The sequence below is a fragment of the Cupriavidus sp. Met-2 genome (assembly GCF_049843575.1).
In the GTDB taxonomy this organism is placed as follows: Bacteria; Pseudomonadota; Gammaproteobacteria; order Burkholderiales; family Burkholderiaceae; genus Cupriavidus; species Cupriavidus metallidurans.
Genome location: NZ_JBBHZL010000003.1, coordinates 171,446 through 229,116, shown reverse-complemented (window position 1 = coordinate 229,116; position 57,671 = coordinate 171,446). Strand labels below are relative to the sequence as shown.

Annotated in this window: 39 protein-coding genes and 1 pseudogene (2 of these 40 running past the window's edge); 28 read left to right on the top strand and 12 right to left on the bottom strand. The window is 64.4% G+C overall.

All coding sequences use genetic code 11. The features are described from left to right. Positions 1–1,077 carry the 3' portion of a sensor histidine kinase gene (locus tag WD006_RS09455; protein WP_011519798.1) on the top strand. The gene continues 276 nt to the left of window position 1, outside the view, so the window shows 1,077 of its 1,353 coding nt (coding positions 277–1,353); its start codon lies beyond the left edge, outside the window; it ends in the stop codon at positions 1,075–1,077. Between the two features lie 228 nt (positions 1,078–1,305). Then, positions 1,306–1,881, top strand: coding sequence for a DUF2478 domain-containing protein (locus WD006_RS09450; protein ID WP_029306997.1), 576 nt, complete (start codon positions 1,306–1,308; stop codon positions 1,879–1,881). Between the two features lie 20 nt (positions 1,882–1,901). Here WD006_RS09450 and WD006_RS09445 read toward each other — a convergent pair whose 3' ends face one another. From WD006_RS09445 to WD006_RS09435, 3 genes are all read right to left on the bottom strand, one after another. Further along, the gene (locus tag WD006_RS09445; RefSeq protein ID WP_035832365.1) at positions 1,902–3,509 is read right to left on the bottom strand and encodes an alpha/beta hydrolase; all 1,608 of its coding nucleotides are present in this window, start codon (positions 3,507–3,509) and stop codon (positions 1,902–1,904) included. A 36-nt stretch (positions 3,510–3,545) separates the two neighbouring features. Further along, entirely contained in the window at positions 3,546–6,308 is a 2,763-nt protein-coding gene (locus WD006_RS09440; protein ID WP_029306995.1) for a cation-translocating P-type ATPase, read from the bottom strand. 94 nt (positions 6,309–6,402) lie between these two features. Next, positions 6,403–7,326, bottom strand: coding sequence for a polyphosphate kinase 2 family protein (locus tag WD006_RS09435; protein WP_029306994.1), 924 nt, complete (start codon positions 7,324–7,326; stop codon positions 6,403–6,405). A gap of 168 nt (positions 7,327–7,494) precedes the next feature. Between WD006_RS09435 and WD006_RS09430 the strand changes: the two genes are divergently transcribed. Further along, entirely contained in the window at positions 7,495–7,638 is a 144-nt protein-coding gene (locus WD006_RS09430; RefSeq protein ID WP_011519803.1) for a BON domain-containing protein, read from the top strand. A 60-nt stretch (positions 7,639–7,698) separates the two neighbouring features. Here the strand turns inward: WD006_RS09430 and WD006_RS09425 are convergent, their stop codons facing one another. After that, complete coding sequence (locus WD006_RS09425; RefSeq protein WP_080711367.1) at positions 7,699–7,899, bottom strand: hypothetical protein; 201 nt, start codon at positions 7,897–7,899, stop codon at positions 7,699–7,701. Between the two features lie 189 nt (positions 7,900–8,088). Here WD006_RS09425 and WD006_RS09420 point away from each other — a divergent pair, with 189 nt between their 5' ends. The 5 genes and pseudogenes from WD006_RS09420 to WD006_RS09400 all read left to right on the top strand — a co-directional run bounded on the left by WD006_RS09420 (position 8,089) and on the right by WD006_RS09400 (position 13,885). Further along, a complete protein-coding gene (locus tag WD006_RS09420) occupies positions 8,089–8,547 on the top strand; it encodes a DUF305 domain-containing protein (protein ID WP_029306992.1) in 459 nt (152 codons plus the stop codon). Positions 8,548–8,609: 62 nt separating this feature from the next. After that, positions 8,610–10,049: a YncE family protein gene (locus WD006_RS09415; RefSeq protein WP_375198937.1), complete on the top strand. Its 1,440-nt coding sequence runs from the start codon at positions 8,610–8,612 to the stop codon at positions 10,047–10,049. 39 nt (positions 10,050–10,088) lie between these two features. Then, positions 10,089–10,622: pseudogene (locus WD006_RS09410) on the top strand (RNA polymerase sigma factor); the annotation flags it as partial. Next, positions 10,619–11,434, top strand: coding sequence for an anti-sigma factor family protein (locus tag WD006_RS09405; protein ID WP_029306989.1), 816 nt, complete (start codon positions 10,619–10,621; stop codon positions 11,432–11,434). The pseudogene WD006_RS09410 and the gene WD006_RS09405, both read left to right, overlap by 4 nt. Positions 11,435–11,902: 468 nt before the next feature. Then, positions 11,903–13,885, top strand: coding sequence for an alkyl/aryl-sulfatase (locus tag WD006_RS09400; protein WP_029306988.1), 1,983 nt, complete (start codon positions 11,903–11,905; stop codon positions 13,883–13,885). 71 nt (positions 13,886–13,956) lie between these two features. Here WD006_RS09400 and WD006_RS09395 read toward each other — a convergent pair whose 3' ends face one another. After that, positions 13,957–15,369 (bottom strand): DUF2252 domain-containing protein, encoded by a 1,413-nt coding sequence (locus WD006_RS09395; protein ID WP_011519810.1) that lies wholly within the window; start codon positions 15,367–15,369, stop codon positions 13,957–13,959. A 549-nt stretch (positions 15,370–15,918) separates the two neighbouring features. Between WD006_RS09395 and WD006_RS09390 the strand changes: the two genes are divergently transcribed. The 8 genes from WD006_RS09390 (at position 15,919) to WD006_RS09355 (ending at position 35,633) form a co-directional block, all read left to right on the top strand. Next, complete coding sequence (locus tag WD006_RS09390) at positions 15,919–16,452, top strand: hypothetical protein (protein ID WP_029306987.1); 534 nt, start codon at positions 15,919–15,921, stop codon at positions 16,450–16,452. A gap of 319 nt (positions 16,453–16,771) precedes the next feature. After that, complete coding sequence (locus WD006_RS09385) at positions 16,772–17,581, top strand: DUF2092 domain-containing protein (RefSeq protein ID WP_029306986.1); 810 nt, start codon at positions 16,772–16,774, stop codon at positions 17,579–17,581. An 11-nt stretch (positions 17,582–17,592) separates the two neighbouring features. Continuing rightward, positions 17,593–18,120 (top strand): hypothetical protein, encoded by a 528-nt coding sequence (locus tag WD006_RS09380; protein WP_011519813.1) that lies wholly within the window; start codon positions 17,593–17,595, stop codon positions 18,118–18,120. Positions 18,121–18,599: 479 nt separating this feature from the next. Further along, a complete protein-coding gene (locus tag WD006_RS09375; protein ID WP_051722997.1) occupies positions 18,600–29,852 on the top strand; it encodes a VCBS domain-containing protein in 11,253 nt (3,750 codons plus the stop codon). Next, entirely contained in the window at positions 29,839–31,359 is a 1,521-nt protein-coding gene (locus WD006_RS09370) for a TolC family protein (protein WP_011519815.1), read from the top strand. The genes WD006_RS09375 and WD006_RS09370 overlap by 14 nt, the downstream gene beginning before the upstream one ends. Then, positions 31,356–32,177 carry an efflux RND transporter periplasmic adaptor subunit gene (locus tag WD006_RS09365; RefSeq protein ID WP_029306984.1) on the top strand — a complete coding sequence of 274 codons (822 nt, stop codon included), beginning with the start codon at positions 31,356–31,358 and terminating at the stop codon, positions 32,175–32,177. The genes WD006_RS09370 and WD006_RS09365 overlap by 4 nt, the downstream gene beginning before the upstream one ends. A 5-nt stretch (positions 32,178–32,182) precedes the next feature. After that, positions 32,183–33,532, top strand: a complete 1,350-nt coding sequence (locus WD006_RS09360) for an efflux RND transporter periplasmic adaptor subunit (RefSeq protein ID WP_029306983.1) — start codon at positions 32,183–32,185, stop codon at positions 33,530–33,532. 1 nt (position 33,533) lies between these two features. Next, a complete protein-coding gene (locus WD006_RS09355; RefSeq protein ID WP_029306982.1) occupies positions 33,534–35,633 on the top strand; it encodes a site-2 protease family protein in 2,100 nt (699 codons plus the stop codon). Positions 35,634–35,695: 62 nt separating this feature from the next. Here WD006_RS09355 and WD006_RS09350 read toward each other — a convergent pair whose 3' ends face one another. After that, positions 35,696–36,334 carry a TetR/AcrR family transcriptional regulator gene (locus WD006_RS09350; RefSeq protein ID WP_029306981.1) on the bottom strand — a complete coding sequence of 213 codons (639 nt, stop codon included), beginning with the start codon at positions 36,332–36,334 and terminating at the stop codon, positions 35,696–35,698. A 159-nt stretch (positions 36,335–36,493) separates the two neighbouring features. Here WD006_RS09350 and WD006_RS09345 point away from each other — a divergent pair, with 159 nt between their 5' ends. The 7 genes from WD006_RS09345 to WD006_RS09315 all read left to right on the top strand — a co-directional run bounded on the left by WD006_RS09345 (position 36,494) and on the right by WD006_RS09315 (position 47,607). Next, positions 36,494–37,972 (top strand): coniferyl aldehyde dehydrogenase, encoded by a 1,479-nt coding sequence (locus tag WD006_RS09345; RefSeq protein ID WP_029306980.1) that lies wholly within the window; start codon positions 36,494–36,496, stop codon positions 37,970–37,972. A 25-nt stretch (positions 37,973–37,997) separates the two neighbouring features. Next, the gene (locus tag WD006_RS09340) at positions 37,998–39,602 is read left to right on the top strand and encodes a GMC family oxidoreductase (protein ID WP_029306979.1); all 1,605 of its coding nucleotides are present in this window, start codon (positions 37,998–38,000) and stop codon (positions 39,600–39,602) included. Positions 39,603–39,675: 73 nt separating this feature from the next. Further along, positions 39,676–41,664: an alkyl/aryl-sulfatase gene (locus WD006_RS09335; protein ID WP_011519822.1), complete on the top strand. Its 1,989-nt coding sequence runs from the start codon at positions 39,676–39,678 to the stop codon at positions 41,662–41,664. A 462-nt stretch (positions 41,665–42,126) separates the two neighbouring features. Continuing rightward, on the top strand, positions 42,127–43,851 hold the full coding sequence (locus tag WD006_RS09330; protein WP_104669947.1) for an arylsulfatase: 1,725 nt from the start codon (positions 42,127–42,129) through the stop codon (positions 43,849–43,851). A 155-nt stretch (positions 43,852–44,006) separates the two neighbouring features. Continuing rightward, on the top strand, positions 44,007–44,915 hold the full coding sequence (locus tag WD006_RS09325) for a LysR substrate-binding domain-containing protein (RefSeq protein ID WP_029306978.1): 909 nt from the start codon (positions 44,007–44,009) through the stop codon (positions 44,913–44,915). Between the two features lie 153 nt (positions 44,916–45,068). Then, entirely contained in the window at positions 45,069–46,373 is a 1,305-nt protein-coding gene (locus WD006_RS09320; protein WP_011519825.1) for an MFS transporter, read from the top strand. A gap of 52 nt (positions 46,374–46,425) precedes the next feature. After that, positions 46,426–47,607, top strand: coding sequence for a M20 aminoacylase family protein (locus tag WD006_RS09315; protein ID WP_011519826.1), 1,182 nt, complete (start codon positions 46,426–46,428; stop codon positions 47,605–47,607). On the opposite strand, the gene WD006_RS09310 is transcribed toward WD006_RS09315, so the two are convergent. The 4 genes from WD006_RS09310 to WD006_RS09295 are packed head-to-tail and all read right to left on the bottom strand — an operon-like array spanning position 47,597 to position 52,334. Continuing rightward, entirely contained in the window at positions 47,597–48,472 is an 876-nt protein-coding gene (locus WD006_RS09310) for a YkgJ family cysteine cluster protein (RefSeq protein WP_085960506.1), read from the bottom strand. The two genes, WD006_RS09315 and WD006_RS09310, sit on opposite strands and share 11 nt — an antisense overlap. Beyond that, positions 48,466–49,281, bottom strand: a complete 816-nt coding sequence (locus WD006_RS09305; RefSeq protein ID WP_011519828.1) for a MetQ/NlpA family ABC transporter substrate-binding protein — start codon at positions 49,279–49,281, stop codon at positions 48,466–48,468. Before WD006_RS09305 ends, WD006_RS09310 begins: the two co-directional genes overlap by 7 nt. Beyond that, a complete protein-coding gene (locus WD006_RS09300; protein WP_011519829.1) occupies positions 49,274–50,332 on the bottom strand; it encodes a formylglycine-generating enzyme family protein in 1,059 nt (352 codons plus the stop codon). The genes WD006_RS09305 and WD006_RS09300 overlap by 8 nt, the downstream gene beginning before the upstream one ends. A 19-nt stretch (positions 50,333–50,351) precedes the next feature. After that, the gene (locus WD006_RS09295) at positions 50,352–52,334 is read right to left on the bottom strand and encodes an arylsulfatase (RefSeq protein WP_029306976.1); all 1,983 of its coding nucleotides are present in this window, start codon (positions 52,332–52,334) and stop codon (positions 50,352–50,354) included. A gap of 375 nt (positions 52,335–52,709) precedes the next feature. On the opposite strand from WD006_RS09295, the gene WD006_RS09290 reads away from it, so the two are divergent. From WD006_RS09290 to WD006_RS09275, 4 genes are all read left to right on the top strand, one after another. Further along, positions 52,710–53,621 carry a LysR substrate-binding domain-containing protein gene (locus WD006_RS09290; RefSeq protein ID WP_029306975.1) on the top strand — a complete coding sequence of 304 codons (912 nt, stop codon included), beginning with the start codon at positions 52,710–52,712 and terminating at the stop codon, positions 53,619–53,621. A gap of 348 nt (positions 53,622–53,969) precedes the next feature. Next, positions 53,970–55,124, top strand: coding sequence for an acyl-CoA dehydrogenase family protein (locus WD006_RS09285; RefSeq protein WP_011519833.1), 1,155 nt, complete (start codon positions 53,970–53,972; stop codon positions 55,122–55,124). Positions 55,125–55,631: 507 nt separating this feature from the next. Continuing rightward, the gene (locus tag WD006_RS09280; RefSeq protein WP_011519834.1) at positions 55,632–55,883 is read left to right on the top strand and encodes a hypothetical protein; all 252 of its coding nucleotides are present in this window, start codon (positions 55,632–55,634) and stop codon (positions 55,881–55,883) included. A gap of 103 nt (positions 55,884–55,986) precedes the next feature. After that, on the top strand, positions 55,987–56,241 hold the full coding sequence (locus tag WD006_RS09275) for a hypothetical protein (RefSeq protein WP_008641308.1): 255 nt from the start codon (positions 55,987–55,989) through the stop codon (positions 56,239–56,241). A gap of 69 nt (positions 56,242–56,310) precedes the next feature. On the opposite strand, the gene WD006_RS09270 is transcribed toward WD006_RS09275, so the two are convergent. Together WD006_RS09270 and WD006_RS09265 are read right to left on the bottom strand one after the other, a co-directional pair. Then, positions 56,311–56,685: a hypothetical protein gene (locus WD006_RS09270; protein WP_011519835.1), complete on the bottom strand. Its 375-nt coding sequence runs from the start codon at positions 56,683–56,685 to the stop codon at positions 56,311–56,313. Positions 56,686–56,786: 101 nt separating this feature from the next. Continuing rightward, a complete protein-coding gene (locus WD006_RS09265; protein ID WP_011519836.1) occupies positions 56,787–57,074 on the bottom strand; it encodes a hypothetical protein in 288 nt (95 codons plus the stop codon). Between the two features lie 324 nt (positions 57,075–57,398). Here WD006_RS09265 and WD006_RS09260 point away from each other — a divergent pair, with 324 nt between their 5' ends. Beyond that, a protein-coding gene (locus tag WD006_RS09260; protein ID WP_035820417.1) for a lysophospholipid acyltransferase family protein crosses the window boundary here: on the top strand, positions 57,399–57,671 show its beginning. The gene runs 627 nt beyond the window's last position; 273 of the gene's 900 nt are visible here — the first part of the coding sequence; it begins with the start codon at positions 57,399–57,401; its stop codon lies beyond the right edge, outside the window.

Genomic DNA, 57,671 nt, shown 5'->3' with positions numbered 1-57,671 from the left:
GGCAGTCTGCTGCTGCAGTCGCATGACGCCGATCTCAGTGTTTTTCCGGCCGGCCTGAAGCCGGGATTCTCCTCCACCCTTTCACATCGGATCTACACCGAACCCGGATTGCAAGGAACGGTAGCCCTGACGATCGCCGAACCACTTGCCGCCCGGCGGCAAGCAAAAGTCGCGGCCGCGCTCTCGGTCGTCAGGGTTCTGATTTTGTTTCTTCCCGTCGGCCTGATCGGCATCTGGCTGATCGTCCGGACGGGACTTCAGCCTATCCGCCGGTTCTGCGGCAGCATCGCCGCGCGCGGCCAGAGCGATCTGACATCGCTTGAAAAGAGCGGACTGCCCACCGAGATCGCGCCGGTGGCTGATGCGGTCAACGGCCTGATGGCGCGCCTCGATCGCGCGCTGGCTGCCGAGCGCAGCTTCACCGCCAATAGCGCGCACGAACTGCGCACGCCAATTGCGGCGGCGCTCGCGCAGACGCAGCGTCTCAAAGCCGACATGCCGACCGACGACATGCGGGAGCGCGTGCAGAACGTCGAACATTCATTGCGCACGCTGGCGCGGCTCAGCGAAAGCCTGATGCAGCTCGCGAAGGCCGAGAACGGGCGTGTGCTCGGTGACGCGACGCAGGATTTGCGTCCGGTGATTGAACTCGTGATCGAGGACTTCCGGCGCATCGCGCACACGCCAAACCCGATCACGCTCGACCTGCCCGATCAGCCCGTCGAATCCTGGATCGATCCCGACGCCTTCGCGATCGTGGTGCGCAATCTGGTCGACAACGCGCAGAAGCACGGCGCACGCGGAGAACCCGTGCGAGTGTCGCTGTCGGAGGCGGGGGCATTCACCGTGGCGAATCGCGGGCCTGTGCTGGCCGAGAACGACCTGGCACGCCTGATGAAGCCGTTCGAGCGTGGCGCGACAACAGCCAGGGGCAGCGGCCTCGGGCTGGCCATCGTCGAGGCAATTGTTCGCGGGGCTGGCGCCACGCTTACCGCGCATAGTCCGGCACCGGGGTGGCCGGATGGCTTGTGGATCACAATCGACGGCTTGCCGCTTGCCACGATGGGGCCTCGGTGACCCCTCCGCCAACTCAGCGATATGTGGCGCCTGGCAGCAAATCCGCAGCCAGCGAATCTCATTCCGTTTAACCACTATCAACTGTTGGCCAGCTTCTGCATGATAGCGTCATATAGCTCACTATATTGCGATTGACAAAGCGTGTCCGTTGCGTGGCGGGATTCACTAGCCTGACCGGCCACAACGACCGTTTTCGCTATCCGTTCTGAACGCCACAGGAAACGACAAATGCCACAGGATTCCCATCGCGGATCCAAGCCAGACCACGCTGGCGATAGCACGGCACAAGTCTTGCCGATTGCTGCAATCGTCCATGCGGACCACGCCGGCACGGACCGCCTGCTCACCAAGTTCGTCGACGGCCTGCGCCATGCCGGACTGCGGATTCACGGGCTCGTGCAGGAACGCGCGGAGAATGGCGACAAGACATCCACAATGCTTGTGGACCAGCACAGTGGCCAACGCTACCCCCTGTTCCAGAACCTCGGCTCGGGCTCGACATCGTGCTGCGTCGACGCAGGCAGCATTGCCGCGGCGAGCGTCGCCATGCGCCGCGCCGTCGAGGCGCGACCTGACCTTTGCGTGGCCAACCGTTTCGGTGGGCTCGAAGCCCAGGGCGGTGGACTCGCTGCCGAGATGCTGAATGTGGCCGCCGCCGGCATTCCGCTGCTGACCATCGTCTCGAACGACTATCTTCGGGCCTGGCGCGCCTTCACGGGCGATTCGGGCACGGAGCTGCAGCCGTCGATCGAGGCCATGTACCTGTGGTTCGCGGGCCTCCGCGCGCGCCACGCACGTTCATGAAGCAGGCGATCGGCCCCTCGCTACGGCATCACCACTGAATCAAGCTCCACGTCCTGCGCCTTGCGCAGCATCTCATCGAACTCGGGGTCGGTATCCGGAAAACTCGCTTCCGCCGCAGGCCCCGCGCGGCGAGCACCACCTGGCCGGGCACCCGACGCGCGGGCCGGTTTGGCGATCACCTCGTCGATGCGCGCAAGCAGGTACGGGAAGAACGGATTGGAAGAGATCCGGAACATCGAATCGAGGCTGACCATCAATGCGCCGCGTTCACCACGCGGTGCGATCGCGCCAAGCGACACGCCGAAGCGCGGATTCCCCGCATCCATGGGTTGTATCCCGTATAGCTCATCGTCCATCGGGAACGGGATCGCCACGTGTGACAGCGAAAATACCTGCGCCGGGTAAGTCATCGCGACTGGCTGCTTTGTCTCCTCCGTGGCGCCTGCGTCCACCACGCGCGCTGTCACGTCGTCCGCCCCCTCCGCTTCATTGCCGATCATCGTCAGCCTGTAGCTCACCGGCAGCGCGGGCAAGAGCCGGGCAAGCGCCTGCGTTGAAGCCGGATCGATCAGGGGCCCAAGCTTGGCACGCCGGTTGACGTCAAATAGCACCAGTTCACTGCCGTTGTCCGGCAGGCTCGCGTAAAGCCGTCTGACGATTGCCGGAGTGCTCACCGTGAAGTCGATCACCGACTGAAAAGTCAGCACGGGAGGCAGGCCCTCCAGCCCGCGCTCCCGCGCGACACGCGCAATCTGGTCTTGCAACGCGACGGTCAGCCGATGGGATTGCCGCGCCCCGTTGACGGGAAACGAGTTGTACTTGAATGGATTGAACTCGGGCACGATCCCGAGCCACGCAGCCTTCTCGAAGGGCGGCAGCAACGCCGGCAGCGCGGCCAGCCCGGCGAACCGCGCATAGCGGGTCACGCCGATCATCGGCGAGATCAGGATGATCCGGGCCGGCCGCTCCAGCCTGGGGTCTTCAAGGCTATCGAGCGCGTACTTCATCGCCAGCGCGCCACCATTGGAAAAGCCAACCAGATGGATCGGACGATCCGCGCCGGCCTGAAGCCGCGCCTCGCGCACGGCAAGCCGCGTCGCCGCCATCCAGCGCTCCCATTCGACGTCAGAGAGCCCGGCCGGTACCGTGCCATGGCCGGGAAGGCGAATGCCGACCGCGACGAAGCCGTCCTCCACATACCGTTGGGCGATATGTCGCAGGCTGTACGGCGAATCGGTCAGGCCATGCAGCAGGACGACCGCGCCCACGGGCTTTCCGGCTGGACGCATTTCGTACGAACGGTTCCAGTCGTGCTCGAAGCGTCCCGGGTAGATCGGGCTGCCCTCGAAATAGCGGTTCGAAGGGATCCGCGCCGCAGGCGGCAGACGGTCGCTGACGTGCCGCCTGACCTGCTCGAACAGGGCGTCTTCCTGCCTCAGATAGCGGCTCCAGTCGGACCGGTCGATCTGCTCGACACCAAGCTCGTCGGGCACAAAGGTGTGCCAGAGCTGCAGCTCCGGCCCTCGTGTCGCGTCATAGGCGCGCAGCGCCAGTAGCGCCACGCCAAGCACGACCAGCACGATCGCGGCGATGCGCACCTTGCTGGTCAGACGGGATCGCGCTTTCATCTGCGGAACAGGGCCCATGCTGATTGCGACATGCGTTCAGGGCTTGCGCTTGGACGCGCCGGCCCGCTGCGACGTCACCAATGCGGTCAGTGGCGGGAAGGATCGAATGACCAGCTTCTCGAACTCCACCACGAAGAACAGCACCACGGCTCCGGCGATCAGCCATAGCCAGTGCTCCACGGTCAGTGCCTGGGTATCGAAGATCAACTGGAACGGGTACCAGTACGTGAACAGCAACTGCAGCACCACAACGCCGCCGATGCCGTACCAGAGATACGGATTGCTCGTGTGAGCGCGCACGGACAGCGAGGATTCGAGCAGGTGCCGGCTGTTGATCAGGTAGAAGATCTGGCCAAGCGAGATGGCGTTGACGGCCGCTGTTCGCGCCATTTCATCCGCCGCGCCATGCGCCTTCATCACGAAGAACGCCGCGAGTGTGTAGATGACGAGCGCCACGCCGATGAAGCAGATTCGCCATACCCCGAAACCGGTGACGATCGACCGGTCGATCGAGCGTGGCGGCCGGCCCATCACGTCCGCCTCGTGGGGTTCGAACGACATGGCCAGGCCCAGCGCGACGGAGGAGACCGTGTTCACCCACAGAATCTGCGGCGCGGTGATTGGCAGCGTGAACCCGATCAGGATCGCGATGGCGATCACGGCGCCTTGCGCGATGTTCGTCGGCAGCATGAACAGCATCGCCTTCTCGATGTTGTTGTAGACCGTCCGACCTTCCTTCACCGCCGCCGAGATCGACGCGAAGTTGTCGTCGACGAGGATCATCCCCGCGGCCTCCTTCGTCACCTCGGTGCCCTTGATACCCATCGCGACGCCGATATCGGCCTTCTTGAGCGCGGGTGCATCGTTGACGCCGTCGCCGGTCATTGCCACCACCTGCCGGTTGGCCTGCATCGCCTTCACGAGTCTGAGCTTGTGCTCGGGGCTGGCGCGGGCGAAGACATCGACCTCGCGCACGCATTCGCGCAGGGCCGCATCGTTCATTGCCTCGATCTCGGTACCCGCCACGGCGGTGCGGCCATCGCCGATCCCGAGCATTCCCGCCACGGCGGCCGCCGTGACCTTGTGGTCGCCGGTAATCATCGTCACCCGGATGCCACCTTCATGGCATTCCCGCACGGCGTCGATCGCCTCCTTGCGCGGCGGGTCCATCAGGCCGACGAGGCCGAGGAACACGAGCGTACTCGGCAAGTCCTTCGGCTCGAGACCGCCCTGCGGCAGGCCCGGATCTGGCAGCCAGGCAAGTCCCAGCACCCGCTCACCCTGCGCGGCCATGCGATCGCCCTCCCTCACGAAGTACGCGCGGTCGAGCGGCACCGCGCCATTCGCGGTTTGCTGGTGATCGCAATGTTCCAGAATCACCTCCGGCGCACCCTTTACCAGCAGCATCTCTCCGTCGGCCGAGCGGTTCAGCGTCGCCATGAACTTGTGCTCGGACTCGAATGGAATGGCGTCGATCCGTGGCGCGGCCACCCCCTCGGCGGTGCGGTCCATGCCGAGCTTGGTGGCGAGCGGATAGAGCGCGCCTTCGGTGGGGTCGCCCTCCACCTTCCATCGACCATCATCCTCAAAAAGCTCGGCGTCGTTGCACAGCATCGACACGCGACCGATCAGCGCCAGCGGCAACGGCACGGCGTCCAGCGGTTTGCCCTCCGTGCTGAGCGCGCCTTCCGGTGCGTAGCCGTGGCCCGTCACTGCATACGATGCATCGGCCGTCACGACCGATGTCACCATCATCTCCATCATCGTCAGCGTGCCCGTCTTGTCCGAGCAGATGCGCGAGACGGAGCCCAGCGTCTCCACCGCCGGCAAACGACGGATGATGGCATTGCGCTGGGCCATCCGCTTCACGCCGATCGCGAGCGTGATGGTGATCAGCGCGGGCAGACCTTCCGGGATGATCGACACCGCAATGCCGACGATCGCCTGGAACAGCTCCACGAAACTCATCTTGCCGAGCCAGTGCCCCCAGGAGAACAGCACGACGCTGAGAACACCGATGGCCGCCGTGATGACGTAACCGAACTTCGTGATCTGCCGCAGCAGCGGCGTCTCCAGCGGATTGACCTGCCCGAGCATCTCGTTGATGCGGCCGAGTTCCGTCTGGCTTCCCGTTGCCACGACCACGCCGGTGGCTCGGCCGGAGACCACCATCGTGCCGGAGAACGCCATGTTCTCGCGGTCTCCCACGGTGGACTTGGCGGGCATCGGTACCGTCGTCTTGTCGGCGGGCACAGACTCGCCGGTGAGCGCCGCTTCCTCTGTGCGCAGGTTCCTGGCTTCCACCAGGCGCAGATCGGCGGGGACCTTGTCGCCCGACTCCAGCAGCACGACATCGCCCGGCACCAGTTCCTCGGCGTCAAGCAGGCGGACCGCGCCACCACGCAACACGCGTGCATCAGTGGAAAGCATGTTGCGGATCGAATCCAGCGCCTCTTCGGCCTTTCCCTCCTGCAAGAAGCCCAGCAGCGAGTTCAGGATGACGACGGCAAAGATGATCGATGCGTCGAGCCAAAGGCTCAGCATCAGCTTGGTGAAGGCCGACGCGATCAGCACATAGATCAGGATGTTGTTGAACTGGGAGACAAAGCGCGCGATGGCGCCGCGCTTCTTGCCCTGGGGCAGCCGGTTGGGTCCGTAGGTACCCAGCCGCGCGGCGGCATCGTCGGCTTCCAGGCCCTGCGAGGGATCGACCTTGAAACGCTGCTCGACCTCATCGGCGGTCATGGCGTGCCAGGGTGTTTCCTCCACGCCTGATACCACGGTATCCGCTTCACTCATCTTGCATCCTCCAGGTTGCGGCGTCCGTCATGCGGCGCCATTCGCCGTCGCACTGCTTCACCTGATGTCCCGCTTGCTTTCGCTTCGCCGCCTGCTATTCCGCCTGCTTCGCCGCCTTCTTTTCCCCTTCGAGTTCCTCACGCGCCTTCGCCAGCGCCTTCGCCTGGTCAGACGAGATCTCGGGGTACTGGAGATTCAACTTCTCCACGGCCTCGACAACGGCCGCCGCGACGACAAGTCGCGTGAACCATTTCTTGTCGGCGGGCACGACATACCATGGGGCCGCTTCGGTGGAAGTCGCGCGGATCGCCGCCTCGTAGGCCTGCATGTACTCGTCCCAGTGCCGGCGCTCGCGCACGTCGGAGGGAGAGAACTTCCAACTCTTGTTCGGTTTGTCAAGGCGCTTCAGGAATCGCCGTTTCTGTTCCTCGTACGACAGGTTCAGATAGAACTTGAGAATGATCACGCCCTGCCGCGTGAGGTAGTCCTCGAAGCGCGCAATATCGGCCAGCCGCTCGTCCCAGATCTTGTCGGTAATGAGCGCCGGCGGGATCTTCTGCGCCTCCAGCAGCTGCCGGTGCACCCGCACCACGAGCACGTCCTCGTAGTAGGACCGATTAAAGATGCCAATGCGTCCGCGCTGGGGCACCTTCGCAAGGTATCGCCAGAGAAAATCGTGCGAGAGTTCTTCATGGGACGGCTGCTTGAACGAGAAGACATCGCACCCCTGCGGATTGACGCCAGACATGACGTGCTTGATCGTCCCGTCCTTGCCGGCCGCGTCCATGGCCTGGAACACCAGCAGCACCGACCAGGAGTCCTGCGCGTAGAGCACGTCCTGCTCTATCGCCAACCATTCCGATCCGTGCCGAAGCAGGTCCGCCGCCTCGCCCTTCTTCATCTCGAAGCCCAGCGTATCGGCAGGATCGAAGTCCGCCAGACGGAACTCCTCGCCCTGCGTGATGCGGAACGGATTGATATAGCTCCCCAGGGTGCCCAGTATCTCTTTGCGAGGCATTGCCAACTCCTCCCCAGCTTCGGTCGTCGGCAACGCACTGCCAACGAACAAAAAAGCCCTGACGTGGCTCCAGGGCTCGATAGCCGCGACAAGCGAAGCGCGATGCGCTTGCTGCCGTCCCGACTCTAATTTGACTGTAGCAGGTCACACGGAAACCGGAAGCCCTATCTGTCACTTTTTGCCAGGGACGGCATTGCCAAGGTCAGCGGCCCGGTGCCAAGCAAGGTGCAGCACGATATCGCGCTGGAGACGATTCGCAGCGTGGATGGGGTTCGCTCGATTCACGACAGCTTGAAGGTGGCCGCACACTGAGGATGCGCGAAAGCGACTGGCGATAAAACAGTCAGGCTCCGCAGACGAGCCTGACGGCGGCTAGCACTGGCCCTTCTTGGCCTTGCCGGGCGGGCAGAAGGACTCGTTTCCGTACTGGTCGACACGGCAGTTACCCTTCTTCGCCTGCCCCGGCGGGCAGCCCGGACCGCCGGCGGAATCATCATAGGGGTACGGGCCGACAGCGCAACCCGTCAGCAATGCGGCACATGAGACGACAGCCAGCAGCAGAGCCTTCATCATTCTTTCCCTCCTGAAAATCAAAAAAAGGATACTACGGCACTCCGCGCGGGGGAACTTGAAGCTGGTAATCGCGTGTAACGAGGTCAGAACCGTCGCAAAATAAATCCGCTGTGGGTGGAATAAGCACCCCCCTCCCCGCGTCTACCCGACAACGGCCCGCTCCGGGCCCATGGAACGACGCGAGGAATCATGGTCTCCTTCTATCGACTGCCCACACCACCAGCCATTGGTGCGGTGCTGCTCCTGCTGGCGGCGCTGACCGCTGCCGCACCCGCTCTTGCCGCCACCGCCACTGGCTCTGACGCCGAGCGGTTCGCGGCGGAGAACGAAGTGGCGATGACAAGAATGATGGACGGCATGTCGGTCCACCCCAGCGGCAATATCGACGAAGACTTCGCGGCGATGATGATCCCGCACCACCAAGGTGCCATCGACATGGCCATGGCAGAGCTGCGCTACGGCAAGAACGAGCAGCTCAGGCGCATCGCGCAGGAAATCATCGTCGATCAGATGCAGGAGATCGCCGCGATGCGGCTGGCGCTTGGACAGCCGCTTCCGCCGTCCGTGCCTGCACCAACCCAGCCGGCGGCCTCCACACCGTCGCCGTCGCAGCCAGCTTCCCACGACCACTCCGCCCACGCGCACTGATGCAAGGCCCGATCATGAAACCTAGCCCCCTCCGACATGCCATTTCGCTTTCCCTCGCATGGATGCTCGGCGCCACCGGCATCGCCAGCGTTGCCCTTGCCGGCCAGGCCCCTGGACCATTGAATGCGCCGGACGTGCCCATCAGCCACCGGGACCGCGTCTACGCGGCCGAGCAGTTCTCGAACACCGTCTCCGTCACCGATCCGGCCGACAACCGGTTGCTCGGTGTCATCCGGCTGGGCGACCCCGCGCCCGGCAACCTGAGTCCGTTGTACCGGGGCCAACTGCTGGTTCACGGCATGGGCTTCTCGCCGGACCATCGCACGCTCGCGATCGTCTCCATCGGGTCCAACTCGGTGTCGTTCATCGATACGGCCACCAATGCCGTCAAGCATGTCACCTACGTGGGACGCTCGCCGCATGAGGCGTTCTACACGCCGAATGGCAAGGAAGTGTGGATCACCGTGCGCGGCGAAAACTACATCGCGGTTCTCGACGCCGCGACGTTCATGGAGACCGCGCGCATCAAGGTTGCCGGCGGCCCGGGCATGCAGATCTTCTCGCCGGACGGCAAGTACGGCTACATCTGCTCGTCGTTCAACCCGGAAACGGCGGTCGTGAGCGTGGCCGACCACAAGATCGTGGGCCGCGTGAAGCAGGAAAGTCCGTTCTGCCCGAACATCGCGGCCACACCGGATGGCAAACAGGTCTGGTTCACGCTGAAAGACATCGGCAAGACGCAGGTGTTCGAAGCGCAGCCTCCGTTCCGCCCGATCAGGACAATCGAGACGGGCCCGATCACCAATCACGTCAACTTCGCGCACACGGCGGCGGGCACGCTTGCCTATGTCACGATCGGCGGCCTGAACCAGGTCAAGGTATTCCGCACCGACGACTTCTCCCCGGTGGCCACCATTCCCGTGGGTAGCCTGCCTCACGGTGTCTGGCCGTCGGGCGATGGGAGCCGGATTTACGTCGGATTGGAGAATGCAGACAAGCTGGCCGTCATCGATACCGCCACGAACCAGGTCGTCGCCAACGTGCCGGTAGGTCAGGCGCCGCAGGCGATTGCCTACGTGCCGAATGCGGTACCCGATGGCGATGGCACACAAGGACTGCAATCGCCGGGTCTGGCTGGCCAGAGCACGCAGTTGAAGTTGTTGCATATCGAGAACGGCAAGCCGGTGGTCACAGACAACGCACCTACCAGCGTGACGCTGTTCGACCAGGGCGTGCTGCAGGTCCTTCAGGCCTCGGCAACGGGGCTGCAACCGAAGCATGCGTACGTGCTGGCGCTGGCCAGCCATGCGGACGGCACCGGGTCGCTGGAGCCGCTGGCCTTGTTCATGACGAATCCCGCCGGCTCGGCTATTGTCAATGCAATCGGCCCCATCCGGCAGATCGTGCAGGGCAACGCCACTGTGGAGGGACGACGCTATCTCGTCATCGCCCCGTCGGAAAACGGCAAACCCGCCGCACCCGTTCAGGTGCAGGCGCTCTAGCCCGCGTGCGATCATGCTGCCACCCCTGACGGAGACACCGCTGCCGTGAAGGACTTGCTGCAACAGGTCGAACCGATGATTCCGGCGTTGCGCCGCTATGCCCGCGCGCTATTGCGCGAGCAGGCGGCCGCGGACGATCTCGTGCAGGACTGCCTGGAAAAGGTCATCACGTACTGGGACAGCCGCCGCAGCCGCGCAGACACCCGTAGCTGGGTATTCGCCATCCTGCATAACCTGGCGATGACGGCCCTGCGCCGTCATGCCAGCGCGCAAGGGTTGCACGTGGCTATCGACGACGTGGCGGAGTCCCTCATAACCGTGCCGCCGGCCCAGGAAGACGCACTGCGTTATCGGGACCTGCTGAGCGCGGTCGATGCCCTTCCCGCCGAACAGCGCAGTGTGCTCCTGCTGGTCTCGGTGGAGGAGATGTCGTACGCCGAGACCGCACGCATTCTTGAGATTCCCGTCGGCACCGTGATGTCGCGCCTGTCTCGCGCGCGGGAAAAACTACTGAGGCAGATGGAACCCGGCCTGAAGGCGGCCCCGACATCCGGACTGCGGAGGGTCAAATGAACGAGCATCGACCGATACAGGAAGAGGAACTGCTGGCCTACGTCGACCACGCGCTCGACACCACGCGCCTGCGCGAGATCGACGCATACCTGCTGCAGCATCCCGACGTCGCGGCCCGCGTCGAGGGCTACATGGCCCAGCGCGATCAACTGCGCGCCGCGCTCGCCCCGATCGCAGAAGAACCGGTTCCGCCAGAACTGAACCTGCGGCACATGCTGACGGAACGACGCGCCCGCGCCAGCCATCCGTGGCGGCTGGCGGCTTCTGTCTTCGTCGCCATGTGCCTTGGTGGCATCGGCGGCTGGATGGGACGCGGCGCGACCGAGCCGCCCACCGGCGGCATTGCCGCACTGGCGCGCGAAGCCACGGCGAGCTTCCAGGTATTTGCCGCCGACCCGATACGTCCCGTCGAAATGGGGGCCGCTGACAGCAACGACCTGGTGAACTGGGTCTCCTCGCGGCTGCGTCGCCCGATTGCCGTGCCGGACCTCGGCAAGGCAGGCTATCGCTACATCGGCGGGCGTCTCGTCGCCACCGAGCATGGTCCCGCCGGCCTCTTCATGTACGAGGACGGCCACGGCACGCGCCTGGCGATGCTGGTACGCCCGATGGCAATCGAAGGCGACACACCGATGAAGGCACACGTACAGGCCGGCGTGGCGGGATACTCATGGGCCAATCAGGGCCTTGGATACAGCCTGGTGGCGTCGGCGTCCACCAGCGGCCTCCACCCACTGGCCGACGAGATGCGCCGGCAGATCAATGGACGGGACGGATCGGTAGACGCCGGCAGCAAACATCCTTCGCTGTAGGGGACGGCAGCACAGCCTGCCGCATGCCCCAAGGGCAATGCCTTTGCCCTTCACCCCAATGGCGTACCGTCGATGCGCCCGCAATCGCGTTCACCGGGGGCCGGGTTGCGCGGATCGAAAGCTGCGGACGGATCCACGCAATCCGGCAGCGCCATCGGTTGCGCACTTCGCGGACAAGACTCGGCCGGACGGCCTGCTCGTCACGCGATGGCCGTAAATATCTGCAACGACAGGAACGGCACGATCAGATACGTCTTCCGTCGAGCCCTGCTGGGCAAATCTAAAGCAAATATTTCATGTCGAGGCGAATTCTGCACCCAAAAAACTAACTTCTGACACTCAGAAAGTTCGCTCAGAATTCTGTGCAGTCAGGCTCGTACTTGTCGGGATAAACGGGCCCGCACACTTGGCCAATGCCCCCATACCCAGGCCGGCACAATTTCCATTGGGACAAACAAAGAGGAAAACATGAAGAACAGCCGATTTCGCGCGAGCGTCGTGACGCTCGTCTCCGCCGCGGTGCTCTCCCAGTTCGGCGCGGCCTATGCCCAGGACGCGCGGAAGGACGCCACTAGCGCGACAAAGGCCGCCAACCAGAAGCTCCTCAGCGAATTGCCTTTCTCGGATCGTTCCGATTTCGATGACGCGCACCGCGGCTTTGTCGCACCACTGCCGAACACGGTGATCAAGGGGTCGTCGGGTAACGCCATCTGGAACCCGAACCAGTACGCCTTTATCAAGGAAGGTTCCCAGGCACCGGGCACGGTCAACCCGAGCCTCTGGCGTCAGGCTCAACTGATCAACATCAGCGGCCTGTTCCAGGTGACCGATGGCATCTATCAGGTTCGGAATCAGGACCTGTCGAACATGACCATCATCGAGGGCAAGGAAGGCATCACGGTGGTCGACCCCCTCGTCTCGGAAGAAACAGCCAAGGTCGCAATCGATCTCTACTATGCCAATCGTGGCCGCAAGCCCGTGAAGGCGGTGATCTACACACACAGCCACGTTGACCACTATGGCGGCGTGCGTGGCGTGATCAGCCAGGACGACGTCTCCTCCGGTAAGGTGAAGATCTACGCGCCTGAGGGCTTCCTGGAAGCCGCGGTGGCGGAGAACGTGATGGCCGGCAATGCCATGAGCCGCCGCGCCAGCTACATGTACGGCAATCTGCTGCCCGCCGATGAAAAGGGCCAGGTCGGCGCCGGTCTCGGCACCACGACCTCGGCCGGCACCGTCACGCTGTTGTCTCCGACGGACACGATCACCAAGACCGGTGAAAAGCGCGTCATCGACGGCCTGACCTACGAGTTCCTGATGGCTCCTGGCTCGGAAGCTCCGGCCGAGATGCTGTGGTACATCGAGGAAAAGCGCGCGATCTCCGCAGCCGAGGATTGCACACACACGCTGCACAACACGTATTCCCTGCGCGGCGCCAAGATCCGCGAGCCGCTGCCCTGGTCGAAGTACCTGAATCAGGCGCTGACCATGTGGGGCGCCAAGGCGGATGTCATGTTTGCCCAGCACCACTGGCCGAGCTTCGGCCAGAAGAACGTGGTGCACCTGCTGCGCCAGCAGCGCGACCTGTATCGCTACATCAATGACGAGACGCTGCGCCTGGCCAACCAGGGCGAGACGATGGTCGAGATCGCGGACAAGTTCAAGCTGCCGCCCGATCTCGCCAACATGTGGGCCAACCGTGGCTACTACGGCTCAGTCAGCCACGACGTGAAGGCTACCTACGTCCTTTACCTCGGCTGGTTCAATGGCAACCCCGCCACGCTGGACGAACTGACGCCGGTGGAAGCCAGCAAGCGCTACGTCGAGTTCATGGGCGGCGCCAATGCCGTGCTGTCGAAGGCCAAGCAGGCGTACGACAAGGGTGAGTATCGCTGGGTGGCCCAGGTGGTCAATCACGTGGTGTTTGCCGACCCGTCGAACAAGGCGGCCAAGAACCTCCAGGCCGACGCGCTCGAGCAACTGGGCTACCAGGCCGAATCCGGCCCGTGGCGCAACTTCTACCTGACCGGTGCCAAGGAATTGCGCGAAGGCGTGAAGAAGCTGCCCACGCCGAACACCGCGAGCGGCGATACGGTGAAGGCCATGACGCCGGAGATGTTCTTCGACTATCTCAGCGTTCGCGTGAACCGCGCCAAGGCGGCCAATGCGAAGATCGCGCTGAATGTCGACTTCGGCAAGGAAGGCGGCAAGTATCTGCTCGAACTTGAGAACGGCGTGCTCAACCACACGGCAGGCATTGAATCCGCAAACGCTGATGCCTCCGTGGCAATGTCACGCGACACGCTGAACGGCATCATCCTGCAACAGACGAAGCTGGCCGACGCGATCAAGAACGGATCGGCGAAGGTCACTGGCAATCAGGCCAAGCTCGACGAACTGGTGAGCTACCTCGACAACTTCGAGTTCTGGTTCAATATCGTCACGCCGTAATGCAAAAAAGTCCCCGGCGCTTGTCTAAAGCGCCGGGGACTTTTGCCGCGCGTTAGTCTGAAACGCGGCGGCTACATGCGGAAATCCGCCGCCATGTCTTCGTCACTGCGGGCTTCGATCTTGCCCGTCCGACACGCGAGCTTGAACGCCTCGTAGTCCTTCAGATTCTGAGTGGCGCAGGCGAACGAGTATTCGGTGATCGCATCGGCGAACCGCTCCCCGCTGCCCAGGTAGGCCGCGATCTCCACTGCCTTCCCGCTTGCCTTTGCGTGCGCGCGCGCCAGCGCCCAACCGCAGAAGCGCGCATATCCCTGCAGTACTCCGTTGCTCATGCGTTCGACGTCGGCCGATACCTTCATGTCGCGTAACTGACGGAAATAGAACTGTCGATTGGCCGGGCCAGACGTCCAGCCAAGGAACGCATCGCTGGCCGCCTGCAGCAGGCGCTGACCCGAAACGACACGCTGACCCTGATGCGCCGGACCTTCGGCGTCATAGTGAAGCGCGATCACGGAGTCCCTCGCTTCCTTGACCTGCAGGAACAGCGGCTGCTCGTGGCTATCCACCATCAACAGCACCAGGCAGAAGGTACCCACACTGCCGACACCTACCACCTTGAAGGCAACATCCTGCAGGGAAAAGTGATCGATCAGTGCGCGTCGCTCCGAGGGAAGCGTTTTCAGATACCCGTCGAACGCGCGGGCCAGCTTGCCTCGCCACGCCTCGGTGTTGGACCATTGGTCGTGCTCACCAAGCAGCGAAGTTGGGCCACTGGGATGAAAGATCGCCGGCGGCGCGTCCTGAATCCACCATTGGCCGTCACGCTGCGCAGCCATCTTGTTCAACATGCTTTCGTTGGTCCGCCCTGCGGCCTTCTCCTTCGCCTTGAGAATCGTTCGACGGCCCTCTTCGCTCGTCGCGGCTTCGAGCATGCGTTCGAACGAGACAATCTCGTTCCAGAGATCCAGCGCGCTATACCCGGCGTATTCCTCCATGCGATCGCGGTATTCGTGCACAGCCGTCGCCACGATGTCGCTGACGGTGTCCCGGGCGATACCCATATGCTCGCCAGCAATGGCCAGGCTTCCGGCAAGGCGCTTGACGTCCCACTCCCAGGGGCCCACGGCCACTTCGTCAAAATCGTTCAGATCGAAGACAAGCTGCCGCTCCGGCGTAGCGAAGCCCCCGAAGTTCATCAGGTGCGCGTCGCCGCAGATTGGGAATGCGATGCCTGCATTTGCCGTGGCGGCAAGATCGTGCGCCTGGAGAATCGCGCTGCCACGAAAGAACGTGAATGGCGACACCGACATGCGCCCATAGCGCAGCGGCACCAGCGCCTCCACGCGCCCCGCGCTGTTCTGCTCCAGCAACGCCACCGGATCACGGTCGGTGTTGCCGATCTCGGCATTCGATGATCGCTTTGCGCGGCTGCGTGCTTCACGTCCGATCGCCTGCCGTTCTGCCAGGGTGCGGATGTCTGCCATTTTCGGGCCTCCTGTAGGTGGGATGCGGAACGCTGCTGCGTGAATGGATCGGATGCCAGCCTTCCGAACGCAAGGCTGGGCATACGGAGGAAATCTAGTGTATGGCAACTGTCGTTCATGCTGTGTGCGCATCGCCACTCAATGTATCCCGCTTTCCACTTGCGAGACACCGGACATCATGGCGCGCCAGGCATTGCCCTGAAGGGTAATTGATTGCACCGACTACCTATGGCTACTGGCCCGGCTTGGGACCATCGAGCCAGCAGTGCCACCGCAGCTTCTGACACGTCCGTCATTGCCACGCCATTTTTCCGGACGCGCTTGAAGCAACGCATGACCATCGACTGAATCCTTTTCATACGCACAAGAGAAGATTCACTTCATAAGGCAACCGGCTTCAGCGATAGTCTGATGTCGACTGCCGGCGACATTGCACTTCTCACGCGTACGCCATCTGGCCTATAACGTTGAGGGTGTCCTTGCGCCACCAGCCGTGTTTCATTCGCCACGCAGCCAACGCCGCGGGCGCCACTGAATCAGGGGATTGCAATGAGCAAGCTGATCGGGACGATCAAGCACGAATTCATGGAGATGCTGCCGCCGACGATCTATTTCTTCGTCATCCTTCATATCGTCGCGATCATCCGGGCACTCATGGTCAAGGGAACTGGCATCGAGCTGGAGACCACTGCGTCCGTGGCACTGGCTGCCCTGATCCTCGGCAAGGCCGTGTTGCTGGCCGATATGCTCCCGTTCATCAACCGGTTCCCGGAAAAGCCGTTGATCTGGAATGTTGGATGGAAGACAGTGATGTACAGCCTGGTAGCCCTGTTCATTCATTATCTGGAGCGCCTTTACGATTTCTGGAAGGAAGCGCCCGGCTTTGCCGCAGCCAACAAGCTGCTGGTCTCCGAGATCAACTGGCCGCGGTTCTGGGCAATACAGATTCTGCTGCTGACGCTGGTGCTCATGTACTGCACCCTCGCCGAGATGGCGCGTGCGATTGGTCGCGAAAAATTCAAGCGGGCGTTCTTCGGGCCGCTCCCGGACAACCTGGCCACTCGGTCCGTCAACGAAGGCTGATCATCACACTCACCGCGTTGCCGCGCTGATCCCACTTCGTCCCATGCATCGCGATCGTGTTATCTGCCGCCCCCACCTCGCACGTGCACCGCAATCGCCGCGCGCCAACGCCGCAGCGTGGATTCCGCATACCTGCGCGGTTGAACCGTTACGGGATTCCATGCAGCCGGCGACCTCGTCCGATCTGGTGGCTCGGACGATCCATGAGTACTGCAGTCAGCCAAACCCGTTCTTCCACGGTCGCCAATGGCGGCCGTCTCAGCAAGCCATGCCCACCACCGGAATCCGGCGAAGGCATCCATATCCAAGGGGGTTCGCTATGAATCGTGCATTGTGTATTGCCGCGCTGGCCATTTCGCTGGGCGCGTGCAGCAGTCCGGCCCCGCAGGCCACCTCATCGCCCGCGCCAGACACCCAGAAGGTTGCCACCGCGCCGCCGCCGGAAAGCAAGCCTGACGCCAACGCCGTGAACCCCGATGCCATCCAGGCCTTGAAGGACATGGGTGGATACCTGCAGACGCTGAAGCAGTTCTCCGTCAAGATCGACCTCGATGGCGAACGCGTGCTTGAAGACGGCCAGAAACTGCAGCATTCGGCCAGTGCCCGCGTCGATGCCGATCGACCCGACAAGATGCGTGTGCAGATGCGAAGTGCACGGGCACAGCGTGACCTGTACTACGACGGGAAGAAGGTTGCGCTCTATTACCCGGAAAGCAACTACTACAGCACGGTCGACTCGAGCGACAACCTGAGCAACCTCGTGGTCAAACTGCGGGAGCGCTTCGGCATCGAGGTACCGGTTGACGACCTGTTCCTGTGGGGCACGCCGAATGCACCAACGAACGGCATCACATCCGCCATGGTCGCGGGACAGGACTTGATCGACGGCCAGCTGTGCGACCAGTACGCATTCCGTCAGGGCATGATCGACTGGCAGATCTGGATCGCCTCCGGTAACCAGCCACTGCCGCGAAAGATCGTGGTCACAAACCGGAGCGATGAAGCGCGGCCGCAATCCGTGACGTGGTTGACCTGGAACCTGAAGCCGAAGTTCACAGCTTCCACCTTCCATTTCACGCCGCCCAAGGGAGCGAAAGTCGCCGAGTTCGTCCCCCTCAAGAATCAATGAAGGAGCCACCAATGAAACACTCTCTCAATCAGGCGATCGTAGCGCTGCTGGGTGCAGTCATCGTGGTGGCAAGTGGATGGGCACCCGTTGCCGAAGCACGCGGCGGTGGCGGTGGTGGTGGATTTCACGGAGGCGGAGGTGGGGGCGGCGGTGGACGGGGTGGTGGTGGCGCGGCAATGAACGCGCAGGCAAACAGGCCGGCAGACGCACGCGCCAACAACGTCCGCAGCACCAGCGTGAACAGTGTCAACACCAACCGGAACGTCAACGTCAACACCAACCGGAACGTCAACGTCAACGTTGAAAACCACGGCGGTTGCTGCGGCGGCGGCTGGGACAACGACTATCACCCGGTGGCAACCGCGGCGGCAGTCACGGCGACCGTGGCGGTGACCTCTGCCGTCATCGGCTCCGTCGTACGGTCCGTTCCGCCAAGCTGTGCGCCAGTCAATTACGGCGGAATGGTCTACCAGCAGTGTGGCACCACGTGGTATCAACCGCAGGGATCACAGTACGTGGTGGTGAACGCGCCGTACTGATGGAAACCTGAGCAGTTGCTCCGCCGCATCGCATTCGCAGGCCGATGACGTTGCGGCTCGGTCCAAAGCGGAAACTGACGGCCGCATGAGCCGGTGCATGTCGCGGATCCCGCGACATGCAACGCAAGACGTTCATTCGAGGCGCTCGCCCCGGATGGTATGGATCTTCATGGTGACCCTGTGCAGCGACGGGTAGCCCTTCCGGGACCCGGTCCGGGAATCTGCCTTCCAGGACCGGTCCTTCTTTTCCCCACACCACGCGCGAATGCACTCACGTCTGGCCGCTGACATCGTCAAAAATTGACGACTCGAAATTTCCCGCGATATCGAAGGTTCTAAAGCGGCGCTCTCAAAGAATTCAACCCGAACCGAGGACGCAACTCTTATATTGAGTTGAATTGAATTACTCCCGTTCCGCTTGCAGGCTGCGCAACGCATGACCGCTTCTGCCTGCGACGCATGAGAAAGCACGCCTCGCGATGAAACCGGAAGCCGCCCTCAAATTCCAGCCATCGAGCCGCACCCTCGCACTGGAGCCTCGCCTGCTGTACGACGCCGCTGCTGGTGCCGCTGTCGAGCAGCAGCACTCGCAACAACAGGCCCAGCCAGACGCAGCCAGGACTGCCCCGACCGACGCACACGCCCCGGCGCCCGATAGTCATGCGGCAACCCAGCAGTTGCTGGTGATCGATGCCCGCATCAATGGCGCCAACGAACTTGCGCAAAGCGCCACGCCGGGAACGCGTGTCGTCGTGGTGGCTGCGGGCCAGGACGGCGTGGCGGCGATCCAGGCCGCGCTGGACCAACTCGGACAAGTCAGTTCGATCCAGATTCTCGGCCACGGCAATCCCGGCGAGATCACGCTGGGCACCAGCCAGCTCACCGCCGCATCCGCTGACACCAACCGCACCGCCGAGTGGGCGAGCCACCTGAGCGCGGGCGCGGACATTCTGCTTTACGGTTGCCGCAGTGGTGCGGGCGACAGCGGCGAAGCGCTGATCCAGCGCCTTGCCGCCGTAACGGGCGCCGACGTGGCCGCCTCGACCAATGACACAGGTTCGGCTGCCGCCGGCGGTGACTGGACGCTTGAAAAGAGCATCGGCCCGATCGAGAGCCACCTCGATATCAATGCCGACGAACTGGCCCACTACAACGGGCTGCTGGCCAATGCCAGCCCCACCACAACGCTCGGCAGCAGTGGCGAGACCATCTTGCTCGGGGGCACCGCCACTTTCGAGGCGACCTTTACCAACCCGTCCAGCCAGCCGGGCTATGCGCCCTATATCGACGTATTGCTGCCGGCCACGGGCTATGACGGCGACGACGGCGCGACATTCGTTTCGGCCACCTACCAGGGCATCGCACTCAACGCGCAAATCATCACATTCGGGGCGGACGGTACCGCCGTTCATCCGATCGCCAAGGACGCCAGCGGCAACCCGCTGATTCTTCGCGCCGCCGATTACGGTTACCGCGCCGGCGACCAGCTCGTCGTGCTGGAGTTGCCTTACGCCAGCTTCGGCAACGGCCAGCCCTCCGCCACGGTCGACCTCACGGTCAAGCTGAGCGAACTGGCCGATGCCAACCAGCCACACGTGATCAGTGTGCGTGGCGGCTTCCAGTACGGGAACGACGCGCTCGACAATCCGACGCAGGACCCGACGCTGATCGAAGCGTCATGGGACACGTACACCCTGGAATCGACGCCATTGGAGATCACCCAGACGGTCGACATGGTCGAAGGCGAGACCGTGACCGGGCAAAACTTCCCCCACTCGCTTACGGTCACGACCACGCCGGCTCCCGGCCAGACGCTGCACAATGTCCAAGTCACGCAGGACCTGCCCGACACGATTCGCGTGGAGAGCATCACGCCCGGCGCGGGCGGACTCGTGTTGTCGATCACGCTGGCGGACGGCACCGTCGTCACCGGCCAGACGGCGATTGCCAACGCCCTGGCAGGCGGCGCGTACCTGCGCTCGTACACAGTCGTGTATCCGACGCTGACGCAGGCAACAAACACGGTTGTGGGCTTCTACGTGGGCGATACGGACAGCACCGGCACACCGATCCTGGACCCGATCAGCGGCGCCAGCAAGACGATCATCGTGGGAGCGCCCCATGTATCGGCGGACTGGCAGCCACTCGATCCACGTGACGTGCCGCAGACGCCGCCGCCCTTCGTGGTCGTGACCGACGATGGCGACCCGGTCACCTTCACGGCCAAGTCGATCACGTTGCACAAGTCGGCCGCGCTGGCTAACGACACCGGCGTGGCGGGCGTGTCGCCTGGCGACACGCTGCAGTTCCGCTACGACATCGCAGTATCCGACTACTTCGCGTTCGGTCAGACCCTGCTGCACAACGGCCAGCTAACCGTCACCGATCACCTCGGCGACGGCATGACGTTCAGCGGCACGCCGGTGATCACCTTCCGCCAGAACGGTGTCACCTATACCGTGCCCCTGGTCTACACCATTGGCGCCAAGGGACCCGGTGGAACGACCATCACCTTCGACCTTGCCACGTCGATCCGAAACGCGGGGCTGCCCATTGCAATCCTGGCCGGCGACCTTTCTGGCGACAGCACGCTCCAGTCGGGAACCATCGCCACGGTAATTTACAACGCCGTGATCGACGAGGCCTACCAGACCACCTATCCGCAGAGCGAGATCAACGAGGGCGACAGCCTTGGCAACAACGCCCTGATCACCGGCACGGTGGTGATCGGGCCGTTCAACCTCGGCGGCACCGATACCGACGACTCGCAGACCACGGTCACCGTTCCCACCAGCCAGGTCGACGTTGCCGTCACGCAGATCAACGGCAACACGCCGCCGGCCAGCTACGACCTGCATCCGGGCGATACCGTGACGTTCCGGCTCAGCTATGACCTCGTGACTGGCGATTACGAGAACTTCAAGCTCTCGGCATTCCTGCCGCTGCCGCTGTTCGACGCCGCCGTGGCCTGGAGCAACGGCACCGGCATCAATCAATGGAGCTATGGCAGCGGCGACACCCACCCGGGTAGCGTGCTGAGCGTAAGCGCTGGCGCGGGCAATTCCGTCGTCTTCAACTTCGGCAACTTCATCCTGAGTGGCAGCGCGGCCGGGCAGAACCGCATCGAGCTGGTATTCACCATACGCGTGAGCGACCAGCCGTTTGCCGACCAGCGTTCGATCAGCGTGGTGGGGCAATCGAGCCAGACCACCACGATCACCCAGCAGGTGCTGGTCAGTACGGATGTCGAGGAAGTGCATTCGGTGGCCGAACCCGTGCTCAGCATCAAGCACGGCGTCGTGTCGAGTACTCATGGCACCGTTACGGGCACCACCGGTACCTGGGCAGCCGCTGGCAGCGCTGGCGCGGCCTTCACACAACCCATGACCGATATCAACGCAGTGGAAGGCACCGTCACCGGCATTGACGCCGGCGACGTAGTCCGTCTGGCCACGGCGATAGAGAACACCGGCGGTGGCGGCGCCTACGACGTCGTCACCACGCTGACGCTGCCGCCCAACCTGACACTCCTGAACGGCAGCCTTGCGGCAGCAAACCTGCGCATCAGCCGCGGCGACGGCACGCTGCTGCAGGCTGGCGTCGATTACTCGGTATCGGGCAACACCATCACCTTCCTCGATGCCGGCAACCAGGCCACGTTCCTGTCCGGCCGCCCCGGCAGCGCCAATGACGTCGCCGGCACGAACATGGTGATCATCACCTATGACACCGTGGTAGCCCAGTCGGTGCTGGCCGGACAAAACCTGCAGACGGTAGCCGCGTTGACCAACTACGCGAGCATCAATGGCGGGACCGATTTCACGCCCACCGATCTGACCGACACCGCGGATGAACTGGCTGCATTGCCGGTGGTCACGAAGGTTTTCGCTGGTGGCGGCAGCACACCGGCGGAAAGCGATTCCAGCGCCAGCCACACCACCGGCGCCAATCTGGTGATCGGCGAAAGCATGCTGTACGACATCGTGGTGACGCTGCCGGAGGGCTCGACGCAGAACCTTCGCCTGACCGATATCGTGCCCGACGGCCTGACGCTCGACACCAGCTTTGGCAACGGCGGCTATCAACTCATCATCACGCGGGCCGGAAGCGCCGCGCTTGCCGCCGACTTTGCCGGATCGGTCAACGTGGCCAGCATCAGCCCCGTCGGTGGGGCGGCCGGCGCGGACGGCACCGACATGCAGCTGACGTTCAGCGCCAGCTCGGCCATTGGCGACAACAACACTGCCAACAACAGCTTCGTCATCCGCGTGCGGCTGGTGGCCAGCAACGTAATCGGCAACCAGGCCGGACGGCAGCTCGCCAACAACGCCGCCATCACGTTCACCGATCCGGACGGCGACGTGCCCAATGGCGCCACCGGCGTGGTTCGCGGAATCGCACTCACCGGCACGCAGCCCACGGTAACGATTGTCGAGCCGACGCTGACCGTCAGGCAGGACGTCACTTCCACTGGCACGATCGCCGGTGTGGACCGCGGCGACCAGATGACCTACACCATCACGTTGAGGAACGGCACATCGTCCAGCGACTTCAACGCCTACGACGTGTGGTTCGTCGATAACCTGCCCGAAGAACTCATCAATGTGCAGATCACCGGCGTCACGCTGTCGGGCGGCGCAACGATCTCTGGGCCCGGCGACTTCGTGATCGTCAATGGCGTGCTGCAAAGCGCGCCAGGCACCAAGCTCGACATTCCGCGCGGCGGCGCCGTCGCCATCCAGTTCACCGGCACGCTGAGCATTCTCACAGGCCTGTCCGGCACGGTGGACAACCAGGTCAATGTCACGTGGACCAGCCTGGACGGCGCCAACACCGGCGAGCGCACCGGCACGGATGGCGTGCTCAACAGCGGCGTCCTCAACGACTATCAGATCAACAACGTCAATGCCACGCGCGTGGCAGCCGGCTCTTCCATCAGCCACGTCGGTGGCGACCCCGATACTCCGCTCGGCCCCACCGTGGTCGATCAGGAAGACGTGGCCGTGGGTGAGATCATTCACTACCGGGTGGCATTCGTGGTACCGGAAGGCGTCGTGCTGGACGGCTCGGTACAGATCTACCTGCCTGAAGGGCTGACGTTTCTCAACGACGGTTCCGCCGCCATCAGCTTTATCTCCGACCCGAACAGCAGCGGCACGCCCGGCCTGACGACCACGCTGGGCAACCTGGCCGTCGGCGGCACCCTCTATCTCAATGGCGGCGTCACCAGCTCGGGCCAGACCTTGTTGCAGGCGGATCTCGGTGGCCAGCTACGGGCCCAGGGCATCGTCAACACGTCGCTGATCGACACCTCGAACGGGCGCGTGATCGTCCTGCCACTGGGTTCGCTCGTGAACCTGAACCAGGACCCCGACTTCGAGGGCTTCTACTTCGAGTTCAACGTGCGCGTGGACAACACGGCGAATGTGGCCGCCGGCGCGCTGCTTCCGGTGCACGCCGACTTCCTGAGCGAAGGCCAGCTGCGCACCAGCACCGCACAGGTGGTCGAGCGCGTGGTGGAGCCGCGTATCGTCGATCTGGACAAGTCCGTCGTGGCTTTCGATCCCGGCGTTGGCAGCGCATTCGGCCAGGCCACCTACAGCGTCAGTTTCAGCAACTCCGGCACAACCGCCGCGCACGACGTGGTACTGACCGACAGCCTGCCGCCCGGCGGCCAGGCGCTCACGGTGCAAGGCGTTGTTGTGAATGGTGTGACATACAGTCCTGGCGCCCTGCCCCCGGGATTCACACTGACCAACACCGGCACCCAGGTCACGCTGAACATCGACTATATGCCCCAGGGTGGCAAGGTTTCGCTGATCTACTCGGCGAGCCTGCCGAACAATACACTTCTGGCCGATACGGCGGCTACCGTTACCTATACCAGCCTGTCGAACGCCTTCACCACGTTCGGCGGCTCGAACGTCGGGCCGGCAGGCAGTGCCACCGGAGAGCGCACCGGCAGCCTGGTGGGGCCCAACAACTACCAGGACAGCGATGCGGCCGGCGTGAGCTATGTATCGGGCACGCTCTGGAACGATACGGATTCCGCTACGAGCAGCTCGGCGCCGGACGGCCCAGCCATTGCGGGGCAAACCGTCACGCTCACCTGGGGCGGTGCGGACAACAACCTCGACACCACGGCCGACAACCAGACCTGGACCACGACCACCGACGCCAACGGCTTCTACAGTTTCGGCGTCCTGGGGCGCGGTGTATTCCGGATCGACGCGCCACCGACCATCGTGCTGGCAACGCCCACCGGCACCGTGAATGCCCGCATCGACAGCGATCCCTCCAGCCCGCTCGCGCGCGTGCAGTTCTCGGGCGGTGACAGTGGCGCGGCGGTGGCCGGCAACGTCGGTTACGTGGAGCGCAACGACCCGCCGATCAACATCCTGCCGGCTTCGCCATCGACCCTCGAAGATAACGCGCTGCCTATCGTGGGCCTTGCGGTCAGCGACCCCGACGCCGGCAACGGCATTATCCGGGTCACCCTGAGCGTGCTGCACGGCACACTGACGCTCACCCCCGGGGCCACGACGGTCGTCGCTGGCGCGCTGGGCACGGCCACGTTCACGCTGGAGGGCAGCCAGACCGATATCAGCGCGGCACTCGCCACGCTGCTCTACACGCCCTCGCTGAACTACAACGGCAACGAAACGCTGACCATCCGCACCGACGACCTTGGCCAGCGCGGCGATGCCAATGGAGACGGCATCCCGTTCGATCCGGTGCTGGACAACCTCACCGCCATCAATACCCTGACCATCACGGTCATTCCGGTGAATGACCCACCGCAGGCCAATCCGGATACCGCATTTGCAACCGAGGCTGGCGGCACCGCCAACGGCACGCCAGGCGTCAACCCGTCCGGCAACGTGCTCACCAACGACACCGACGTGGACATTGCCACAAATGGCGATGTGCTGAAGGTCGAGCGCATCGCCTTCGGGGCAAACAGTTCGGCGGTAACGAGTACGGCATCGACCGTGATTGCCGGTCTCTTCGGCACCCTGCGCATCGGCGCAAACGGCGCTTTCCAGTACGTGGTGGACAACAACAACGCCACGGTGCAGGCGCTGCGACTGTCGACCGACACGCTGACCGAGGTCTTCACCTACACCATCAGCGACCTTGCCGGTGTCCAGAGCACCACCACGCTGACCGTGACCATCCGTGGCGCCAATGATGCGCCGGTGGCCGGCGACGATACCGGCGACGCCACCGAGGCGGGTGGTGCGGCCAATGGCACGCCCGGTTCCGACGCCAGCGGCAACGTGCTGCTCAACGATGGCGATATCGATTCCGGAGACAGCCTCACGGTGACCCGGGTGCGCACCGGCACCGAGGCGGCGGGCGGCCCGGCTTCCGTGGTTCCCCCGGGCACCACGTCCACGAACGGCGGGCTGCCCATCGTCGGTCTGTACGGCACCCTGGTGATTGGCGCCGATGGCAGCTACGTCTATCGCATCGACAACAACAATGCGCAGGTGCAGGCGCTGAATGTGGGCGACACGCTTCAAGAAGTGTTCACTTACGCAGTGACCGATGCGGGCGGTCTGAACGACACCGCCGCACTGACCATCACGATCCACGGCGCGAACGACAATCCCGTGGCGGTCGACAACGAGGCCCAGGGCTACACCGCGCGCCAACCGACGGCCAGCAACCCGGCGGGCGGCACACCGATCAACCCGGCTGGCAATGTCATCACCGACGAGCACGACCCCGCATCCATTGGCCAGGTGGACAGCGATGTCGACGATCCCGTCTCCAGCCTGGTGGTAAGCCAGATCCGCTCAGCTGGCGGCAGCGACACCCCGGTGAGCGCCGGTGGCACGACCCTGCCCGCCACTTACGGCACGCTGGTGATCCACGCCGACGGCAGCTACACGTACCTGATCGACAACACCAATGCCGCGCTGATCGCCCTCGGCCCCAACGACACGGTGACCGACAGCTTCGTCTACACACTGCTGGACCCGCACGGCGGAACGTCGACCGCCAACCTGAACATCATTATTCACGGTGTCAACGATGCGCCAGTGGCACTGGACGTCACGGCCACCGCGAAGGAAGCCGGTGGCGTCAATAACACCACGCCGGGCACCAAAGCAACCGGCGACGCCACCGTCAACGACATCGATCCGGATGGCGACGCGATCTCGGTAATCAAGATCGCATTCGGCAGCACAACGCTGGATATTCCCGTCGGTGGTTCGATCGACATCACCGGCGCCTACGGCACGCTGAACATCAACGACCATGGCGTTTTCACCTACACGGTCAATGACAGCCTGACCGCTGTCCAGGCACTGCGGCGCAGCACCGATGTGCTGATCGACACGTTCACATACACGGACAGCGACGGCACCCTGACCGCTCAGGCCCATATCCGGATTCGCATCACCGGGCAGAACGACAATCCGATCGGCGTCGACGACAATGCGGTCGCCCGCGAAGCGGGTGGCATCAACAACAACACACCCGGCGTCAATCCCTCCGACAACGTGCTGACCAACGACACCGACGTTGATCAGTATGGCGAAACCAAGACCGTGGCCGGCGTGCGCGCTGGTGACAAGAGCGCGGGTGCCGTGGCCGATAGCGGCTCGAACTTCATGCTGGTGACAGGCCAGTACGGCACCCTGCTGATACGCGCGGACGGCACCTACGTCTACCTGGTGGACAACAGCAATCCGACCGTCGACGCATTGAACGCCGGCCAGTCGATCCAGGATGTCTTTACCTACAAGGTGCGGGATGCCGCTGGCGCGACCGATCTGGCGCAACTCACCATCACCATCAACGGCGCCAACGACGCACCTGTTGCGGCCAGCCAGCGCGCCGATGCCATCGAGGCCGGTGGTACGCTGAACGGTACGCCGGGCGTGGACCCCGGCGGCAACCTGCTGCTGGGTCTGTACGATCCCGATACGGGCGACACCGCCGCAGTCACCGCGTTCCGCACTGGCGCCGTCAACGACAACGGCGGCACGGTGGGCACGCTCGGCACCTACCTGCAAGGGCGTTATGGCGTCTTGTTGGTGAATGCCGACGGCACCTACCAGTACGTGGTGGACAACAACAACCCGGTGGTGGAACGGCTGCGCACCAACTTCGATACGCTGACCGACGTCTTCACCTTCACGGTCACGGATGCCGGCGGTCTGAGCAACGCCGCCGAGCTGCACGTCACCATCCACGGGCGCGACGACGCGCCGGTCGCCAAGCCGGACACGGGTGAGGCAATCGAAGCAGGCGGCACGTTCAACGGCACGCCCGGCAAGCCAGCCACGGGCAACGTGCTGATCAACGACGCCGATGTGGACGCGGGCGACACCAAGGCCGTCAGCGCCTTCCAGACTGCGGCAGGTGTCGGGGGTACCGTGGGTGCAAGCCTGACCGGGCTGTATGGCTCGCTCACACTGTCGGCCAATGGCGACTACGTCTACAACATCAACGATGCGCTGACCGCCGTGCAGGCCCTGAAACCGGGCGACACGCTGACCGAGACGTTCACCTACACCGTACGCGATACGGCCGGGCTGACCAGTACCGCCACGCTGACGATCAACATCCGGGGGCGATACGACGCACCCGTTGCCGTTGACGATGCCGCGGGCGCCACCCCTGCCACCTCCGATACCCCACCAGTGGACGCCACGGGCAACGTGGTGACCAACGACAAGGATGTGGACGCCAACGATAGCCGGACCGTCACCGGCATCCGATCCGGCGCCGAAAGCACCGGCGCGACGCTGCAGGACATGTCGGGCAAGGTGCGTATCAACGGTCTCTACGGCTGGCTCGACATTGATCCGACCGGGCAGTTCCAGTACCACGCCGACGAAACCAATACCATCGTGGCGGCACTGGCGCCGGGACAAACGCTGGTGGAGCGCTTCACCTACCGCCTGGCGGACGGCGGCGGCCTGACCGACACCGCCGAGTTGGCCATCACGATCCACGGCATCAACGACCGGCCGGTCGCCTCCGACGTGATCACGCTGGCGCGCGAGGCAGGCGGCGTGGCCAATGGCACGGTGGGACGCAACCCGAGCGGCGTCGCCACCTTCAACGACGTCGACCCGGAAGGTGGGCCCCTGACCATCGTCGCCCTGCGTACCGGGACCGAGAACGGCAAAGGGACCAGCGGCATCGTGGGCGTCCCGCTGCGCGGGCAGTATGGCACCCTGGTGATGGGTGCGGACGGTCGCTTTACCTATACCGTCGATAACAACCTGCCCGAAATCCAGGCGCTGCGGATGTTGCTCGACGGGCTGGTAGACACCTTCACCTACACGGTCAGCGACGACCACGGCGCCACGGATCAGGCCACGCTGCGCGTACTGATCCTTGGCCAGAACGACAACCCGGTGGCGCATGACGATGCCGGCAACGCCATCGAAGCCGGTGGCCAACACAACGCCACGCCAGGCGCGGATGCCACGGGCAATGTGCTCGACAACGACACCGATGTCGACCAGTATGGCGAGACCAAGGCCGTCACCGCCATCAATGGCCCGCTTGGCGCGGGCGCGGTGGCGGGTACCACGGCGGGCCGCTACGGCACGCTGACGGTACAGGCCGATGGCAGCTACCGGTACGTGATCGATAACGACAACGCCGCGGTGCAGGCGTTGCGCACGTCGGACGAAACGCTGACGGAGACCTTCGTCTACGTAGTGGCCGACCGCGCGGGCGCCACGGCCACGGCAACGCTGACCATCACGATTCACGGCCAGAACGACGCACCCGTGGCGCGTGACGACAGCAACAACGTCGACAATATCCACGGGCAGCCGATCACCAGCGGCAACGTGCTGCCGAACGACGCCGACGTCGACACCGGCGACCAGCTCACCGTGGTTGGCATCCGGCCCGGCGCGAAGGACGCGGGCGGCGCATCAACGCCGCCCGGCACGCGCATTGCCGGAAGCTACGGCTACCTGCAGATCAATGCCGACGGCAGCTATACCTACGAAATCGACCTGACCAATCCGGCCGTGCAGGCCGCGGCCGGGCGCGGCAGCATCCTCAAGGATGTCTTCACCTACACGATCGCCGACCGCGCGGGCGCGACGGATTCTGCGCAACTGGTCATCTCGCTCAATATCGACGCGCCTTACGTGCCGCCGCCAAGCCCCGGCGACCACGAGTACTTCCTGCACGACGAATGGCACCGGGACCGGTTCGGCACCACCCTCGGCGTCGATCCGGTGGTGTACGTCACGCCCGAGGTGCGGAGCATCTTCCCAGTTCACCAGCGCAACGACAGCCTGCTGCGCGGCGAGAACCTGGACATGGTGACGCCGCCGCATATCCAGTCGCCCTCGCTGGCAGCAGGTCTCGGGATGACGTCGGGAGAGTTCCTGCGGCCCGCGTTGCTGCAACTCGAAGCGATCGTGCAGTTCGAAGCGGAACGCACGGCCGGGCGGCACGGCATCGTGTCGCTGTCCGCCGATGGGCTGCTGCGCGATCCGTCGGTCTTCGCGCTCAAGGGCATCGAGGCCCGCCCCGAGAAGGTCGCCCCTTCGGACGGCAAGCATGACAAGCGCGGCAAGGCCACGAAACCGCACCCGGGCCGCCATGCCTCGCCACTCACGGAACCTGCGCGCCCCGCAGCCTCCTTCACCGATCAAATCCGCCAACTGGCGTCGCGGCCCAGCACGGTGGCCGCCCTGTCCCACGCCAACAACAGCACCAACGAAGATGCGAAAAAGTAGCCAGCCCCTAGCCATCGCACTTGCTGCCACGCTGCTGACCACCGCCTGCTCCACAGCGCCTAGCGTGCCCCAGCCCTACTCGAAGGAGGAAGTACGCCAGCGCGTGGAAGAAGACCGGCGCGGCATGTACAGCGACCAGGAACCCGTCACCCGCCCGATCACGTTCTACGAAGCCGCCGCGCGCGCGCTCAAGTACAACCTCGACTATCGCCTCAAGCTGATGGAGAGCACGTTGTCGCGGCAGCTTGTGGACGTGACCAAGCACGACATGCTGCCGAAGCTCGTGGCATCCGCTGGCTACACGCATCGGTCGAACGACTCGGGAGGTGTCTCGGTGGGGATCCAGGACGGTCAGATCAGCCTGCGGCCCTCCACTTCCGAACAGCGTTACCACCGTCTGGCCGATCTCGACCTGACGTGGAGCACGCTGGATTTCCTGGTGGCCTACGAACGGACCCAGCAAAAGGCCGATCAGGTGCTGATGGCCGAGGAGCGCCGTCGCAAGGTCGTGCAGAACGTGCTGCAGGATGTCCGCAATGCCTACTGGCGCGCGCTTGGCGCGCAACGTCTGATCGGCCAGGTCGACGCATTGCTGAACAAGGTTCGCCAGGGTCTGAAGGCCGCGCAGGAAGCCGACGAAAAGGGCCTGCTGCCGCGCCAGCAGGCGCTGGCCTATCAGCGCGCGCTGCTCGATGCCGTCAGCCTGCTGTCAGCGCGGCGTCAGGACCTGGAACTGGCGCGCGCGGAACTGGCCGCCCTGATGTCGCTGCCGCCGGACCAGCCTTTCACGCTTGCCGACGAGGCCGAGCAGCGCATGCCGAACGATCGGTTTGACGTCGCCGGGTTGGAACAGATGGCGCTCGAAAGCCGGCCGGAGATCATGGAAGAGTGGTACCGCAAGCGCGTCACCGACAACGACATCAAGATCGCCAAGGCCGAACTGTGGCCCAGCCTGTCCGTCGACCTGGGCGGCCACTACGACTCGAACGCCTACCTCTACAACAACGCGTGGTCCGCTATCGGCCTGCGCCTGTCGTACAACATCTTCAACCTGCTCAAGATCCCCGTGCTCAACGAGGCGCAGGACAGCCAGAACAAGGTAGGCGACCTGCGCCGCATGTCGCTGTCCATGGCCGTGCTCACGCAGGTGCGCGTGGCGCTGCAACGCTACCACCTGGCACTCGAGCAGCTCGATTTCGCCGAGGAAAGCCTGCAGGTTGACAACCGCCTGCGCAGATTCGCCGAGGCCAGCGCCCAGGTATCGGCCGACTCGAGACTCGAGTTCATCCGTGCCGATGCGCGCATGTTGCTGGCGCAATACCAGCGCTACGCCGCCTACTCGGAGGCGCAGGCCGCCTGGGGACGTCTCTACAACTCGGTTGGCCTCGACGTCATGCCGGACGCGATCGCCAGCCATGACGTCCCGACCCTCGCATCGGAGATCGAACAGACCATGCAGGGCTGGCAACAGAAGCTCTACCCAAGCGCCGTCGATAGCAAATCATGAGCAACGCATCATCTCGCTTTTCGTTCCGTCTTTCCGGTCTTTCCGGTCTTTCCGGTCTTTCCAGGCTTGCTGGTCTCGCCGTTGTCTCGGCCGCCCTGTTCCCAGGCGTAGCAGTCGGCGCCAACGATCTGTGGCCGCCCAGCCGGGCCGTCGACCCCGGCGCCATTCGGGTGCTGCTCAGCGCGGACCCCGAAACAACGATGGCCGCCACGATGAATGGCACGGTCCAGAGCCTGGGCGTCACCCTCGGTCAGACCATTACCAAAGGACGGCCGCTGGTGCAGATGGACTGCGCCGAGCCGCGCGCGCGGCTGGGCATGGCCGATGCCGAACTGGCCGGCGCGCGCGAAACGCTCACGGCCAAGTCCGCGCTGCGCAAGCTCGACGCAGTGGGCGACATGGAGCTCAACCTCGCCAAGTCAGCCGCCGACCGGGCCTCCGCCGCTGTAGCACTGGCGCGCACACAGGTGGCCTACTGCACGGTAGCCGCGCCGTTCTCGGGCAGGGTGGCCCGCGTCTATGTGCGTCCGCATGAAAGCGTCAACGCCGGCGCGCCGCTGCTCGACCTGGTCAGCGATGGACCGCTCAAGTTGCGCCTGAACGTGCCATCGCGGATGCTGCGCGACCTGCGCATTGGCAGCCAGTTCAACGTCAACGTCACCGAGACAGGCAAAAGCTACACGGCCAAGGTGTCGGCCATCAACGCCAGGGTGGATGCCGTGGCCCAGTCGATCGAGATCGAGGGTCGCCTGACGGCGCCAGCGGCGGAGCTGCTGCCTGGCATGAGCGGCGTGGCCCAGTTCCAGCAGACGAAGTAACGCCCATGCAGATGCCGACGCAAAGCGATGTCGTGCTGTTGCTGCAGCTTGCCGAACTGGAAAGCCTGGCACGCCAGGCGGACAGCGTGCAACAGCTCAGCTTCCACATTGCCAATGACGCCCATCCGCTGCTGCGCTATCGCCAGGCGCTGGTGTTCGATGTCAGACCGCCAGCGTGGCACCTGTTCAATATCTCGGGGCTCGTGTCGATCGACGAGCAGTCCCCTTACGTGGTGTGGCTCGGGCATGCGCGCAAGTGGCTACGCGAGCGGCTGGAGGCCGGCGAGCCGCAGTGGATCACGCAGGAGGATGCCGCCCTCGCCAGCGATGTCGTGCGTAGCGGCTGGGAGGAATGGTGGCCGAATGGCGCATGGGCGCTGCCACTGCGCAGTCGCGCGGGACAGGTGCAGGGCTGGGTGGTGTTCCTGCTCGACGAAGTGCCCGGCGCGGGCGCTGGCATCGCCATGTCGCGGCTTACGCAGGCCTGGGGCTATCACTGGGAGATGCTGGCTCGCCGCGAGCGCGATGTCTCCTGGCTGTGGGGCAGTCGAACGCGCCGTATTGCGATCGCGGCTGCGGTGCTGATTCTGCTGATGCCGGTGCGGCAAAGCGCGCTGGCACCAGCCGAAGTGACGTCGCTGGACCTGCAGATGGTGAGCGCGCCCATCGAAGGCGTGGTCAAGGAAGTGCATGTGCGGCCCAACCAGACAGTCAAAGCCGGTCAGCCGCTCTTTTCGCTCGACGACACCACGCTCAGCCATCGCCTGGCGGTGGCCTCGCAGGCCGTGGCGGTAGCCGACGCGGAACTGCTGGCAGCGCGGCAGAACGCTTTCCGCAGCGACGACAGCAAGGCGCAGCTGACCACCTTGCAGAGCCGTGCCGAAGAACGCCGGGCCGAGCTGGAATCGATCCGTTCGCAGTTGCAGCGCCAGACCGTCGTGGCGCCGCGCGACGGTGTCGCGGTGTTCGCCGATATCAACGACTGGCTCGGCAAGCCGGTGGTGACCGGCGAGCGCATCATGCAACTGGCCAATCCGGATCGGCCGGCCATGCTGATCCACCTGCCGGTGGCCGATGCGCTCACGCTCGACGTGGGCGCGCCGGTCAGCCTGTTCCTCACGGTGCGCCCGCTGCAACCGCTCTCCGGCAAGCTGATCGAAACCAGTTACCAGGCGGCGCTCACGCCCGACGGCGTGCCGAGCTACCGGCTGCGTGCCGATATCGAGAACGGCGATCCGCAACACGCCCGCATCGGCCTGAAGGGAACCGCGCGCATCAAGGGCGGCTGGTCGGTACTGGCTTACGAGATCCTGCGCCGGCCGCTGGCGACCTTGCGCGCGTGGACGGGCATCTGACATGCAGGCCAGCCCCGACGAACTGCCGCTGCCGCTGCTGCGAGAGGACTTGCGCCTGTTCCCCGGCGCCCCGCATACCGACGGCAGCCCGGCGTGGATCATCGAAGACCCCGTACGCAACCGCCATTTCCGGATCGGCTGGCTCGAGTTCGAATGCCTGCAGCGCTGGCACATGACGCCGCGCGCCATCGCGGAGCAGGTGCGCGCCAGCACGCCGCTCGAGGCGCAAAGCGAGCAGGTGCTCGGCTTTGCCGCATTCCTGCAGGGCAATGCGCTGCTGCGGCCATCGCCCGGACGCAGCCAGGAGATGGCCACCACCCGCCAGCCACGCGAATGGCTGAGCTGGCGCTGGTGGCTGCACCATTACCTGTTTTTCCGCATTCCGCTGTTGCGGCCGACCTACCGCATTCAGTCGCTGTACCGGCATCTGCAGTGGCTGTTCCAGCCGGCCACGGCGTGGATCGTACTGGGGCTCACATTGCTGGGGGTCGTGCTGACCTTGCGGCAATGGGACACCTTCCGGCATACGCTGTTCGAATCGATCTCGCTGGAAGGCGCGGTGGGCTTCGCATGCGCCGTGGTCGTTGCCAAGACGCTGCATGAACTCGGTCATGCGCTGGTCGCGACCCACTTCGGTGTCAGAGTGGGACACATGGGCGTGGCGTTTCTCGTGATGTGGCCCATGCTCTATACGGACACCAGCGAGTCCTGGCGGCTGACCAACGCGCGGCAGCGGCTAGCCATTGCCAGCGCTGGCATCGTCACCGAACTGATCATTGGCGGTCTGGCCACGCTGGGCTGGGCGCTGCTGGCGCCCGGCCCATTGCGCCAGGCGTGCTTCTACCTGGCCACCACCAGCTGGGTGCTGTCGCTGGCGCTCAATGCCAGCCCGTTCATGCGTTTCGATGGCTACTTCATTCTGTCCGATCTGCTCGACCTGCCGAACCTGCACGAGCGGGCGGGCGCGCTGGCGCGCACGGCGCTGCGGCGTCTGCTGCTGGGCTGGCCAGACCCGTGGCCAGAGCCACTGCCCGCGACGCTTCGCAACCGGCTGATCGCCTTTGCCTGGGTCACGTGGTGCTACCGGCTGACCGTATTCCTCGGCATCGCACTGGTGGTCTATCACCTCTTCTTCAAGGCGTTGGGCGTTGCGCTCTTTCTGGTCGAAATCGTGTTCTTTATCGCGCTGCCGTGCTGGCGGGAGCTCCGCGTGTGGTTCCGGCGGCGGGCGGAGACCACGCGCCCGCGCCGCCGGTTGCTGTGGGGCGCGCTGGCCGCGCTGCTGATCGTGCTGGCGATTCCCTGGCCAACCGGCGTGCGGGCGCCGGCGCTCGCGCACAGCGCGCGCCAATGGACCGCATACGCACCGGCGCCAGCGCAACTGGTATCCACCACGCCCCCGGGCCACGTGCGCGCCGGCAGTGCCCTGATCCAATTGCGCCAGCCGGAACTTGTGAGCGAGGCAATGGCGGCGCAGGCCAGCATCAATGGCAACGATGCGCGGCTGACGGGCCTGCTCGAACTGCACCGTGGTATCGAGCAACAAGCCGCCACGCTCGAAGAACTGCAGCAGAGTCTGGCGCGCGCGCGCGCCGTCCACGCGGAAGAACGCCGACTGCTGCTTGCGGCGCCGTTCGATGGCGCATGGGTGGACGTACCGGATGACATTCGCGCCGATACCTGGGTGGGCTCCAAACAGGTACTGGGCCGGCTGATCGACCCGGCGCACTGGATGGTGGATGCCTTCGTCGACGAAAGCGATGTGCAGTATCTGCGCATTGGGGCCCGCGCCTGCTTCTTCCCCGATGCGCGTCCGGCTCGCCACTGCGGCGTGATACGGGCCATCGCGCCGTCGCGCAGCGCGCAGATTCCGGCGGCGCAACTCACCACACCCCACGGCGGGCCCATCGCCGCCGTCGACAAGCAAGGCGCGCTGATTCCGGACGCCGCACTCTATCTCGTCCAGATCGACCTGGCCGCGCCGCCGCCATCACTGGTCGAGCTGCGCGGCAACGTTCTTCTGGCCGGCGAGCCTCGCAGCCGACTGGCGGACTGGATGCGTAACATCTACAGCGTCGTGATTCGCGAGAGTGGGTTCTAGGTGCCGGGGACCAAGGCGGCGCCGAAAATTGCGAAGGTGGCGAACACGGTGCGACGTCCCGCTCAACGCCGGGATGCGTTCTCCGCCGAGATCCAGTTCAGGAACAGGTCCCGTGCCGGGTGCAGGTAGTCGCCAATCGGCTGCGTGCGGCCGTTGGCGTACCAGTGACAGTACGCGCCGTGGAAGATGGCCACCAGCAGGCGGGCGGCGTCGGGAGAAAGCGGGCGCTCTGGCGTGCCCAACGCCTCTACCAGCACGCGGACATGGCCGTTCCACCCTTCGCGGATATGTTCGCGCACGGACTGGGGGGTGTTGGCGGAGAACAGCAGCGCCATCACCACCCCCTTGGTTTCCGGATTGCGCGTGAAATAGTCGGCCACCCGGTCAAAGATCTCGTCGACGCGCTCGGCCAGCGGCCTTCCCTCCAGATCGTCGGGACGCAGCGCAAGCTCGATTTCCTGGAACAGACTGATCGCCGCCTCGGCAAGCAGCATTTCCTTGCTGCCGAAATGCCAAAGCAGGCTGCTCTTGGCCACGCCGACCTGGGCAGAGATCTGATCGAGCGTCACTTCGCTATAGCCGTGCTCGGAAATCAATGACTTCGTGAGCGCAATGACGCGATTGCGGGTCTCGAGGCCCCGGCGGTATTTCGTTGTCCCATTCGGCATGGCGACAACGTCGCCCGTCTCGTTTGCACTCATCGACTTCACCCATTCAGCTTGCCGCAAATTGTAGCAGCGGCGTCATATCGGTCCTCCGGACTTGCCCTAGGTTTCCCCTTCCTGGCTTGACACCGATCCGCCCCAACTCCGACACTTCAAATTGTACTGACTGTTCAGTTTATTTTTAAGGGGTTTCTAGTGCCCGATACTCCACAAACAACGAGAGAATCCACGTGTGACGGGATGGAGCGTCTGTTCCAGGCGCAGCGGTCAGCCTTTGCCGCCGCGCCCTACCCGGCGCTGGCCGACAGAAAGCAGGGCCTGCGGCGCTTGCGCGATGCAGTTCGCAAGCACGCCGACAGCCTGGCGCAGGCGGCGGACCGGGACTTCGGCGGACGCGCCCATGCCGAGACGATGATGGTCGACGTGCTGCCGTCCGTGCTGCACATCAACCACCTGCTTGGCGGGCTACGCCGGTGGATGCGACCGTCGCGCAGGAGTGTCGAACTGTTGTTCCTCGGGAACAGCGCCAAGGTGGTGTATCAACCCAAGGGCGTGGTTGGCATCGTGGTGCCCTGGAACTTCCCCGTCTATCTGGCGCTCGGGCCACTGGCCACCGCGCTGGCGGCAGGCAACCGATGCCTGATCAAGACCTCGGAGTTCGCGCCCCGGACCTCTGCCGCGCTGCGCGCCTTGCTTGCTGAGGCGTTCACCGAGGACGAAGTCGCCATCGTCGAGGGCGACGCCGACGTGGCACGCCAGTTCACCGGCCTACCGTTCGATCATCTGGTGTTCACGGGTTCGCCCGAGGTCGGCCGCCACGTGATGCGTGCCGCCGCCGAACACCTGACGCCCGTCACGCTCGAACTCGGTGGCAAGTCGCCTGCCATCGTGTCGTCCAGCGCGAACCTTGCAAACGCGGCACGGCGCATCGCCCACGGCAAGACAGTCAACGCCGGTCAGATCTGCGTGGCGCCTGACTACGCCCTGGTGCCAGAGGCGCTCGCCGCCCGTTTTGCCACGGAAGTGCTGAACGCATCCGCAGCGCTGTTCCCGGCGGATCGCGACGACTACGCAAGCATCATTCATGACCGCGCCCACCAGCGCATGAACGATCTGCTCGATGACGCGCGTACCCACGGCGCACAGGTCATGCGCGCGGCCATGCCCGAGGATGGACGCCGCCTGCCGCTTCACGTGGTACTCGGCGTAACGCCCCGGATGCGCATCGCGCGCGAAGAAATCTTCGGCCCGATCCTGCCGGTCTTCACCTATCGCGCATTCGAGGACGTCGTGACGCACATACGCGGCGGCACGCGCCCGCTCGCCATGTACTACTTCGGCGACGACAAGGCCGAATCCACCACCCTGCTGCAACGCACGCACGCGGGCGGCGTCACGCTGAACGACTGGGGCTGGCACGTGCTGAATCACGATCTGCCGTTCGGTGGCACCGGCACGTCCGGCATGGGCAACTATCACGGCGCCGAGGGCTTCCGCGAGCTATCGCACGCCAAGGCCGTGTTCTCCGAGCGGAAGTGGTTCCCGATCGAATTGTTTCATCCGCCCTACGGCACGTTCATCCAGCGCCTGACGCTGCGGATGTTCCTGGGGCGGCCCACCGCAGCGCCCCCCGTGCAAACCGAAGCCTCGCCAGTGACGGCATCCCAAGACTAATTCCCAAGTTCCCAAGAACAACATCATGGATTTCGACTACGTCATCATTGGCGCGGGTTCGGCTGGCTGCGTGCTGGCCAACCGCCTGAGCGCCGACCCCTCCGTGCGCGTCTGTCTGGTCGAAGCCGGCCCGGTCGATCGCTCTCCGCTGATCCACACGCCGGCTGGCATCGTCGGCATCCTGCCGACCCGACACGTCAACTGGGCATTCGAGACAGTTCCGCAGCCAGGGCTGAAGGGCCGTCTCGGCTACCAGCCGCGCGGCAAGACGCTTGGTGGCAGCAGCGCCATCAACGCGATGATCTACATCCGCGGCCACCGCACCGATTACGACGACTGGGCTGCGCTGGGTAATCCCGACTGGTCCTACGACGGTGTGCTGCCCTGGTTCCGACGATCCGAAGATTACTTCGGCGGCGCCGACGCTTATCACGGCGCCGGCGGCGAGCTGACCGTGAGCGCGCTCGACGCCCATCCGGCCACGCATGCGTTTATCGAAGCCGGCCGCAAGAGCGGCCACGCCGTCAATGCGGATTTCAACGGCGCCGACCAGGAAGGCGTTGGCCACTATCATGTGACCATTCGCAACGGCCAGCGCTGCAGCGCATCGGTGGCGTTCCTGCATCCCCTCCGCGACAAGCGCCCAAATCTCACCGTGCTGACGGGCGGCCATGCCACCCGGCTGATCCTGCGCAGCAACACGGCGGAAGGCGTCACGGTCCGCGTGAAAGGCCGTGACGTGGAACTGCACGCGCGCCGCGAGACCATCGTGGCAGCCGGCGCGTTCGGCACACCCCAACTGCTCCAGCTTTCGGGCATCGGCGACGAAGCAGACCTGCGTCCCCATGGCATCGCCGTCCAGCACGCGCTGCCCGGCGTCGGCAAGGGGCTGATCGACCATCCCGACTACATCCTGCCCTTCAAGAGCCCCGACAAATCGCTGATGGGCGTGTCGCTGCAAGGCGCGGCGGCCATGACGAAGGCGTTCTTCGAGTACCGCAAGTCGCGCACAGGTCTGCTGGCCAGCAACTTCGGCGAGGCCGGCGCGTTCCTGCGCACCGATCCGTCGCTGTCGCGTCCCGACGTGCAACTGCACTGGGTCACCGGCATCGTGGACAACCACAACCGCACGCTCCACACGGGCCACGGCATGAGCTGCCACGTCTGCGTGCTACGGCCGAAGAGCCGCGGCACGGTCGGTCTGAACTCGGCCAATCCGCTGGCGCCGCCGCGTATCGACCCGAACTTCCTCAGCAACGACGACGACGTGACGACGCTGCTCAAGGGCTACAAGCTCTCGCGCGAGATCATGCACGCCCAGCCGCTGGCCCGCTACGCCGGGCGCGAACTGTACGTGAAGGGTGTGAGCAGCGACGACCAGCTCGTCGACCTGCTGCGCCGCCGCACCGACACCATCTACCACCCGGTGGGCACCTGCCGCATGGGTAGCGACGACATGGCCGTGGTCGACCAGCGCCTGCGCGTGCGCGGCATGGAACGACTGCGCGTGGTCGATGCCTCGATCATGCCGACGCTGATCGGCGGCAACACGAATGCCCCCTCGATCATGATCGGAGAGAAGGGTGCCGCGATGATCGCGGAAGACTGGCAGGGCCGCGCTGCCGCCTGATTGCGCATCGCAACGCCGCATCACAAAAGCCAAATAGCAAACCCGCATAACAAGAGCCCGAAAAGGAGACTCCATGCAATGCAAGACCGCCGCGTTTCACGCGGCCATTTCCGTGCTGGTGGGCAGCCTGTTCCCGATGAGCGCCATGGCCGCGCCCACCGAGTCCATTGCCACCAACGACGCAACGGCCGCCACGCGCGATGCCAATGCGGACGTCCTGAAGCGCCTGCCTTTCGCCAACCGGCAGGACTTCGAAGATGCCCAACGTGGCTGGGTCGGATCGCTCGACAGTGGCGAGATCCGCAATGCCGATGGTCGCGTGGTCTGGAACCTCGACGCCTATGCCTTCCTGCGTGACGATGCCTCACCCGCCTCGGTCAATCCGAGCCTCTGGCGCCAGGCGCAGCTCAACCTGAAGCACGGCCTGTTCAAGGTCACCGACCGCATCTATCAGGTACGTGGCTTCGACCTCTCGAACATGACCATCGTCGAGGGCGACAGTGGCCTTATCGTGATCGATCCGCTCCTGACCGCCGAAACCGCCCGCGCGGCGATCGACGTCTACTACAAGTACCGTCCGAAGAAGCCCATCGTCGCGGTGATCTACTCACACAGCCACGTGGACCACTTCGGCGGCGTGAAGGGCGTGGTCAGCCAGGATGACGTCAAGTCGGGCAAGGTGAAGATCTACGCGCCCGAAGGCTTTATGGAAGAGGCCATCAGCGAGAACATCTTCGCCGGCAATGCCATGAGCCGCCGCGCGCAGTACATGTACGGCGCCCTGCTGCCAAAGGGCCCGCAGGGGCAGGTGGACGCCGGCCTCGGCAAGACCGTTTCGCTCGGCACGATCACACTGATTCCGCCCACCGACCTGATCGGCAAGACCGGCGAAACCCGCACGATCGACGGCGTGCGGATCGAATTCCAGATGGCTCCCGGCTCCGAGGCGCCGGCCGAGATGCTGATGTACTTCCCGCAGTGGCGGGCACTGTGCGCGGCAGAGGACGCCACGCATAACCTGCACAACCTCTACACCATCCGCGGCGCCCAGGTGCGCGACGCCAACCAGTGGTGGCGCGCGCTCGACGAAACCATCGACCGCTACGGCAACCGCACTGACGTCATCTTCGCGCAGCACCACTGGCCAAAGTGGGGCCAGCAGAGCATTACCGGCTTCCTCTCGCGGCAGCGCGACGCCTACAAGTTCATCCACGACCAGACACTGCGCCTGGCCAACCAGGGCTACACGATGACCGAGGTAGGCGAGCGCGTGAAGCTGCCGCCGTCTCTGGCCAGCCAATGGGACCTTCGCGACTACTACGGCACGGTGAATCACAACGCCAAGGCCGTCTACCAGCGGTACCTCGGCTGGTACAGCGGTGACCCGGCCGACCTGCACCCGCTGCCACCGGAAGAGTCCGCGCAACGCTACGTGCAGTACATGGGCGGCGCCGACAAGATCCTCGCTCAGGCCAGCAAGTCGTACGCCCAAGGCGATTACCGCTGGGTGGCGCAGGTGGTCAAGCACGTGGTCTACGCCGATCCGTCGAACCTGGCGGCCCGCAAGCTCGAGGCCGACGCGCTTGAACAGCTCGGCTACCAGACCGAGGCCGCAAGCTGGCGCAGTGCCTATCTGGTGGGCGCCTACGAGCTGCGCAATGGTGTGCCCAAGCTGCAGGGCACCCAGACTGCCAGCCCAGACATGATCGGGGCCATGACCGACACGATGTTCCTGGACTTCCTGGCCGTGCGTCTCAATGGCGAGCGCGCCGCCGGCCACGATCTGAAGTTCAACTGGGTGCAACCAGATACTGGCAAGCGCTATGCGCTGTCGGTGGAAAACGGTGTCTTCCTCTATAAGCCGGAGCGCCAGTTCGACGACGCCGGTGCCACGTTGACGATGCCGCGCAGCGCGCTGATCGGCTCGCTGCTGGGCCAGACCACGCTGCCCGCGGAACTCTCGGCCGGGCGCGCCAAGGTGGACGGCGATCCGGCTGTACTGAAGTCATGGATGGGAATGCTGGACAAGTTCGACCCGCAGTTCAATATCGTGACGCCTTGATGCCGTCTGGCGTCTTCACCCGCTGAACCGTTACCCGGCACCCGGCCCTCCCCCAGGAGCCGGGTGGTGGCCCCTGCGCCCGGCACCCGCGCAGGTCGATTCGCCCCTGCTGTCATCACAGCGCGTGCAGAGCCGCCATCTAGTCAATTTGGTAAATTTCGCTGTTTATTTTTGACTAAATCAAATACTGCAATAAAAGGAATTGGCACGCGAACCGTTTGCGCTCTCGCGTTTTCCCGCAGGCAGAACCCGTGCGACGGCTATCCCCGGGGGAAACCGACCTGCCATACCGCCCGCTTCGGACATCCCTGTCTGTGAAGTCAGTTTCCGAGCGCTTCATAAACAATTCACTTCATGCCTCCAATAAACTGAATTCCGTTGATCTCACTCAACAGCGATACTTCACGAGACTTATGCGCCATTGCGATTTGCACCGGAGGCACTTTCATGAGGCAAGCTGAAATGAGAAAGACAAGAATCGGGGGACTGGCGACGCTTGCCATTGCCGCTGCCGTACTGACATTGGCGGGCTGCGGCAAGCAGGAAGAGCCCAAGGCACCGGCAGCACAAGCACCAGCCGCGCAATCTTCCGCCGAGGCGCCTGCAGCGCCGCAGGCCGCCCGCGAGAATCCCCCTGTCGCCGCGAATGCACCGGAGTCGGCAGCTTCCGCGCCGGCACTGCCGCCGGTGGCCAATTCCGGCAAGAAGCCGAACATCCTGGTGATCTTCGGTGACGACATTGGCCAGACCAACATCAGCGCCTACAGCCATGGCGTGGTTGGCTACCGCACCCCGAACATCGATCGCATCGCCCGTGAGGGGATGATGATGACCGACTACTACGGCGAGAACAGCTGTACCGCGGGCCGCTCTACCTTCATCACTGGTGAAGTCGGCTTGCGTACCGGCCTGCTGAAGGTCGGCATCCCCGGCGCGACCGTGGGCCTGCAGGCGCAGAACGCGACCATTGCCGAAGCGCTGAAGCCGCTTGGCTATGCCACCGGCCAGTTCGGCAAGAACCACCTTGGCGACCGCAACGAATACCTGCCGACCGCGCACGGCTTCGACGAGTTCTACGGCAACCTGTATCACCTGAACGCCGAAGAGGAGCCGGAGCGTCCGTATTATCCGAAGAACGATGCGGCCTTCGTGAAGGCAAATTCGCCGCGTGGCGTGATCCACTCGTTCTCCGACGGCAAGGTGGAAGACACCGGCCCGCTGACGCGCAAGCGCATGGAGACCATCGACGACGAGACCACGGCAGCAGCCATCGGCTTCATGGAGAAGCAGGTCAAGGCGGACAAGCCGTTCTTCGTGTGGATGAACACCACCCGCATGCACTTGTTCACCCATGTACGCGAGTCGATGCGCGGCCAGAGCGGTATGCCGGGTAACGAGTACGCGGACGGCATGCTCGAGCATGACGCCGACGTGGGCAAGCTGCTCAGGACGCTCGACGACCTGAAGATCGCCGACAACACCATCGTGGTCTACACGACGGACAATGGCCCGAACCAGTTCAGCTGGCCGGATGCGGCAACCACGCCGTTCCGCAGCGAGAAGGACACCAACTGGGAAGGCGCATTCCGCGTGCCGGCGCTGGTGAAGTGGCCGGGCCGCATCAAACCGGGCACGGTCTCCACAACGATGATGTCCGGCCTTGACTGGTTCCCCACGCTGCTTGCGGCCGCGGGCGATACCGACATCAAGGAACGACTGCTCAAGGGCACCAGCCTTGGTGGCAAATCGTTCAAGGTGCATCTGGACGGCTATAACTTCCTGCCGTACCTGACCGGGCAGACCAATACCGGCCCGCGCCAGGACTTCTACTACTTCAACGATGACGGGCAACTGGTCGCCTATCGCTACAACGACTGGAAAATCGTCTTCTGTGAGCAGCGGCAGCCAGGCGGCTTCCAGGTGTGGTCCAACCCGTTCACCTGCTTGCGCGCGCCCAAGGCGTTCAACCTGCGCATGGACCCATACGAGCGCGCCGATACGGTATCCGATCAGTACTATGACTGGGCCACGAAGAACGCCTACCTGATGCAGTACGGCGTCTATCGCGTGATTCCGTTCCTTCAAACGTTCAAGGACTATCCGCCCAGCCAGCGTCCCGCGAGCTTCAGTATCGACCAGGCGGTCGAGCAACTGATGAAGACGCTGGACAAGACGCCAGCCAAGTAACACCGGATAGCGTCTGACACCACCGGCCGGCTTCCGCCTCGCGGAACGCCGGCCGGTGGCATTCTGGGCGGGCAGAAAACACGCAGGAGATCTCGTCGCGCCTAGAATGGCGGCTTTCCGCAAGCGGATTGCGGGTCGTTCCGGGGAGACCCCTCATGAAGCTCCATCAATTGCGCGCGTTGGCCGCCGTCTCCGAGACGGGCAGCATGCAGGAGGCATCCCGCCTGCTCCACGTCACCCAGCCAGCACTGAGCAAGGCCATCAAGGAACTGGAAGCCAGCGTGGGTGCCGCGCTGTTCGTGCGCACGAACAAGGGTGTGCAACTCACACCATACGGGCAACGACTGGTCGGCCACGCCCGCCTGATCAGCGAGAACGTCAGGCGCGCGCGCCAGGATCTCGAGGACATGAAAGGGACCGTGGTCAGCGAGATCACCGTTGCCGTCACGCCGGTCACCGCCCTGCTGCGCCCGGCGGGCGCCTGCATCACGGCGTTCCGGCGCGATTTCCCGAGCGCACAGTTGCGCGTGCAGGAAATGCGGCCCGCGCAAATGCTCGAGCACCTGCGCGAAGGCACCATCGACTTCGCGCTGACCTCCCAGTCCCTGGCCACCGCGCATGGCCTCGACTGCGCCCAGGCTTGCCACGTGCCGACGCTGATTGCTGGCCGCAAGGATCATCCGTTGCGCAAGACGCGCTCGCTGGGCGCGTTGCTGGAGGCGGAGTGGCTCGTACTCGATCCGCTCTCCGATACCGGCACGCCGTTTCGTCAGCTCTTCGCCATCAACGGCATGACGCTGCCGTCGCGCGTTGTCGAATGCACGTCGATGACCCTGGCCCTGGAGATGTGCCGGCAGAGCGACCTGCTGGTGCTGCTCTCCGAGGAATCCCGCCGCAGTCGCTATCTCGTCGAAACCATGGACTTCATCGACGTCGACGAGACCATGCCGGATCGCACCATCGCGCTGGTATCGCGTGACCGCCACACCCTCACCTGGGCGGCGGCACGGCTGCACGATGCCTTGCTGGACGCATTGCGCCAGGAGTTTCCCACGGCGGATTGACGCCACCCCGTGATTACCAACGCTCATACCCATGAAAAAAAGCTGCGTGCGCCATGGGTGCCAGGCACCTAAGATCGTCCGGTCGAACAGAAACCCATAAGAACACGGGCAGCCATTCAGCGACTGCCCGGACGGACCACCACGAGGAGCCTCATGAACGAAGCCACCGTTTCGCTGGGCAGCGATGCCGCAGCCCGCGTCGTCGCGCCCGCTTCCAGCACGCAGGGCCGCCGCGCCGTCATCGCGGCTGCCATCGGCAATGGACTGGAGATCTACGACTTCACGGTCTACAGCTTCTTCGCTGCCACCATCGGCCGGCTGTTCTTTCCCGCCAGCAGTCCGCTCGCCTCGTTGCTGCTTTCCTTTGCGACGTTCGGTGCTGGCTTCGTGATGCGCCCGCTCGGCGCCGTGCTCATCGGCAACATGGCCGACCGGCGGGGCCGCAAGGCCGCGCTGACGCTGACGATCGGCCTGATGACCGCCGGCACGGCGCTGCTGGCCTTCACGCCGTCCTACGCCAGCATCGGCGTGACCGCCACTGCGCTGGTGGTGGTGGGCCGTCTGCTGCAGGGCCTGTCCGCTGGCGGCGAGGTTGGCGCCGCGTCCGCGCTGCTGATGGAGTCGACTGGCAAGCAACGGCGCTGCTTCGCGGTGAGCTGGCAAGGCGCAAGCCAGGGCGCTGCGGCATTGCTGGGGGCACTGACCGGCGCCGCGGTATCGGCGCTGCTGAGCCCCGAAGCACTCCAGTCATGGGGCTGGCGCGTGCCGTTCATGCTCGGCCTGCTGATCGCCCCGGTCGGCATCTACATCCGCCGGCATCTCGAAGAGACCCAAACCGAAAACACCGCCCACGCCGGCCTCATGACGGTGGTGCGCGAGCATCGCCGCACGCTGATTCTCGGCGTGCTGCTGATGACGAGCAGCACGTCGTCGATGTACATCATGGTGTTCTACATGCCGACCTATCTGGTCAACACCGTGCACATGCCGCCCGTGACCGCGTTCCTGGGCGCCTGCGTGGCAGGTCTGACGATGCTGGTCATGTCGCCGCTGTTCGGATTGCTCGCGGACCGGCTGCCGCGCCGCAAGCCGCTGCTGATCGCCAACAGCATTGTCGCCATCAGCGTGATGGTGCCCAACTTCGCGCTGCTGTCTTCTGGCCCGGGGCTGCCATTGACGCTGGCCTGCATCGCGTTATCGGTCACGTTGAGTTCCGTAGGCGGCGGCGCGGGATCGGCGCTGATGATGGAATCGCTGCCGCGCCATCACCGCGCCACCGGTATGTCGATCATGTACAGCGTGGGCGTGACCGTTTTTGGCGGCTTCGCGCCGCTGGTGGTCACGTGGCTGATCGCTACCACCGGTAGCCGCATGGCGCCGGTCGGATACATGCTGTGCGCGTCGCTGATCAGCTTTACTGCCCTTCTGCTGTTCCCCAGCCATCCGGGCCGCGATTGAGCGCCGCCTTGAAGATGCCCCGATTGCCCCACAACGCTCAGCCCCATTCATCATGACGACCACACCCATTCCCGCCGCCATCTCGTCCGCAGCCAGCCGCTTTGCCGATCTGCGCCATCGCATCCATGCGCACCCGGAGCTCGGGGCCGACGTGCCGCGCACCGCCGCCATGGTGGCCGGTCTGCTGCGCGAATGGGGCTACGACGTCCATACCGGCATTGGCGGCCACGGCATCGTGGCCCAGCTCAATGTCGGCAACGGCCCGCGCCGCATCGGCATTCGGGCCGACATGGATGCGCTCCCGCTGCAGGAACGCACCGGCTTGCCCTATGCCAGCGAAGTACCCGGCCGTATGCACGCCTGCGGGCATGACGGGCACACGGCCACGCTACTGGCCGCTGCCGAATATCTCGCGGCCACGCGCAACTTCGATGGCACGCTGAACCTGATCTTCCAGCCTGACGAGGAAGGCATGACCGGCGCCCTGTCGATGATGGAGGATGGTCTCTTCGAACGCTTTCCGTGCGACGCGATCTACGCGTTCCACAACGCGCCGGGCCTGCCGGTCGGCATGGCCGTGGTCCAGTCTGGCGCGCAGGGCGGATCGTCGGACCGCGTGACCGTGACCTTCCGCGGCAAGGGCGGGCATGGCGCGATTCCGAATCGTGCCGCCGACCCCACGCTGGCGCTGGCGCACACCGTGGTGGCCCTGCAAGGCATCATCGCGCGCAACGTGGCGCCGGTGGATGCGGGCGTGATCAGCGTGGGCCAGATCGAAGCGGGCACGACCTACAACATCATCCCGGAGACTGCCACGCTCAAGCTCAGTGTGCGTGCCACGTTGCCCGAGGTCCGCAAGCTGCTGGAGGAACGCATCCGTGCCGTGGTCACGCATCAGGCCGCGTCGGCCGGTGTCGAGGCCGAGATCGAGTACCTGCATCTGGTGCCGGCCATCCGCAACACGCCGGCAGAAGCGGCGATCGCGCGCGAAGCCGTCGCCAGCGTGCTCGGCAATGACAACGTCATCCAGGTCCCGCCCTCGACGCAGATGGGCAGCGAGGACTTTGCCTGGATGCTCGAGAAGGTGCCCGGCTGCTATTTCGTGCTTGGCAACGGCACTGGCGAGTGGGTAGGTTGCTCGGTGCACAACGACGGCTACGACTTCAACGATGCGCTAATTCCGCTCGGCGCCGCCTGCTGGGTAGCATTGGCAGAGGGCTATCTCAAGTCGTGATCGTCACGGCTTGCCCCTCTCGCAACCTGACCGCCAGACTCAGCAACACCGCCTCGAAGCCGCGCAACGTGGCGGTGACCGGGCGGTCGACAGGTTGTTTCCGTGCGATGGCCGCCGCGGCGTGGCGGCGAATCAGCGCGACCTGCGCGTCGATGAACGCCAGGCAGCGCAAACGATCCGGCTCGGAGCCCGCGGCGATCACGGCTAACACCGGTGCCAACGCCAGCGTGCGATACCCCTCCACGGGCAGGGCAGCGATGCCGCCGGGCGCGGCCAGCAGTTCCGGCAACAGGAGCCGGAACACTGCGTTGCCCCACTCCGCCTTCTCCGCGGCTTCGACGGCGCGCCGTTGCGCCAGCGCTGCCGCGTAAGCCGGCGACGTGATGCGCCCATGTCGCACCAGTTCCTGATAGCCATCGCGCATGCCTTCCGATATACAGTCCGCGCCGATATAGGCCGCACCGTTTCTCCGGCTAGCCAGCACAGCCGACTGCAGCGCATCGGGTGTCCACGCATCGAGCGGCACCACGGCGCAAGTGGTCGGGCGCGTGGCGTGGATGGTGCAGAGGTTGTCATCGCCAAGTGCCGGACAGGCGGCCAGCGATGGATAGTCGACACCCTGAATCGCCAGCATGAGACTGTCACCGCCGGGCAAGACATGCCCAAGCATGGCCGCCAGCTCACGGGCGTCCGGGTGCGACGGGTGCACCCGCCGCAACGACAGACAGCCGATAAAACGGTCCTGATGACGGAATAACTCGGCCATCGTCAGCAGCGGCGACGAGTTACAGCATTTGCCGCATGTGCTGCAATGGAATGAGAACGTCCGCTCGTGCATCACGGCGATATCGGCCAGCTTCACCACGGACGACGCACCGAATCGTTGAAGCGCGCCAGGATGAACGTCTTGACGGGCTCCGAATGCAGGCCGCGCACAGTTGGCGTCAACCACGGCGCATCGCGATCGCGCGCGCGGATGGCCAGCACATTGGCAAAGGGCACGCGCGAGTCCTCCATGCCGAGCGCGTCGCGCGCGGGCGCGAGACCGGCTGCCGATGCCGCGGCAAACGGAAGCGCCACAAGTGCGGCGTTGTCGAGCGCGGCGGCAAGCCTCGCCTCCGCAACGGCACGCCAGCGCAGCCCTCGCCGGTTCTCCACGATATCCGTGGTGCGCGGGCTCAATCCCGCATCAGACGATATCCGGATCAGGCCGTAACCTTGCAGCAGAAGCAGGGCACGCCCCTGCGCGGACGGTTCGGCAGGGAACGCGACAACGGATCGAGGCGGCAATCCGCGCAGATCGGATAGCGTGCGCGAATACAGCCCCATCGGATAGGTGACGGTATGGGCCACGGGCAGCAGGCCGCTGCCGGCCCGAGCCAGCGACGGCCCGTCCTGTGCGATGTTTGCTTCGATCCGGCCCGTAGTCACCGCCGCATTGGCCTGCGCCACGCTGGCAAAACGCACCGTCTCCAGCCGCACGCCTTCACGCAACGCCGCATCGCTGGCCGCGCCAACCAACTCGCTGTCTGGTTCCGCGACCACGCCGATACGCACCGTGTAGCGCGGCTGGACAGAACCGGATGCCGCCGTGGCAGATCCTGGCGATGGCAATGCCATCGCCAGCAACGCCGTCAGCACGCCGCGACGGTGGAGGTAAGTCTTCTCAGCCATCGCGCAGCACCGTTCGGAAGCCGATATGCGACGTCGGCAAGTCGCTTTCGGCAGACTCCCGCGCCGAAGCACGGTAGCGCACGCAGAAGTCCGGCGCGCACAGGAACGATCCGCCCTTGATTACACTGGTCGCCGCCGGCTTGCGCGACCGTGACGCTGCCGCCACGACTGCCGTATCGCCATTGGCGTGCGACTGACGCGGGCCGGTGTAGGCGTCGCCAGTCCACTCCCAGGCGTTGGCGATCATGTCGAACAAGCCGAGCGCATTGGCGGTGTAGCACCCCACCGGCGCGAGCCCCGCGAACCCATCGCGCGAGGTATTGAGCACCGGGAACACGCCCTGCCAGTAGTTGGCGGTGGGCGTTCCTTCGGCCGTTTGCGGTGCCGTTTCCAGTCCGGCATCACTACGTCCCGCCTTGGCCGCGAACTCCCATTCGTCCTCCGTGGGCAGGTCATGGCCGAGCCAGTTCGCATAGGCCCTGGCATCGGCCTGCGTGACGAGCGTCACCGGCTGGTTGTCACGTCGGTGATCGTAGCCATGTGAATTGGCAGCGGCCGGCCCTTCCGGATGCCGCCAGTTGGCGCCTGTCACCATCGTCCACCACGCGTAGGGGCGTTGACCCAGTTCTGCGTCGGTCGGCTTGTGGAAGACCACCGCCGCACCTTGTCGCTCGGCATCGGTGACGTAACCGGTGGCCTGCACGAACGCCGCGAACTGGGCCACCGTCACCTCGGTACGGTCGATCCAGAAGCTGCCGACGCGCGTTTTTCCTGCGGGCCGCTCGTCCGGATAGCCAAGCGTGGTACCGGGCACGAACTCACCGCCCGTCACCCGAGCCATGCCAGCCGTCCGCGACTTGCCCCAGCCGGCCGGCAAACCCGAGTAGGCGGCGCATCGCTGCACCGAACCGAGTGTGGCGCCGTCAGGCATGGCGGCCCCCGGCACCGCATGCACGCCCAGCGACGCGATGACACCCACCGCGAATGCCAGCCCAGCTACCGCCAGCGGCGTGCGCCAGCGTCCCCTGTTTCGCAACACGTTCACGACCATGTCCACGGGTTCCGCAATGTCAGTAGATCATGCCCGGTACCTTGGGCAGCACCGCGCCCACGCGCGCGGCGTAGTCGTTCCACTTGCCCTTCAGGTCGCTCAGCACATCCGGGCGCTGCGCTGCGAGGTTGTTCGTCTCGCCGCGATCGGCGCGAATGTCGTAGAGCGTCCATTCGCCGTCTGCCGGGCCGAACGGCGGCTCGATCCATACGGCCTTCCAGTTGTCGCTATAGACATAGGTGCGACCGTACAGCTCCTCGGAGAACGTGGTGCGCGACGGGCCGGTTGTCTTGCCCTGCAGCGTCGGCAGCAACGACAGGCCGGTGATCGGATAGACATTGCGACCGTCGTACACGACCTTGCCCGCATTGCGGTCGATCCCCTTGCTGTCGTAGAGCGGCGCGGCCGGCTTGGTCGGTGCGCTGACACCGGCGAGGTCCAGGAACGTCGGCGCCAGGTCTACCACGTGGGTGAAGGCCGTCACCCTGCTCTGCGGCGGCGCGGATGCCGTGCCGGCCAACTTGACGATGGTCGGCACGGAGTGCCCGCCCTCTGACGGGAACGACTTCCACAGCTTGAATGGCGTGGCGCTGACTTCCGCCCAGCGCTGGCCGTAGTCGATCGTGGCCGTGCCCTTGTAGGCCGGCGTGCCGAGCGTGGGGAACACGGCCGGATCGGCGTTCTTCGTGTCGTAGTCCTGGTCGTACTTGCCGCTGAACTCGTAGTAGCTGGCTTCGGGGCCATTGTCGGACTGAAACACGATGACGGTGTTTTCGTACTCGCCAATGTCCTTGAGGTGCTGCACCAGCCGGCCAACATTGTCGTCCAGGTTCTCCACCATGGCCGCGAAAATTTCCATGTAGCGGGCCTGCGCCTTCTTCTGGTCCGCAGTCAGGCTGTCCCACTTCTTGTTCGCGTTCATCACACGGGTATCCACACCGCCTTGCGCGACGCTGCGCGTGGCGCTGACGTACGACGCCTGAGGCGTGCCCCAGTTCGCCGTGGCCGGCGTGACGGCGAGTGTTTCATCACGACCCGGATTGGGCGTGAAGTCGGCCGGGATCAGGCCGAGCGCTTTCTGCCGGGCCAGCCGTGCGGCGCGTATCGGCTCGTAGCCCGCGTCATAGACGCCCTTGTAGCGATCGATATAGCCTGCCGGCGCCTGCAGCGGCGAGTGTGGCGCCTGGTAGGTCAGGTAGGCGAAGAATGGCTTGCCATCGGTGTTCTTGCCCGTGCTCGAGTCGATGTACTTGATGATCGTCGAGGTATAGAAGTCCGACGAGAAGAAGCTGGTCGTGTTGGGCGTGACGTAGTGATCGTCCTCCACATAGGCGGTTGCGCCGTTACGGCCGAAGTGATCCCCGCCGCCGCCGAGCAGCGCGTAGCTCTTCTCGAAACCCCACGAGACCGGCGTCTGCCCCGGCGCCGATGTGCCAACCGCCGCGCCCTGGTTCGTTGCGTTGGGCAAGCCACTGCCAAGGTGCCACTTGCCGGCCATGTAGGTGTGATAGCCGCCGTCCTTCAGCAGTTGCGCGATCGAGAGCGCGCGATCGTTCAGGTAGCCCTCGTAGCCGGGAATGGGCTTGCCGTTCTCGTCCACGTAATTTGGGTCGCTGTTCGCCATCGTGCCCTGCCCGACCAGATGATGGTCAGTGCCGGAGATGATCATCGAACGCGTCACCGCGCACACGGCGGCGGTGTGGTGATTGGTCAAGATGCGACCATCGCGCACCAGCGCGTCAATGTTGGGCGTGCGGATCTCGCTGCCGAACGCGCCCAGGTCCGAGTACCCGAGGTCATCGGCCATGATGAACAGGATGTTGGGCTTCTTCGCCACGACCTGCGGTGGGGTGGTGACCGGCGTGCCACTGTCCACGGCCAGCGTGCCGCTATCGGTGCCATCGCTCCCGCAACCTGCGGCCAGCGCCACCGCGCCCAGGCAAAGGGTGGCCAGCGCGCGTCGCACCGGTTGTGGGAAGGCAGCCGCTTTCGTTCTTTTCATATGCGTCTCTCGCTTCAACGTCGGGGTTGAGAAAGAGAGCCATGCTATGAATCACATCGGCTTCACAGAACGAATGGTTTCGCATATGCATTATCGAAGCGCGCCAGTACCCGGCCGGAAGCGGGCCCAGCGGCAATATCAGCGCGGCTTGATAGCGCTTATGCGTGATCGCGGACCCGGTGTGGCGAAGGGGTGGCCATCGCTGGCAGACACGTCGATTCCGCGCTCGACAGCCATGCTAAGATCTCCCCGATCAGCCTCCACGGCTCGTCTCGCAGGGCAGATCACAGCGCCCCTGAAACGTCCAGACGCACCTACAGCCGGACCATGCGTCGTCCGGCAAGCACACGAGAGACTGGGAAGACCAGCGACGTGATGAAGATTCCTCCGCTCAACCCATTGAAGGTCTTCGAGGTCGTGGCCAGAGCCAAGAACCTCACGACCGCCGCCAACGAACTTCGGGTCAGTCAATCGGCAGTGAGCCGTCAGATCGCGGTGCTGGAGGAATACCTGGGCGTCCAGCTCTTCACCCGCGAACGCATTGGCGTGAAACTGACCGAGGTTGGTGAGGCCTACGCGCGGCGCATCGGCCCGGCGTTCGAGGAAATCTCGGAGGCCACCAAGTTCGTCACCCAGAAGTACTCCGACAACGTCATTCGCCTGCGCACCTACACCACGCTGACAGCGCGATGGCTGATTCCCAGGTTGCCGCATTTCAAGCTGCAGTACCCCGACGTCGAAGTGCTGATTACCAACAGCAACGCGCCGCTCGATTTCGGCACAGAGCAATGCGACCTGGCGATCGTCCTCGGTGATGGCAACTGGCCAAACGCCGAGGCAACGCTGCTGCTCGAGGATGTCATCGAACCCGTCTGCTCGCCCGCGTTCCTGGAAGCCTTCCATGGCAGCACGGAGCAGTTGCTGGAGTCGCTGCAAAGCAAGCGCCTGCTGGTTTCCAAGTACCGCAAGAATGACTGGCCGACGTGGCTCGCGCACGTCGGCATGGGTCACGTGTTCGACAAGGCCGAAAAGATGGTCTTCAGCAGTTCCATCCTCACGTGGCAGGCGGCCACGGACAACCTTGGCATCGCAATCGGCCAGCAGCACATGCTGGACCCCGACCTCAAGGCTGGACGGCTGGTCTGCCCGTTTGCAAGGCCGCTGCGTACCGGGCGGGACCACTATATCGTGACGCCGTCGGTACAGCGTTACTCGGGCAAGATCGCGGCCTTCAAGGAATGGCTGGTGCGTGAGGCCCGGGAAAGCAAGCCCATGACACCAGGCTGATGCTTTATGGCGCCAAGGCCGGCGGATTCGGCCCCTTACCCGCGCCGAATCATGCGATACCCGACCGGGTAATCGTTCCTCTCCAGAAACTCGCCGCGCGCGAGGTATTTCTAGCCGTTCAGCCACAACGCGAAGAAATCGGCCGGGCCAGGCCTCAGCACGTTGGCCAGCATGGTCTTGTCCACCTGCGCCGCTTCGCGGCGTCATGCAAGCCGCACGGAGAACTTCCCGGATGTGGGGCTGGTATGAGTATTTGTTCGGGCTGCTGACAAAAGTCGAAGTTCTCAGGCCTCGGGGCCACAGGCACCATTCCGACGTCACACATCCCGAACAGACGCAGGAACACACATGGATTTCAAACTCAGCGAGGAACATCAGGCTTTCGCGGACTCGGTTGCCCGTTTTGCGCAGGACAAACTCAAGGATGGCGCGCTGGCCCGGGCACATTCGCCCCACTACCCCTGGGACACGGCGGCGCTGCTCGCCGAGCAGGGGCTGCTGGGCATCGCCTTCTCCGAAGAAGATGGCGGCCAGGGCGGCACGCTGATGCACGCGGTGCTGGCGATCGAGCAAATCGCGCTGGTTTGCCCCAGGAGCGCCGACATCGTCCAGGCTGGCAACTTCGGGCCGATTCGGACGTTCGTGGAATACGCATCGCCCGAGCAGAAAGCGCGATACCTGCCGGACCTCCTGGCTGGCCGCAAGGTGGTCTCGCTGGGCATGAGCGAACCCGATGCCGGGTCCGCCGTGACCGAGTTGAAAACCAGCGCGCGCCTCGACGGTGACAGCTACGTCATCAACGGCAGCAAGGTTTTCTCCACGCACAGCCCCGACGCCGAGCTTTTCCTGATCTATGTACGCTTCGGCCCGGGCGTCGGTGGCATCGGCTCCGTGCTGGTCGAGCGCGGCACGCCCGGCTTCCAGGTCGGCGAGCCATCATCGTTCATGAACGGCGAGCAGTGGTCGCAGCTCTACTTCGATGATTGCCGTATCCCGGTGGAAAACGTGCTGCTCGGACCGGGCGGTTTCAAGAAGCAGATCTCGGGGTTCAACGTCGAGCGTCTGGGCAACTCGTCACGCGCGCTGGCGCTGGGGCGCCACGCGTTCAACGTGGCCCGGGAACATGCCATGACCCGCAAGCAGTTCGGCCGCGAGCTCTGCGAATTCCAGGGCATTCAGTGGAAGTTCGCGGATATGGCGATGAAGCTGGAGCAGGCGCAGATGATGCTGTATCGCGCCGCTCTCGAAGGCGAGCACGGACTGCCCAGCGCGCAGAGCACGGCTATGGCCAAGCTGGCCTGCAACATGGCTGGCTGGGAGGTTTCCAATGAAGCGCTGCAGGTGATGGGCGGCATGGGCTTCAGCCAGGAATCTCTCGTGGAGTACTGCGTGCGGCGGACGCGCGGCTGGATGATCGCCGGTGGCTCCATCGAAATCCTGAAGAACCGCGTCGCTGAAGGCGTCTTCGGCAGGACGTTCTCGCAGCGCCCGACCAACGGCTGACAATCGGCTGAAACTCGGCGCTTGGCAAGCGGGGCCGGGATGAATCTCGGCCTCCGTCATCCCCCCTTCCTGCGTGCGCTCTCCGCCACGCACGTGATCCCTGGCTCGCGCAACTGGCGCGCCCACCGGCAGCCGACCACCATTGGTGGTATCATCCACGCTCCCTGCCATACGCCGGCATCGCCCGGCGTCGAGGCTGCGGCCGCTAGACATCACATTCATAGAAGAACACCAGCGGCCTGTCGGGCGTACACCCGATTCATTCTGGGTGACAGACATCGCCCGCAACCTACCTGACCGGCGGCACGTCCGCTCCGCGATTGTCGCACCTGTACTGGCGCCTCAGTCCGCGTAAGCACGGTCTACCTCACGCCAGTTTTCCGCCTGCGCCTACGTGCGAAGCGACACTGATTTATCCAATGGCTTTCGACAGCCGGCAAGCGCGCCGCACATGTGAAGTGGCGGCAGAAGAAGCTTCCGGGCCGAGCGCCACTGAACAGGACCAATTTGAATACGAGCACCACCCCATTTACCGTTTCCGTGTACCCGATCCAGCAAGAGCCGGGCGTATGGTTTGCCAACTACATGATCTCGGAGTACAGGAACGGCGCGGAGCGTGTCGTCGCCAACGTCTCCATGCGGCACGCCACGCATTGCTCGGAAGCCAAGGCCAAGCAGGCCGCCCGACAGGCGGGCAAGAGCGCCGCAGCCCGCATGCAACGTTCCGCGCAACGACGCGCCCCATCGGGTCAAGCGTGACGCAAGGCCCACTTCGGGCACCCTCTCAACGGCGCGACGCCTGCCTGACGCAGGTACCCGTGCTGCCCACCATCCAATCCGCATACAGGAGAGCAAGCAAGACATGCCTAACAACGAAGAATGGGAAGAACTCCACCTGACCCCGGCCGGATGGATTGCCGGCAGTTACCGGCACACGCCGTGGCAGCCGGTTGCCGTGACGCCACCGGATGCTGCCGTATTGACGGTACGCCGCCACGTGACCGCTACCTATGGCGGCCCATCGCGCGCCATCGAGGATCGCACGCCGCAAACGCAGGACATGGCACTGATCGAGTCATTGCTGACGCGTTACGGCAGCCCGGAATTCGGCATCTAAGCCAAGTGCGCCACAGGCGGTGGGACAATCCGCCGCCTGCGAATCACGCACTCAACCTCACACCCGTACTCAGCCTAGCGGACGATGCCGTAGCCCGCCCGTGGGCGCGCCCGCCCCGACGGGCCTGAGTTCGCCGTCCCAAGGCTCGGCGCCCAGATCCAGCGCGGTGTCGCCTTCCTTGGTTTTCTCGTAGAGGTGGTCCCGGACTGCCTGCCCGATCGCCAGGCGGCATAGTGCCTCCGAGTTCGCTGCAATCTCGCCCTGAAGCGATCCCGCTCCGGTCACCACACCGAACGAACGCCTGCCATCACCGACAAAGCTGGTGAATCTGACGCCCGTGGGCTGGGCCGCATCCGCAAAGCTAACGGCCACATGATAGGCAATTCCCTTGCCCTGGCCGGGTAACGTGCACAGAAAACTGGATGGCGCGGCGGTGTTCGTCATGCCTGAGATGTCCTCATGAGCTACGTTATCGTTCGTCTGAATACGGCGGGAAGCTAGGACTATACCCGGGTCAGTTGACAATGCCAGTGACAGTGAGGCAGTTACAGGGAAACAACGGACTGACCGGTCACTTCTCCGTTGATGATTTCCTCGGCATAGCGCAGCACGGCGCGCCGGGCGGCGCCCACGTTGTCCCAGGGCGTTGTGTCCAGGTGAAACGTGCGGGCCTGCGTGCTATCGGGATGCGCGCCCTCGCGGCAGATCACCACCGCAGCGTTGAAGGACCGATCCGGCCTGGGCTCCCCCCAGGCACGCGCCCCGTCGGTATGTCTGTAGACTAGAGGGTAAATGTCATACCCTTTGTAAGTGGCAGTCGGGTAAGCATCCATAGCGTACTCCTAAGCTTTTGCGGTATTCATTGCTCACTCTACTCTTCTTGCGAGGCCAGGCGTGACCTAATTTCACCCTGCGAACATCTGCCAAGCCCGAAAACAAGGGAGTTCGGCATTTCGAAGCTGCTGACTTGACTTGCACCGGCCAGGTCCGATCGAGTCGCCCCAGGGCTCCGTCCATAAGTCTTCGCGAAGAGCGGCCCCTAACAATCCGGACAAGTATCTGCCCGATTCTTCGTGTAGAAGAAATTTGTCCCGCGACACCCAATACTCAACCCCCGAGGAGTGACCATGCACCGAAATCAACCTCCGCCGCGGAGGGTGCTGTCCACTCTCATCCGGCTGATTGCCGCCGTGCCGCTACCGATTGCGCACGCTACAGGCCGCGTTCTGGGGCGGCTCGTCTATGCCCTCCCGGGGCGATACCGACAGCACGTGCAGCAGAATGCCGCCCAGGCTGGCTTTTCCGATCCGGCATTTGCCCGGCAGGCCGCAGGCGAGACCGGCGCCATGATGATCGAACTGGCACGCGTGTGGTATCGCGGCCCGGCGTGTCGCGATCAGGTGATTTGCGATGACTGGACGGTGATCGAG

Excerpts from the sequence above, each read along its gene's own strand:
- WD006_RS09450 (WP_029306997.1), top strand. The coding sequence starts at position 1,306 with ATGCCACAGGATTCCCATCGCGGATCCAAGCCAGACCACGCTGGCGAT.
- WD006_RS09445 (WP_035832365.1), bottom strand. The coding sequence starts at position 3,509 with ATGAAAGCGCGATCCCGTCTGACCAGCAAGGTGCGCATCGCCGCGATC.
- WD006_RS09440 (WP_029306995.1), bottom strand. The coding sequence starts at position 6,308 with ATGAGTGAAGCGGATACCGTGGTATCAGGCGTGGAGGAAACACCCTGG.
- WD006_RS09435 (WP_029306994.1), bottom strand. The coding sequence starts at position 7,326 with ATGCCTCGCAAAGAGATACTGGGCACCCTGGGGAGCTATATCAATCCG.
- WD006_RS09425 (WP_080711367.1), bottom strand. The coding sequence starts at position 7,899 with ATGATGAAGGCTCTGCTGCTGGCTGTCGTCTCATGTGCCGCATTGCTG.
- WD006_RS09420 (WP_029306992.1), top strand. The coding sequence starts at position 8,089 with ATGGTCTCCTTCTATCGACTGCCCACACCACCAGCCATTGGTGCGGTG.
- WD006_RS09415 (WP_375198937.1), top strand. The coding sequence starts at position 8,610 with ATGCTCGGCGCCACCGGCATCGCCAGCGTTGCCCTTGCCGGCCAGGCC.
- WD006_RS09405 (WP_029306989.1), top strand. The coding sequence starts at position 10,619 with ATGAACGAGCATCGACCGATACAGGAAGAGGAACTGCTGGCCTACGTC.
- WD006_RS09400 (WP_029306988.1), top strand. The coding sequence starts at position 11,903 with ATGAAGAACAGCCGATTTCGCGCGAGCGTCGTGACGCTCGTCTCCGCC.
- WD006_RS09395 (WP_011519810.1), bottom strand. The coding sequence starts at position 15,369 with ATGGCAGACATCCGCACCCTGGCAGAACGGCAGGCGATCGGACGTGAA.
- WD006_RS09390 (WP_029306987.1), top strand. The coding sequence starts at position 15,919 with ATGAGCAAGCTGATCGGGACGATCAAGCACGAATTCATGGAGATGCTG.
- WD006_RS09385 (WP_029306986.1), top strand. The coding sequence starts at position 16,772 with ATGAATCGTGCATTGTGTATTGCCGCGCTGGCCATTTCGCTGGGCGCG.
- WD006_RS09380 (WP_011519813.1), top strand. The coding sequence starts at position 17,593 with ATGAAACACTCTCTCAATCAGGCGATCGTAGCGCTGCTGGGTGCAGTC.
- WD006_RS09375 (WP_051722997.1), top strand. The coding sequence starts at position 18,600 with ATGAAACCGGAAGCCGCCCTCAAATTCCAGCCATCGAGCCGCACCCTC.
- WD006_RS09370 (WP_011519815.1), top strand. The coding sequence starts at position 29,839 with ATGCGAAAAAGTAGCCAGCCCCTAGCCATCGCACTTGCTGCCACGCTG.
- WD006_RS09365 (WP_029306984.1), top strand. The coding sequence starts at position 31,356 with ATGAGCAACGCATCATCTCGCTTTTCGTTCCGTCTTTCCGGTCTTTCC.
- WD006_RS09360 (WP_029306983.1), top strand. The coding sequence starts at position 32,183 with ATGCAGATGCCGACGCAAAGCGATGTCGTGCTGTTGCTGCAGCTTGCC.
- WD006_RS09355 (WP_029306982.1), top strand. The coding sequence starts at position 33,534 with ATGCAGGCCAGCCCCGACGAACTGCCGCTGCCGCTGCTGCGAGAGGAC.
- WD006_RS09350 (WP_029306981.1), bottom strand. The coding sequence starts at position 36,334 with ATGAGTGCAAACGAGACGGGCGACGTTGTCGCCATGCCGAATGGGACA.
- WD006_RS09340 (WP_029306979.1), top strand. The coding sequence starts at position 37,998 with ATGGATTTCGACTACGTCATCATTGGCGCGGGTTCGGCTGGCTGCGTG.
- WD006_RS09335 (WP_011519822.1), top strand. The coding sequence starts at position 39,676 with ATGCAATGCAAGACCGCCGCGTTTCACGCGGCCATTTCCGTGCTGGTG.
- WD006_RS09330 (WP_104669947.1), top strand. The coding sequence starts at position 42,127 with ATGAGAAAGACAAGAATCGGGGGACTGGCGACGCTTGCCATTGCCGCT.
- WD006_RS09325 (WP_029306978.1), top strand. The coding sequence starts at position 44,007 with ATGAAGCTCCATCAATTGCGCGCGTTGGCCGCCGTCTCCGAGACGGGC.
- WD006_RS09320 (WP_011519825.1), top strand. The coding sequence starts at position 45,069 with ATGAACGAAGCCACCGTTTCGCTGGGCAGCGATGCCGCAGCCCGCGTC.
- WD006_RS09315 (WP_011519826.1), top strand. The coding sequence starts at position 46,426 with ATGACGACCACACCCATTCCCGCCGCCATCTCGTCCGCAGCCAGCCGC.
- WD006_RS09305 (WP_011519828.1), bottom strand. The coding sequence starts at position 49,281 with ATGGCTGAGAAGACTTACCTCCACCGTCGCGGCGTGCTGACGGCGTTG.
- WD006_RS09300 (WP_011519829.1), bottom strand. The coding sequence starts at position 50,332 with ATGGTCGTGAACGTGTTGCGAAACAGGGGACGCTGGCGCACGCCGCTG.
- WD006_RS09295 (WP_029306976.1), bottom strand. The coding sequence starts at position 52,334 with ATGAAAAGAACGAAAGCGGCTGCCTTCCCACAACCGGTGCGACGCGCG.
- WD006_RS09290 (WP_029306975.1), top strand. The coding sequence starts at position 52,710 with ATGAAGATTCCTCCGCTCAACCCATTGAAGGTCTTCGAGGTCGTGGCC.
- WD006_RS09285 (WP_011519833.1), top strand. The coding sequence starts at position 53,970 with ATGGATTTCAAACTCAGCGAGGAACATCAGGCTTTCGCGGACTCGGTT.
- WD006_RS09275 (WP_008641308.1), top strand. The coding sequence starts at position 55,987 with ATGCCTAACAACGAAGAATGGGAAGAACTCCACCTGACCCCGGCCGGA.
- WD006_RS09270 (WP_011519835.1), bottom strand. The coding sequence starts at position 56,685 with ATGACGAACACCGCCGCGCCATCCAGTTTTCTGTGCACGTTACCCGGC.
- WD006_RS09265 (WP_011519836.1), bottom strand. The coding sequence starts at position 57,074 with ATGGATGCTTACCCGACTGCCACTTACAAAGGGTATGACATTTACCCT.